The following is a 54,530-nucleotide window of genomic DNA, read 5'->3' on the forward strand; positions in this document are numbered from 1 at the left end:
GTCACAGAGGTTTTGACTCTTTGAGTTCGGTCTAGTTTGGCGGCGGGTTTGGGGTAGGCACGGCCCATTTTGGCGCGAGCTTTTTCGGTTGTGAACATCCATTTGATGCGGGCGCGTTCGGCATTGCGCCGCTTCTGCCAGGCCGCGGTTTCGGCGACGAGCCGGGCGTAGCTATCGATGCGCCGGTCGAGGCATTGGCGAGCCAGGACGCCAATCTCGATCTCGACCATGTTGAGCCAGCTGGCGTGCTTGGGGACGTAGTGGAACTCCAAACGGCGCAGAATGCGTCGTGCTTGGTCGGCCGGGAAGGTCTGGTAGAGCGCGCCGGGTGAATGGGTCGACAGGTTGTCGAGCACCACGCGAATGCGTTGCGCTGCAGGATAATGAACGTCGGTGAGGTCGCGCATGCAGGCAGCGAAGTCCTCCGCGGCCCGGCGCTCGGTGACCTTCACTCTACGCCAGGGGCGGTTCACATCGAGGAAGACAAACAGGTTGACGGTGCCGTTGCGCCGGTACTCGCAGTCGTAGCGCTCGAGCTGCCCCGGCTTCGCCGGAATTGGCTGACGCACCTCGCCGATGAGCTGGATCGGGCTCTCGTCGAAGCAGACCACCGGATGCTTCGGGTCGGGTGCCTCGGCATAGAGATCGAGCACGTCCTCCATGCGGGCGACGTAATCGCCGTCAACCTGGGGAATGCACCACATGTCTTTGCGCCACGGCTTCAGATCGTTCTCGGCCAGGCGGCGGCGCACCGTCTCGCGCGATAGGCTCCCGTGCGCGGTCAATTTGACCATTGCGCCCGCCAACAGCTCCAGCGTCCAACGCGCGCGCCCCGCGGGCGGGCTCGAGCAGGCGGTCGCCACCAGCAGGGCTTCCTCCTTGCCAGTGAGCTTGCGCTCTGCTCCGGGGCGCGGTTCTTCGCTCAGCGCTCGCTCCAGGTTGCCTTCGACAAACCGCCGCTTGGTCCGGTAGACGGTCGAACCGCCAACCCCGACGCTTGCAGCGATGTCCTCGTCGCTGACGCCGGCGTCGACAGCCAGCAAGATCTGGGCTCGCTTGAGCTTGCGCGCCGCCTGCTTGCCGCCGCTCATGAGGTGCATGAGTTCTGTGCGCTCGCTTTAGCTCAATTCGACCCGATAGCGTACATTCATCCGTGCCTCCTCGTGTTGAGGCACGGATCACCAGCTGAATCGGATGGCCGGCGTGAGTCGCTCGGGAAAAACCTTCACCGCCAAGCAGGGCCAATATCTGGCCTATATCCATCTGTACACTCGGTTACACCGCCGTCCCCCGGGCGAGACCGACATGCAGGAATACTTCCGCGTCAGCCCGCCATCGGTTCATCAGATGGTGCTGACGCTCGAACGGGCAGGATTCATCCAAAGGCAGCCGAGGACACCCCGCAGCATCGAACTGCTCGCTGATCCCAACCAACTGCCGGACCTACTCTGATCCAGCGCTCAACCCGTCAAATTCACCGTGCAGAGGTACTAGTTGCTGACTCGAAATTCCAGAGTCGGTGGAATTGTTGCCGCCGTCTTTTGCTACGACGGCCGCAATACCGTCCGCGGTCGACGGCGTTTGCCCGGTTCGTGAGGCGCGGCCTTCGGAACCGAGGTTGTCTGGCGTGAGCTTTCCGCTCCGAAAGCCCGAGCACGATGAGGCCTGGTCCTATCCGGCGTTGGCGAAGTCGCTGGCGCATTTGGCCGGCGAGACGATGTCAAGGATTGCAGCCATAGCGTCATAGGCCGCCGCGGTGGTTCGTCGTGCGGTTTTGCGCAGCCAGTATTTGAGCTTGGCGAAGAATTGCTCGATCGGGTTCAAGCTAGGCCAGGATGTCGGTAGGTCGAAGAGCCTGGTCGCTGACCGCACGGATCGCGCGACGCATGGCATTGGCCTTGTACCAGTCGGGATTGTCCATAATAACGATGTCGCGGTTGGGCACGGGCGTGAGCAAAACCTTCTCGATGAGACAAGGAAGGCTTCGCTGTCGATCGGCGCTTCGATGAACTACGGAGCGGTGATGCGATGGTGGCGCAATACAGTCAGGTTATCGTCTGCCAGCGGCTGTGTGGGACATGCCGTATGCCGCCGCGTGATCGACGTTGAGCGGAAATTCGGCCAGCCGGGCACGCAACAGCATAAATTTTTCTGGCACTTGATCGGGAAGGTTACGCCAGAGGATGCCATCGCGTCGCGCTGACAAGGCCTGTCTGGACCTCAGAGGTGACGTGTTGGAGGTTTACCCGCCATATGGTTCAAGTCGGCGTCGAAGGGCCGCTACACGGTGTTTCGACGAAAATGGAAGACCACTCCCGACCTGCTGAAAACATTGGCCTTGCCGGCCCGCTTAAAGATTCGAAACTCTCTTTGCAAGGTTAACGAAGTCGGCAAAATACTATCCGTCGGCTTCGATGGAGAGAAACCTCCTGCATCGAAAATTCGTGGAATACAGGAACTTCGCAAGCACTGCTTTCGGCGGAATCGCCTTATGCTGGCTGCGATGATGTGAGTGTGCCGCTGATTTGCCCGACGCGTCAAGGACGCGGGCGGTGCGCAACCCGAATCGGCATCAGGACTGTTTTGGCTGGCGGCGGTCGCCAATGGCCCACGCGCCGTACGCGCATCGCAAGGAGGCGTCGATGTATTTCGTGGCTACCGTGCTGCTCGTCCTGTCGGGCCTGTTCTATGCCGCAGGTCATAATCAGATCGGTTCGCTTGGCACCACCATGTGCCAGTATGGCGGCATGTTCTGCGACAGTCCGTTCCTGGTCCTGGTCGGTGCCGCGCTCGCCGCAGCCTGGGGCAAGTTCGTCAGTATCCGCTGACGGCCATCCGCTCGAAATTCGCGATCATCCTTCGATGGGCACCATGGACGCCGAACGATGGCCTGATCTAGTGCGGCGCGTCCGGGTTTACCGGTTGAACGGGCCTTGGGCCTGGCGGGGCCGGCTCGATCCGTGCCCTGGGTTCGGTCGAATTCACCGCTGCGCCCGCCGCGCGTGCAGCCTCTCCGGTCGTTGAGTAGTTGGCATTCGCGGCTGTCTGCACCCTTGGCTTGCTCCACGGTCCATGGTCGACGATCAGCATGCCCACCACGCCGAGGATCGCAACCACCGCTGCCACCACGAGCGGTAGGCCGCCGTGTCGCTTTCTCCCTTCGGTCATACGAACCTGCAATGTTGTTGTCATTGCAGATACAAGCTCCGGCATACCCTGAAGTTTCATCGAAATCGCGGCCTCATGCGTGGAACCAAACCGCGACCGCCGCATTTCCGAACTGTTGCCGATATCTCGCCGCGCATGCCAAAGCACGCGCAGATGGCCTGGTTGAAACCCGGTACGTGGAATGAGTTTCGAAACGCCCGAATCTCCGCTGCAGCCCAGTCTCGGCGAGCGTGCAATCGACACGGCGACCGACGTGTCGCGCACGATCACCGATGTATCGGAGAGCCTTCGGGCTGCCGTCGATCGACTGAGCGGGGCGATCGCGGCCTCACGGCGGCCGGGCGGGACGTTGGCGACCGTCAGCGCCGTCACGCGCGAAGCACCGCTTGCCAGCCTCTTCGTCGCCTTCCTGCTCGGAGTTGCCCTTGCGCGTCGACGCTGACAGTGGACGTTGACGGTGTCGGTTCAGAAGGCCCGCTCTAGAACTTCCCCTTTGTCGCGTCCTTGGTCGCCGACATTACGCTTCCCGTGATCTGCCGCATATGTTCACCGGCATTGGTGAACTGGCTGCGCAGGAATTCCGACTGGATCCGCATCGCTTCCTGAAGGTCGGTCGCATGCACCAGTTTGCGCGCATGCTCGAACGCCGCCTTCATGTTCTGCTCGGTGAAGGACAGCGCCTGTTTCGAGATCTCCGTCCCCGTGCCGGGCATCGCCGTCATCGACTTGCTGGCGGCATCGAAGAACATGCCAAATGCCTTCTCGGCCTGGTCGATGGTTTTTTCCGCGAGGTCGCGGAGTTCGGCGGGAACTTCAAGCTTCGGCTCAATCATGATCGGCCCCCTGAAATATGCGTCCTGCGACGTTAGCATAGATTGCGGTGGCGTCAGCGCCGGATCAACCAACCGCCAAGGTCGCCGCTTGTTCCATCTCGACAGGAAAATATACCTACGAAAGACGTTCCAGACCGTATTACCGCCAGGATTCCAATCATGTCCGCATTGTGGCAAAGTGATTCGGGCTTCAGTTTGGTGGCGTTTGCGTCTCTCTTGGGGACATGGGGATACAATGCTGCAAACATTCCGTCCGACGCCGACCTGCACGCGGTTCGCAACCAGCATAGAAATGCCGTGCATGAAGTGCGGCGCGCAGATGCGTCTTGCGGTGATCGAGCCGCGCGACCAGGTTTATGACGTGCTGACCTATCAATGCACGCCCTGCAATTCCGGCGAGAGCTTCCTGAAGGTGCGCTAGATCGCCGGATCAACCATTCAACACCGCGGCTCCGGCCGGCGTCAGCAGCGGCCCGTCGTCGTTCAGCTCGATCAGCCCGAGTCCCGTGAGCGCGCGGAGGTCCTCGTCGCTGACCGGCGACAATTTGAGCCGGCCGGCCTGGATATCTCGCAACGTCCATCGCAGGCCGATGGCTCGCTCGAGGGAAAATTCAGCGAATGGATTATCTGCCATTCGCCTCGATTAGTGCGGCATTTCGCTCAGACTTTGACGTTGCCGCGGCGTCTTCATGGACATCGCAGAATCGAGCCGCAGGCGCAATCGACGCCTTTGGGGGCCGTGATCGCGCTTGCAAACTGAAGGTCCGGGGCGCTCTGCCTCAGTAGCGATAGGACTCGATATCCAGAAGCGGGAATGCGCTGAACACATCAGGCAGATTGGTCGGCATCGCCTGATGCAGGTAAGACCTGTCCAGGTCGGCAAAGCAGGTCGCGCCGAGCAGCCCGAGACAGCGGATGATCTCATCCTCCAGCAGTTCGAGCATCCGCACGATGCCCGCTTCGCCGGCCGCGGCGAGCGCCCAGCACTGCAGGCGGCCGATGCCGACGAGATCGGCACCCGAGATGATCGCCTTCACGATGTCGGTGCCGCGGCAGAACGAGCCGTCGACCATGATCTTGGCGCGACCCGCGACCGCTTCAACGATCTCCGGCAGCACGTGCATCGAACCGCGGCCGTGGTCGAGCTGACGTCCGCCGTGGTTCGACACGTAGATCCAGTCGACCCCGTGATCGAGAGCGATCTTCGCATCCTCCGCAGTTGCAATCCCCTTCAGGATGAGCGGAATCTTGAACTTGTCCTTGATCAATTTCACCGTCCGCCATTCCAGACCTTTCTGGAAATCGCCGCCGGTGGCACGAATGCGGCTTTCGCGCACATAGCGCTTGGCGATGTCGCGTTCTCGCCGGCTATAGTGGGCGGTATCGACAGTGAGGCAGAATGCGGCGTACCCATTGGCAATGGTACGGCTGACGACGTCCTCGACGAAGGCATCGTCGCCGCGCACATAGAGCTGGTAGAAGCGCAGCGCGTCTGGCGCAGCCTTCGCGGTGTTTTCCAGACCCGGCTCCGACACCGAGCTCAGCATGTGCGCTGCGCCAAACGTTCCCGCACCGCGCGCGACAGCTCCGCCTGCATCGGGATCGAAAATCTCGAGCGCACCGACCGGAGCGATCACCACGGGAATCCGCAGCCTGCGCCCGAACACCTCGACTGACGGGTCGACCTGAGCGACGTTGCGCAGCACGCGCGGCCTGAAAGCGATCTCGTCCAGTGCCATCCTGTTGCGGCGCATCGTGGTCTCCGTTTCCGAAGCGCCGATGATGTAGTCCCAGGCGTTCTGGTTGAGCTTGGAGCGGGCCTTCCGCACGAACTCGTGCAGGTTCTGGTATTCCTCGCCGCTTGCGCCGAGTTCGACGTTGCGCTCTGCCCGGCTGGGGGTCCCGTCATTCATGGTGTTTCTCTCCCGATTTCGCCGGCACATTAGCCGCAGACAAACCGGAAAAGCTACCGCGTTGAGCAGATGAATGCGCCCGCGAAGGTCAGCCATTCGCCCACGAGATGGATGATTTCGATGCGGCCATGCCGGCGTCCGAAACCCGCCGCGCGCCAGCGCGAGCTACCTGCCGGAGAAGCGGTTTCGGTACTCGGTCGGAGACACGCCGAGGTGCCGCAGGAAAGCCCGCCGCATCCGCTCGTCATCGCCAAACCCGGCCCGCTTTGCGACCTCGACCACACCGCCGATCTGGCGGCTTTCCAGCAGCAAGCGCGCGGTCTCGACACGCAACGCCTCGACACCGCTCGCCGGAGTCATGCCGGTGCGGTTGACATAGGTGCGGGCAAACGTGCGCGGCGTCATCCCGGCCTTCTCCGCCAGCGTCTCGACCTTGAGATCGCTGGCGATGTTCTCGATGATCCACGCGTGAAGGGCACTGAAGCGTCCCTCGACATCGGACGCCTGCGCTGCAAGCACCGTCGAGAACTGGCTTTGACCGCCAGGCCGCTTCAGGAACACGACAAGCCTGCGTGCGACGTCGAGCGCCGTGGTGTGACCGAAATCCTCCTCGATCATGGCGAGCGCCAGGTCGATGCCGGCACTGACGCCAGCCGACGACCACACCCGTCCATCCTTGACGAAGATCGCGTTGGGCTCGACGCGGATCTTGGGGAAGCTGTCCTGCAGCCGCGGACAATAGCGCCAGTGGGTCGCTGCACGCTTGCCGTCCAGGATGCCGGTCCAGGCCAGCGCAAACGCGCCGAGGCAGACCGATGCGACACGGCGTGCCTTCGGCAGCGCCTCCGTCATCCAATTCATCAGCCTGTCGTCGTTGCGGATCTTCCAGATGCCGGGCCCTCCCGGGACCACCAGCGTGTCGACCTCGCCAGGGGCAACGCTACCGATCGAGGCGGTGTCGATCATCATGCCGACATCGGTCGGCACCAGCCCACCGTTGGTCGACAGATAGGACAACGAATAACCCGGCCCCGGCAGCTCGATCGCCTGCAGCTCGGCAAAGACCTGGGCCGGCCCCGAGATATCAAGCAAGGTAACCCCCGGAAAGGCAACGATCGCGATCCGTCGCATCGGCGACCTGTCCTGCGGCTCGGGCCGGGCCGGGTTGGCAGTTTTTGAGGGCATATTGTCCTTTAAGCCATTCGAGGCACCCCTGTATAGCTCGCGGTGGAAGGCGGGAGTTCTGCCATGTCGCGACATCTGGGCAGCGGATATCAGGCGATCAGATCGCCGTGGGCCGACTACGCCATCTACAGCTTTCCGGACGCCTCCCGGATCCGGTCCGCCGACCGCCAGCCCCTGATGGACGCCATGAACGGCATCATCGCCGTCAACTGGCAGGCGATCGAGCCGCACTGGACTGCCGCCTCCTCGCCGTTCGACGGCAAATACAGCCTGGTCCTGGCCTATGACAGCTCGGGCCTCGTGGCCTTTTCGGTCTATCGCGTGCTGCAGATGTCGGCCGGACCGGCGATCTATCGCAGCGGCACCGAGGTGCTGCCGGCCCATCAGGGTCGCGGCCTTTACGGCTTCTTTACCAATGAGGTCCTGAAATGCTCCGGCGCCGCGGAAAGACCCGCAGGCGGTGTGCTTTACGGCTGGCGGACCCGCAATCCGATCGTCTGGGCCGCCAACGCCAAGATCTGTGAAAAGGTCACGCCGTCGTTGCTCGACGATGCGCAGGACCCTGGATTGCAGGCTGCGTGTGTCGAGATGTGCGCATCGCTCTATCCTGGAAAGCTGCTCGAGGTGCCCGACATGATCATGCGCGGCGCCTACGGCCACATTAGGCACCATCCGCAGGCCTATCACGGCACCGCGTCGCTCGTCGACGCGGCGATGTCGCGCAAGATTCCGAATTCCGCAGATGCCCTTTTCTCCGTCGGCTACGCGAGGGTGTGATGTCGACCTTTGGTCAGCAGGCCGTCTACACCCCCACCTCGCGCCTGACGGATCGTGCCTATCTGGCGTGGGCAACGGTGGCCATCGCCTATGCGATCGCCTTCCTGCAGCGGGTATCGCCGCAATCGGTCAGCCTCAGCTTCATGCACGACTTCAACACCGATGCGGCCGGTGTGGCGATGCTCGCCTCCAGCTATTTCTGGGGCTACACCTTGATGCAGATCCCGGCGGGTCTTCTGGTCGACCGCTACGGCGTCAAGCGCGTCGTATTGGGCAGCATGATCGCCTCGTCCCTCGGCAGCGCGGCGTTCGCGCTGGCGCCGGATCTGCTCGATGTCTTTGTCGCACGCCTGATCGTCGCCTGCGGCGATGCGCTGGTCTTCACCGCACTCCTGAAGCTCGTTGCGCAGAGCTTTACGGACGAACGGTTCGGCACGATGTCGGGAATTTCGCAACTCTCCGGCTATGTCGGCGGCATGATCGCCACCACGCCGCTCGCGGCCGCAGTATCGGGCTTTGGCTGGCGGGCCTGTTTCCTCTTTATCGCCTGCGTCGGGCTTGCCAACCTCGCTTTCGCCAGGCTTGCGCTGAAGCCTGATCCGGCCTCGCACAGCAACAAGACGCTAAGGGAGGTCGTGACGGCGGCGGGACAATCGCTGACCCACATTGCGAACTGGGGGTGCGCCCTGACGTTCGCATCTCATTTCGCAGTTGTGACCACGTTGTCGGGCGTCTGGGGCATCCCGATGGTGGCGCATTTCTTCAACATCTCGCAGACCGCCGCAGGAACACCCCTGCTCGCCTTCATGATCGGCAACATGCTTGGCTCGATCTTCCTCGGTCATGCGGCCGATCGCGCAGCTGCGGCGCTCGACAGCGCACTGATCCGCATTTGCGCGCTGCGCATGGTCTTGACAGCGATGCTGTTGCCGCCGCTCGCCCACGCGTTTGGCCTCGTCTACGTCACCATCGTATTCACGGCACTCGGTCTTGTCGCCGGCGGCACCGTCCCGCTGGTGCTGAAATGCGTCAAGAAGCTGTACACCGCAAGCCTCATCGGCGTCGGCGCTTCAGTGAACACCACCGCCGCCGGAATTTTCGCCGGCGCTTCGCAAACTGTCATCAGCTTCGCCATGCTCGCAGCCAGCCATGTCCCGGGTACCGACGCCGTGCACAACAAGGCTGCGATTGGCGATGCCGGCTACACTGCCTTGATCGTCGTTCTGCTGCTCATGTCGCTGCCCGGCATCGCCGGGCCGCTGTTGATGAGGAGCAAGTTGATAGCTCGTTAGTCTCATTGTGAGTGAGGGGGTGTTATGGAGCGCTTGTTTCTAAGGAAGGGCGAGGTTGCATCGAACTTTCCGGTGAGCAGCTGGCAAAGCGTGATGTTCTCTGAATTCGAAGCGCAGATGAGCAGCGAAGCGAGGCCGTTTCCTTGCGTATTCGGCGTCGCCGGACATCGTCAGGATCAACTCCGCTACCTCTTCCTCGACCCGTATGATGTCGCCGTTCTTGGCGAACAACTCGCGCAATACGTGGCGCAGGCCCGCGCATTCGGTCCCAATACGTCGCTGATCGTATTCACGCGGCCGCGCCCGGTGCAGACCCTTGATGCCTATTATCGCAAGATGTGGCTGACCCTCGACCAGCTCGCATATCTGGACAAGAGCCCGTGGCCGGCCGCGATCCCCGAGCAGATCGACGATCCGATGTGGGAGTTCTCGTTCGCAGGCGAGCCGATCTTCGTGGTGTGCACGACGCCTGCGCATGTGATGCGGCAGAGCCGCCGATCCAGCGCGTTCATGCTCACCTTCCAGCCGCGGTGGGTATTCGAGAAGATCCTCGGGACCGAGAGGGCGGCAAACGCTGCCTTCGCCGAGGTTCGCAAGCGCCTCGTTCCATACGACAGCGCGAGCCCCTCGCCGCTGCTCGGCCGCTACGGTGCCACCGACGGACGCGAGTATCTGCAATATTTCCTGCACGACGACAACACCGCGGGCGGAGGCTGCCCCTTCGCCAAGCTCGCTCAAAGCAAGACGCCAACGATCGAGAACAAGGAACAGGCGGCATGACCCAGATCATCGCAGGCACAAGGACCGAATTCGCCATCGATCCCGCAATCCTGGACCTGCTTCCCGTCCAGGGTTCCGTGGAACTGCAGCATGACTCGGCGGGCAAGGTGCATCACTTCCACACCCACCCGGTCGACGAGATTCTGATGATCCTCAGCGGTCGGCTCAATTTTGTCTGGGATGGCGGCCAGCGGATCGTCAGTGCCGGCGACACGATCTTCTTGCCGGCCGGCACGCGCCATCAATCGGAGGCACTCGAGGGCGGCGCGGTCTACGTGATCGCGACGCAGCCGCCGGCGAAGTCGATCAGCAATTGATAATGCGCGGAAATCTGCAGCCCTTCACGACAGTGAGGGACCATTCGGCGGCTCGGCCGCCAACCGTTCGACCAGTTCGATGATTTCACCGCGCTGGTCGGGCGCAAGCCGAAGGAAGGCCTTCAACAGTCGCAGGCTTTCTACTGTTTCGCTCGATGGAGCTCCGAGCTTGTTCTGTAGCTCCGCAACATATGTGGGATTCTTCATCTCGCACCTTCAGTGAGGATCACGAATGGCATATCCAGGTAAGCGTGACGGCTTGGCCCAGAAGGTCGAGACCGCAGCCCAGGAGGCCGAACGTCTCGGCCTGACAACCGCAACCTTGATACTCAGGATGGCACGCCTCGAAATCGATCGGGCGGAGCCCGAGCAGGTAGAAAGTATGCCAAGGAGCAACCTGCGCAGCAAGCCGAACTGAAGGCCGAAACGGCCCTATTTCGGTGCCTGGCAACTTCGGAGCGGCACGCATCCGTTTCGGGACAGCGTGAGCTTCGGCTCGCCGCTCTCAGCGTTGGGGCGTCAAGGCACGCGGCATTTGCGCGCGGCTAACCGGCTTGGCTGGCTCCTGCCGCCTTGCCGAATGCGCCAGCCTCGGCCAGCGCCGCGATGCGCTGGTCGTCATAGCCGAGGGTCTTGCTCAGGACGTCCCTGGTGTGCTGGCCAAGCAGCGGCGCCGCAACGGGGTCGATCGTCGGCGTCAAACTCATGTTGACGGGCGACTCGATGTTTGGGACCGCGCCGGCGGTCGGATGAGGGATCTTGCTGAGGCGATCACGGTCGCGCACCTCCGGTGCGTTGAATCCCTCCTCGACCGTACGCAGATAGCCGACCGGAATATTGGCCCTCTTCATCTTCGCCATCCAGTTCTCGAGCGTGTCGGACGCGAACACGCCGGCGATGATGGCGCGCAGCTTCTCCTTGTTGGCGGTCCGTGCCTTGCGGTGCGCGAACTCGGGGTCGGTGACGAGATCGGGCCGCTCCAGCACCTCGGTCACCAGCCGGCGATACAGGCGATCGTTCGCGCAAGCCATGTAGAGCGGTCCATCGGACGCCCGATAAATCCCGACGGTTGGCGAACCATTCGGCGAATTGCCGAACCGGCCCGGATTGTTGCCGTTGATCAGATAGGCCATGCCGTAGAACCCGGTCATCGCAACCGCCGTGTCGATCAGCGCGACCTCGACCTGCTGTCCCCTGCCAATCCGGTCGCGCGCGATCAGCGCCAGCAGAATGGCGTTGCAGGCCGACATGCCCGTTGCCATGTCGACAATGGGCGGACCAGTCCGCACTGGCTCGCTGTCCGGAAAGCCGTTGAGCGACATGAAGCCGCTTTCCGCCTGAGTGATCGGATCGAAGCCGGGGCGCAACGCAAAATCACCTTTGCGGCCGTAGGCCGAGATCGAACAATAGATCAGGCGCGGGTTGGTCGGTGCGACCGACGCATAGTCGAGGCCGAACTTCCTCATCACGCCGCCGGAAAAATTCTCCACGACGACGTCGGCCTTCGCGATCAACTCGCGCGCCACGTCGAGCGCAGCCGGGTTGTTGAAGTCGAGCGCAATGCCGCGCTTGTTCCGATTGAGACTTAGATACGCCGCGCTCTCTCCGCCGATCTCGGCGTGCTCGTAGTGGCGCGTGTCGTCGCCGCCGTCCGGATTCTCGATCTTGATGACCTCGGCACCGAAGTCTGCCAGCGTCTGGGTGCAGGCGGGCCCGGCCACGACACGCGTAAAATCGACGACCAGCAGACCATCGAGCGCCGTCGGGACCCCCTCTCCACGCGGAGTACGCTCAGGCAATTCCGGTCTGGCGGGCATGATTGGATGCTTCCTCTGTTATTTTGTCAGGCGAAATTCAACGAACTGCGCGCAAACGCCTTTTAGCGGAAGCCGATCACCAGGACCAAATCCGGATTTTGCAGGGCGGGACCTCCGCCTGACATGGCTGACGGTAGAGACAGCGGTCCGCACCCGCTGGAAATCCGGCGCCTGCCCGCTCGGTTGCCATGCAAGGCCCATCTCTCGAGGGCCTGGCCGGAGTTTGCACGATGACAGGAATGCAGACCATCGCGTGGCGACGCCCATCGCCACGCGGTTCGCCGATGTCTGGAAGTTGTCGACCTACTCGGCCATCATTTCGCCGGAGCCGCCGAACTCGGCCGGGAAGTCCTTCAGCTTCGGCAGGCCGTCGCGGATCGGCAGCACCGCCTCGGCATAGTTGACGTGAACGGCCGGAGCGAAGGTGAGCGTCGGGATCGTTGCCGTGAAGACGTCGACCAGCCCGAGCGTCGGATGATTGGTCATCAGATGACCGCCGCATTTGCTGCAATATTTGCGCTGGCTCATCGGCGTCTTCTCGAACGTCGCGATGTGCTCTCCGCCTTTGGTCACTTCCACCGCCGCGGGCTTCCAAAGGCTGAATGCATTCACCGGGCCGCCGGACCAGGAGCGACACGAACGGCAGTGGCAGTAGCCCATGGCCTCCGGATTCCCGGTGACCTGCAGTTCGACGGCGCCGCAAAAGCAATTTCCAGTGTGCTTCATCAGTCTATTCTCCCTGGGTGAAACAATCAGATCGGCTTCCAGCACCGAGGCGCTGATGCGTCGACATTACAAGAGAGTCCACTCCGCTGTCGACAATGTTCGGGGCAACACGCGATATCCGAAGCTCATCACGCGCAAACGGTGATCCGGACGTGACCTGAACCACGGCTGCTGTGCGGAGCGTGATGCAGCCGCACAGACCCCGCGCGCACTCGGCTGCATCAACGGCGCAGGCTCTTCGCGGGAAGCGGATGCGCCGTGGCAAATCCATAGATCAGTGCCAGCCGGTCCAGGCATTCCTTCAGGCGTCGTGCAAAATAATCCTGCCAGCGCTGGGTGCGCAATTCGCGCCTCTGCGCGATCTGCTCCATGGTCATGCCAAGGATCAGAACGTCGTGCACCAGCATCGAGCCGTCGGCACCGAGCTCGTGCTCGGCGCGATTCAGCCTGAGCACCGCACGACGCTGCCCCTCCGTGATCGGCTCACGCCGCTCGCCTCCGTCGACAAACTCGCGCGTGGTGTCGACCGCGCGCGGGCCTCGCTGGGCCTTCTCCCAGTCGTCCTGGAACGCCCGGCCTCCCCGATATTGCGCATCATCGATCTGGTGATGCGCATGCAGCCGGCCGAGTGGATCATTGCGAATCGAGCGGAGCGCGACGATCTTTTCGCCGGGCTCGAGTCCGAGAGGATCATCGACTTCGACGGCGGCAACTTCCGCATTGCAGGGCAGATCCTGCGACCGGCGATCGTGTGCCCTGGCGGGATCGTGCGGATTGCGGCGCTTGGCTCGCGGCATTGACAAGACTCCTTGATGTCGGATGGAGGGGCACGCGGATGGCGCATCCGCGCGATCGAGATCGCGGACCGAAGTCCGATCGTCAGGAGGCAGCAGTCTTCAGGCCAACCCGATGGCGGCAAGCCAGGCGTCGCTCAGCACCGGTTTCGCCGACGACCGGAGATCGCGGGTCAAGTGAAAATGCGGGGTGCAGTAACGCGAGCCCGGCCGGCGCGGATGACCGCAAAAAGTGATCGACTCGCCGTCCGCATCGCCGCCATAGGGATAGCGACAATCTCCGCAATCGAGCTCGAGCAGCGAAAGGTGCCGCGGTGCAACTTCGGCGCAACGAAGCACGGGCATCTCCACCCTCCCGGTGAAGATGTCCGGACCGCGCAGCAGATCAGTTCTCGGATCGACGCGGACCTCACGCAGGCGCCCCGCGCCGAGTGGCTCCGGCATCAAGGACGGTCGGGGTGGGTCGAGGTACCCAGGCAGGGACGGTTCCGGCCGCTCGAGGGCCCCGAGCCCCATTCGCTGCGCCCGGCCGAGGGCCGCGTTTCGCGTGTAGGCCGTGTTGAACCTTGCATTGATCGTGTCGGCGATCGCCGTGTAGGACATGCCGCGGGCACGCAGCTCCCGCAGCACCGCCGAATGCTCCGGCGGCCAGTTCATTGCTTCCATTCCGAATTCCCATTCCCGGCGCATCACCCGGCGCCCTGGGAATCTTCGGATATTCCGAACAAAAAGTCAAGCTTGATTTCCGATAATCGGAACTGCTATGAAGTACGAGATTCGGAGAGGGAAAGCCATGCTTGATGTGAAGCTGATCGAAAAGGGACTGGAGCGGCCGGGCAAGACCAAGGGAGGCCTTGCGAACGCCATGGGGGTCCGGCCCGGGGCCGTATCCGAGATACTGTCGGGCATACGCCTGATCAAGGCGTCGGAGATACCGCTCATTATCGAATATCTCGAGTTGAACTCGGTGCCGATCATGGGCCGGGTCGGCGCCGGTGCGTCGATCGAACCCGAACATGAGCAGGTCCCGCCGGAAGGCCTCGGCGAAGTCGAACTGCCCTTCCCCATCACGGAGGAGACAGTCGCCTTCGAGGTTTCCGGCGATTCGATGCTGCCCAAATACGAGAACGGCGACATCATCGTGGTCTACCGCGATCAGCGCTATCCGTTGTCGACCTTTTATGGCGAGGAAGCAGCGGTCCGCCTCAAGAGCGGCGAGCGCTATCTGAAGACGATCGAGCGCGGCAATTCTCCAGGCACCGTCAATCTCAAGAGCTTCAACGCCAAGCCGATCAACGGCGTGAAGCTCGAATGGATTGGCGAAATCTGCCTCACCCTGCCCCGCGGTCAGATCCAGCGACTGCACGGGAAGAACGCGTCCAAGACCCGCAAGGCGGCCCGAAACCAGGGCGGTCGGGCGTCGGAAAAATAGCCCGTGCTCGACCGGCCGGCGCACTTTCCCTGAAACGGTCATATCCACGGAGCCCGGTTTCCGGGCTCCGGAAATTTCGGCTTGACATATTTACGATTATCAGAAATACTGTACGCGGTCACGGACACCGAATATTCGAGCATGCAGTATTTCGTCGTGATGATCGACTACGGCCGTCGTGGCCGCGAGGCGGTCGTCGATCCCGAGATGACACGCCGCCAGGTCGTCGCCCGCGTCGCGTCGGGCGAATATGGGAACATCAGCTTCGTCCACGAAGTCGTGGAATCCGCGGTCGCGGACATCACGGGAGAGATTTTGGCTGAGGCCGCCCTCCCCGGGATGAGCCTGCCGGACGCCGATATGCAGGCCAATGCTCTTGACCACGCCCGCGATCTCCGCAAACACGAGCCCCTCTGACCGGGGATGCGATCACGGACCGATTTCGAAAACGTGATCCTCGTTGCGCGTCTGCCATTACGCCCGAATTGGAAGCAGACTAGATATGACTCACGCAAAGTCCATTGGGACGGAGCGTAGCTTCGCGCTAAACAGGCGATTCGCCGGGATACGAACAGACTTTTGTCTTCAATGAATCCGACAATGAACGCAGAGATCGCGGCTCGCGACAGCGATCTCAGGATCGCGCTGTTGCTGGGCATCGCAAACTGGTTTCTGTTCCTGGACCACATTCCCCATAATGCGGTCAGCTCGTTGACGTTGCGAAACTTCGGCTTCAGCGGCGCAACGGATCTGTTCGTGTTCGTCGGCGGTTACGCGGCGACGCTCATCTATGCCAGGATGGCAGTGGAACGCGGATATCTGGTGGCCGCGACCCGCATCTTCAAGCGGGTTTGGCAGCTCTACGCGGCCTACATCGTGCTTTTCGTGATCTATGTCGACCTGATCAGCTATGTCGCGAGCCGTACTGCCGCACCCGAGCTCTTCAGCGAGTTCAACATCACCGGCTTCATCGACCATTCGCTCCGGACACTGGTCTACGGCCTGCTCCTGCAAGCCAAGCCGCTCAATCTCGACGTCTTGCAGCTCTTCATTGTCCTGATGGCGTTCCTGCCGGTCGTTCTGGCCGGCCTGCTGCGCGTGCCGAACGTGACGCTCGCAGCGTCTGTGGCGCTTTATGCGGCCGCGCGCCTGCTCGACTGGAACCTGGTGTCATACCCGGACGAACGCTGGTATTTCAATCCGTTCTGCTGGCAGCTGCTGTTCGTGACGGGCGGCTGGTTCGCGCTCATCGGCAAGCCGTACGCAGGCGTCCTCCGCGCGATGCAGGCCATGCCGGCGTTGCGCGCTGCAGCCCTGCTGTATCTGCTGTTTGCCCTGGTGATCGTCTCCAGCAGCAATATCCCGGTTCTCGCGGAGATGGTTCCGGACTCTTTCACCGATCTGTTCGTGCCGACCGACAAGGAGAACATCGCGGCATACCGAATCCTGCATTTCCTGGCGCTGACGTTCCTCTTCACTTTGCTGGTGCCGCGGGATTGCGCCTACTTGCGATCCAACGTGCTGCAGCCGATCGTCAAATGCGGCGAGGAGTGGCTCGCCGTGTTCTGTGCGGGGGTATTCCTCTCCTTTGCCGCGCACTTCGTGCTGATCACCGGCCCAAATTCGCTGGCCATGCAGGTTGTCGTCAGCATCATCGGCATCGCAGCGATGACAGGTGTCGCCTACTACGTGTCCTGGTCCAGGCGGCAGGACTACAAGTCGGCGATCGGTGCCCAGTCCTAGCGCGGGGTAGCGGCCGCATTTCGCCCGCCGACGCTTTGCGGTGTACGACCTGAAGCTCCCCACCTAGTCGATCGCAAGCGCGCGCTTCAGCCGTGCTTCGCTTTCGTGCAGCATGCCGCGATCGAGCACATCGCGATCGGCGGCCTCCGACGCGCAGGCGAACAGGCGGTAGAACTGTGCACCGTCATAGGCAACCAGCAGAAGATCGGCACCGGCGTTCAGCGCCTCGACAACGGCCGTGCAGACGTCGTGCTGATAGATTGCCCCCATCACCAGATCGTCGGTTACGACGATGCCCTGGTAGTGCCAGGTCTTCCGTATCAGCCCGTCGATCACGACCTTTGAATGCGACGCCGGTCGCCCGGGTCGAGCGCGCTCACGGCCACGTGCCCGACCATCAACCTCGCGTCGGTCGTCGACAGGACCTCGCGGAACGGGCGCCAGTCGGCGGCCTCGAGCTCGTCAACCGGCGTATCGAGGTCGGCGTTGAAATGATGCGTGTCGGTACGCACCCGCCCCAGTCCCGGAAAGTGCTTCACGGTGGCTGCGACGCCCGATGCCTCGAGGCCGTGAATATAGGCGCTCGCAATCGTGCCGACATTGATGGGATCGTCGGAGATTGCGCGCTGGCTGATCAGCGTATTGAAATCGAACCGGTTGCGCCTCGCGCCCGGCCGCAGGTCGAGCACCGGCGCAAAGTTGAGGTTGACGCCCAGCGACGCCAGCTCCTGTCCATGGATGCGCCCGAATTCCTCGGCCTTCGCCCGTTGCTGATCGGGCGCCAGATCGGTCAGCGAGGCCAGCGCCGGCAGCTTCGCCAGCGGTGGCGCCAGATGAGACACGATGCCCCCTTCCTGATCCGCCGCGACGATCAAAGGCGGCAGGCCGGCGACGCGCCGTTTGTCCTGCAACGCGGCGATCTCGCCTTTCAGCGCCGCGCCCGTACGGCCCGCGGCGTTGTGCCTGGTGACATAGATGCCGCCGATCAATCCCGCCTCGGCAAGCCGCGCCACCTCGTCGAATGAGGAGTAGCCGACGATGAAGTGCTGTCCGAGCAACCGTGCACGCGCCGGCTCGGTCCGGAGAACGCCCTGCTTGCGCAGCTCGAACGTGGCGTGCGAGGCCAGCAATGCGATTGGCGGCAGGCACCACAATGCGACGAGGAGCTTTCCCGCCCGGCGACTTTCGCGCAAACAACAGCCGCGCAGTAGCAGAACCGCGACGACGATGCTTGTGACCGCGAGGACCAGATTGCCCGTCCCACGCAGCATGACCAGATAAGGATCGTTGTTGTGGATGCCCGCGAGGACGAATACGAGGCCGGCGATCCAGGCCAGCGCCGTGCCGATGCTCTTTCCGATTTGCATATGATCGACGAAATGTTGAACGAAGGCGATCGATGTCGCCGTCCCTACCAGACGCGATTCGCCGGTGCGAGCGGATAAGGCGCGTCTGCACACGATCTGCAAAAGATTCCTGAACTCCTGCTGATCGCGCTCGTGCCTTTTGCACTTTGGCGGCCAATGTTCTTTCGCGCCGCAGGGACCACTGCGTTGTCGACTACGCCGATCGCGTTCTTGTTTCCGACCCCGATTGCCCTGTACAACAGCAGCTTCGGCGGATGGCCTGACGGCAACGCTGTGGCTTTTCCTGGACTGGCAGCAGCAGGGAATCGCGGCAGGACAGCGCGGACGTCGGCTCTCAGAGAGGACTCGTGACCCACCGCATCCTTATCGTCGACGACGACCGGCATATTCGGGAGGTCATCCGCGTCGCCCTCAAGAAGGCCGGCATGACCGTGGTCGAGGCGCATGACGGCAGGGAGGCGTTGACCCGGTTTGCCAGCGACCGGCCGGATCTGATCGTCCTCGACATCGGCATGCCGGAATTCGACGGCCTCGATGTCTGCCGCCAGATCCGCAAGTCCTCCGACGTGCCGATTCTGTTTCTGTCCGCCCGCGACGAGGAAATCGACCGCGTGCTCGGCCTCGAGATTGGCGGTGACGACTACGTGACCAAGCCGTTCAGCCCGCGCGAACTCGTCGCGCGGGTCACCGTCATCCTCCGGCGGTTGACGCCGCGGGCGAATGCGATCGAGCCGACGTCGCTCTCCAAGGGACAGCTTTCCGTCGATCCGGAGCAGCACGCTGCTGCATTCGCCGGCGCGCCGCTTCGCCTGACCGGGATCGAGTTTGGCATCCTGCGTGCGTTCCTGACGCGGCCGACGGCCGTCTTCAGCCGCGAACAGATCATGAGCGCCGCCTACCAGCTCAATATCCAGGTCTCCGATCGCACCATCGACAGCCATATCCGCAATATCAGAGCCAAGCTCGCGGCCGTGAATTGCGACAACGTCATCGAGACCGTCCACGGCGTCGGCTTCAGGCTCGGCCGCTGCGAGCCGCAGGCATGACCTCGTTCCACGCCCGGGTGAAGTGGCGACCGTCGCTGAACCTCGTCATCTTCGCCGTGCTCGCTCTGGTCGCGATGCTACCGATGTTGGGGTTGTTCTTCTTCCGCCTCTACGACAACCAGCTGATTCACCAGACCCAGGCCGAACTGATCGCGCAAAGCCGCGTGCTGGCCGCGATCTTTGCGCAGGACGTGCAGGCGCGGATCGGCAGCGGAATTCCGCTCGGCGCGGAGGTTCCGGCGGACGCGCGGCCCGATCCCGGCGATCCGGTGACGCCGATCCGGCCCGCGCTCGATCTCGCCGGCAACGACCTGCTGCGGCGGCGGCCCGATGCCCTGCCCGCCTCGAAGCCGGCAGACCCCGGCTACATCGCGATCGGCGAGCGTCTGACGCCGATCATTCGTGAGACCCAGAAGGTGACCCTTGCAGGCTTTCGGATCCTCGATCCGCAGGGCGTGGTGATCGCGGGCCGCCAGGAAGTCGGACAGTCGCTCGCCCATATCGAAGAGGTCGCGACGGCACTGCGGGGCCAATATAGCGCCGCGCTGCGCATCCGAGTACCCGACAAGCCTCCGCCGCCCATTTATTCGATCAGCCGTGGCGTCGGCGTTCATGTCTTCTCGGCTATGCCCGTCATCGTCAATGACCGCGTCGCCGGCGTGATCTACACCTCGCGAACGCCGAGCAACATCTTCGACCATCTTTATCAGGAACGCGGCAAGTTCCTGCTCGCCGCATTGGCCGTGGTGCTGGCGACGATCGCGATCGGGCTGCTGTTCTCGCGCACAATCACGCGGCCGATGCGCGAGCTGGTCGACCGTGCCGCGCGCATCGGCCGCGGTGATCGCAGTGCATTCCAGCCGCTCCAGCACTACGGCACCCGTGAGCTCGCCCGGCTTTCCGACAGCTTCCTCGACATGGCCCATCAACTGTCGCGGCGCTCCGACTATATAGCCACCTTCTCGGCCCACCTGACGCATGAGCTGAGATCACCCCTGACATCGATCAAGGGTGCCGCCGAGCTGCTGCAGGATTCGCTTCAGAGCACGTCGGACACGCTGACGCGGGCGGAGCAGAAGAAGTTCGTCTCCAATATCCTCGGCGACGTCGAGCGGCTGGACGCGATGAGCCACCGGCTGCGCGAACTGGCCCGCGCAGAAAGCGCGCCGCATAACGAGCAGGTCGAACTCTCCGATGTGATCGAGAGTCTGAGGGCCCGGTTTCCGACCCACACGATCTCGGCCAGCGGCAGTCTCGATCGAATGATCGGGATGTCCGGCGAAAAAGCCATGATCGTGCTGGCGCACCTGACCGACAACGCCTTCCGTCACAACGCGCAGTCCGTGCAGATCAAAGCCGTCGGCGAGCCGTCCGCCGTGAGGTTGACGGTCAGCAACGACGGCGACCCGATCTCCGACGCCAATCGCGACAGGATCTTCGACGCCTTCTTCACCACCCGCCGCGATAGCGGCGGCACCGGAATGGGACTTGCGATCGTGCAGGCCGTGATGGTGAGCCACAGCGGCTCGATAGACCTGCAGCCGTCCGATCGCGGCGTCACCTTCGAGCTGCGGTTTCCGGCCGCCTGATCGCGCTCAGACCCGCTCGATGATGATGGCCGGAGCCATGCCGCCGGCGGCGCACATCGTGACCAGACCGCGCTTGAGATCGCGCCGCTCAAGCTCGTCCAGCACCGTCCCGATCAGGATCGAGCCGGTCGCACCGATCGGATGGCCGAGCGCGATCGAGCCGCCGTTGACGTTGACCTTGTCGCGGTCGAGCTTGAGGTCACGGATGAATTTCTCGGCGACCACCGCGAAGGCCTCGTTGATCTCGAACAGATCGATGTCGTCGAGCGTGAGCCCGGCCTTGGCGAGCACCTTGCGCGCGGCCGGCACCGGCGCATTGAGCATCAGGGTCGGCGAGTCCCCCATATTGGCCATCGCGACCACGCGTGCGCGCGGCTTCAGACCGTGCTTGCGTGCATAGTCCGGCGACGCCAGCAGGATAGCGGCGGATCCATCGACCACACCGGACGAGTTTCCCGCATGGTGGACAAAGTTGATCTCGAGATCCGGATACTTCTCCAGGATCAGCCTGCGGTAGGTGGTACCCTTGTCGTCAAGCGCATAGTCGGCAATGGCAGGGAATGCCGGCTTCAGCGCGGCAAGGCCCTCCAGCGTCGTCTGCGGTCGCGGATATTCCTCGCGGTCAAGCGCAAGCGCGCCGTCCTCGCGATGAACCGGAACCAGACTCTTGTCGAAATGACCGCCCTTGATCGCGGCCGCCGCGCGCTTCTGGCTCTCGAGGCCGAGTTCATCGACGTCCTGCCTGCTGATACCTTCCAGCGTTGCGACCGCGTCGGCGCAGACGCCCTGGTGCGACTGCGGATGGCGGGCACGCAGGCGCAGATTACCGGCATCCATCAGGAACGGTCCCTCGCCGCGGCGCCCCTCCATCGACATCATCTCGGTGCCGCCGGCGATCACGAGATCCTCGGAGCCCGACATGATGGCGTTGGCGGCCATGTTGACGCTGGTGATGCCGGAACCGCAGAAGCGATCGAGCGTGACGCCGCTCGCGCGTACGTCATAGCCGGCGTCGAGCGCCGACATCCGGCCGAGATCGCCGCTCTGCGGACCGCGCTGCGAGCTGGTGCCCCAGATGATGTCGTCGACGTCGGCGGTGTTGATGCCGGTCCTGTCGGCGAGCGCCCGCAGCACGGTGGCGCCGAGCTGCTGCGGGTGAATGCCTGAAAGCGCGCCCTTGCCGGCCTTGCCGATGCCCCGCGGTGTCCTGCATGCATCGATGATCAGCGCGTCAGCCATGGTGATTTCCTCTCGGCGATATTGGTTTTGTTGCATTTGCCGCCGATCCCGGCCGAGAGTCAATTCGCGCTACCAGGCCCACGTCTCGCCGAGCAGGCCCAATGCCTGACTATTTTCCGCGAGACGCGAGGATTTTTTCCGCCGCGCGCAAATGCGGCTTGTCCAGCATCTTGCCGTCCATCCTGGCGACGCCAGACGGATTGCCGGCAAACACCGCCACGACGCGCTCAGCCCACATCACCTCTTCGTCCGTCGGCCTGAACGCGGCGTTGACGATGTCGACGTGCTTGGGATGGATCACGGCCTTGGCCAGGAAACCATCCTGGCGCGCGGCGATCGCCTCGGCCTTCAGCGCCTCGAGATCGTTGATGTCGGTTGCGATCGTGTCGATCGCGACCACGCCGGCAGCGGCCGCGCCGATCAGGCAGAGATCGCGGGCCAGGATGAATGGCGAGTGATAGCGGCCGTCGGTGCGATTGCGCGTGGCGCCGAGCGAAGCTGCGAGGTCTTCCGCACCCCACATCATGCCCCATAGCCGCGGGCTCATATTCTCGAAGTCGAGGACTTTCAGCAGCGCGCGCGCCGTCTCGGTCGCGACTGTCACGATCCGCGTGGTTCCCTGCCCGATGCCCGAAGCCGCCTCGAACGCATCGAGATAGAGCGCGAGCTTGTTGACGTCGGCGGCGCCGGCGCATTTCGGCAGCACGATACCATCAGGCTTCCCCGGCATCACGGCGGCGAGATCGCCAAGCGTCATGTCGGTGTCGAGGGCATTGACGCGGATATAGAGCTTCTGGCCCGGACTTCGCTCGTCGAGCATCTTCCTCGTGATCCCGCGTGCCACGACCTTCTGGTCCGGCGCGATGGAATCCTCGAGATCCAGTATCAGCGCATCGGCCGCGGTCTTCTTCGCGCTCTCATACTTCCTTGTGCTGTCACCGGGAACGAACAGGAATGATCGCATCGTTTACGCCTTCAACTTGCAGGGCATCAGGCCGGTGCGCCGGCAGTTCGTCACCACCCCGCCGCCCTGGTTGGCCATGGTGCGCTCGAACTCCTGCCCGACCTCGGACTCCTCGAAATATGATCCAACCATCATCGCCCCTTGTAGTTTGGCGCCCGCTTCTCGACGAACGCATTGAGCCCTTCCTGACAATCCTCGGTCGAGGCGACCACCACGAAGCTCTCGGCGGTGTTCTCGACCGAGCGTCGAAAATCGGCATCGACCGCACGCATGAAAGCGTCGCGACCGATCTTCATCACGATCGGCGATTTCGCCGCGAACTTGCCGGCGATCTCCCGCGCACGATCGAGCGCCGTGCCCTTCGGCACCACTTCGCTCAGCAGCCCCATGCGATAGGCGGTCGCCGCATCGAAGGGTTCGCCGAGGAACAGCGGACCGAAGGCCTGATGCTTTCCGACCAGCCGCGGCAACTGCACGAAATGAATCGCCGGGATCAGGCCGACATCGATCTCGGGATAGCCGAAGGTCGAAGCGTCGCCCGCGACGATCATGTCGCAGGAGATCGCGATGGTCATGCCGCCGGCTCGCACCGCACCGTCGATGGCCGCGATGGTCGGTTTGCCCATCCGGTACTGGGTGTCGTTCAGCGCAAAGTACAGCCGCTCGAGGAATGTCTTGGTCTCGATCGCGGGCTTTCCCCTCACGATGTCGAGGTCAAGGCCCGCACAAAACACCTTGTGCGCGCTGCCGACAATGACGGCGCGCACGGTCTTGTCGTCGCGCGCCCTGGCCAGCGCCGCCAGCAAGGCGTCAATCAGCGGAATGCTGAGTGCGTTGACCGGCGCGCGATCCAGCATGATTTCGGCGATCTGGTTCGAGACCGAATAGCGAACGAGGTCCGCGCTCATGAGCTTGCCTCCTCTCTCTTGCTTATCTCTTGGCCTGACGCACGGCGCCGCATTGCACGAGTCCGTCGATCGCCGCGCGATCAAAGCCCGCTTCCGTCAGGACGTCATAGCTATCCTGTCCAACGTCCGGCGCGGGACAGAGCCGATCCTCCGACAGGCTTGCGATCCCGGGCGTCCGCGGCGTGTAGACCGGTCCGACGCCGGGTGTCTCCTGGCATACGGAGGCATTGGTTGCCGCGACATGGGCGTTGCGCAGCCATTCGCCTGGATTGAGGATCCGTTCCGCGATGATATCAGCCGCGTGCAGTCGGCTCAGCCAGGCCTCCGTCGACAGAGTCGGGAAGATCTCGCGCAACTGCGGGATCAGCGCGTCGGCGGCATCGGCGCGGCGGGCGAAATCGGCAAAGCGCGGATCGCTGGCGAGATCGTCGCGGCCGATCGCAGCACACAGGCGCTTGTATTGCGGCTCGTTCACCAGGGTCACCATCATCCAGCCGTCCTGGGTCTGGTAGGTGCCGGCCGGCACGTTGAGCGCGCGCGGCGCGCCGCCCTCGAGAATGAACTCGGCGACCTTGTGTCCGAGCAATGCCGCCGTCGACTGGCAGAGATTGACGTCGATCCAGCGGCCGGTGCCCACGGTCGCGCGCGCGAACAGGGTCGTCGCGATCGCCTGGAACGCGTAGACGCCAGTGACGACATCGGAGATGGTGGTGCCGACGCGATGCGGCACGCCGTCGGTGCCGAGATTGACCGAAACCAGTCCCGAGAAGGCCTGCGCGACCGAGTCCGAGCCCGGTCGCTTGGCATAGGGCCCGCTCTGGCCGAAGCCGCTGACGGAGAGGTAGACGAGACCAGGATTGTCCCGCGACAGGCTCTCATAGCCGAGCCCGAGCCGCTCGGCGACGCCGGGCCGAAAACCTTCGATCAGAACATCCGCGTTCTTCGCCAACCCCTGGGCGATCGCGATCCCGTCCTTGTGCTTGATGTCGAGACACAGGCTGCGCTTGCCGCGGTTATAGACCGCCGACAGTGTGGTGTGGTTGCCGTACGTCGTCCCGAGATAGCGCGACCAATCACCTTCCGGCGGCTCGACCTTGATGACGTCGGCGCCGTAGACCCCGAGCAGCATCGCACAATAGGGCGAGGCGATCCCCTGCCCGAAGTCGAGCACCTTCAGGCCCCGATAGGGCGCTTCATGCGTCGGCGTCAGCTTGCGTTCGCCCGCCATGTTTCCTCCCCACTCTCGAAGAGCGTCGCGGCGCCGGAAAGCGCTGCGGGATGTTCTCTTTGGTTTTCAACTCTTCGATGGAGGATGTGTAGACGATCCGCCCCTCGTCGATAGCCGTCGGCGGGTTCACGGACATGCTACGGCGCCGACCGCAGCGCCTCCGTTTTCCCCGGCCGCAAGGTTTTCAGAGCGAGGGGGTGACGTCAAGCGAAATATGAACTATGAGTCATAGTTCATGAATGACGCCGGAAGCCGGTCCTGCGAGCGGCAGTCCGATCGATCCTTCCGAAACCGAGGCCACCAAATGACGCAGGCAACATCTGCCAAGGTGACGAAGCTCAACCGCGTCGAGCGCAACGCCTGGACCAAGCAGAAGATCTTCGACGCCGCGACCAAGGTCGTCGGCAAATACGGTTATGCCGAAGCCTCGGTCGCGCGCATCACCGAGGTCGCCGGCGTCGCCCAAGGCACGTTCTACAATCATTTCGAGAACCGCCAGGAACTGCTCGACCAGTTGCTGCCGAAGATCGGCCTCGACATGGTCCACTTCATCCGCGCACGAACCGGCACCGCAGACGAGGCGCGCCAGGAAATCGAGCGCTTCAGCGCCTTCTTCGACTTCATCCGCGAGGTGCCCGAGTTCTTGCGTATCCTCAACGAGGCCGAATTCTTTGCGCCGGCTGGGTACCAGAAGCACTTCGACAACATCTCGAGCGCCTATCTCCGGATCCTCCAGCGTGCGCGAGCCGCGGGAGCCACCAGCACCTTCAGCGACGAGGAGTTCGAGGCCATCGTCCAGGTGTTGATGGGTGCACGCGGCTATCTGAGCCGTCGCTACTCCTATTCCGAGCACGGCGTGACGGCAGTACCCGACCACGTCATCTCGGCCTACCGGAAGCTGGTCACGCACGGCCTGTTCAACGTCCCCGACGAGGAAACAAAATCATGAGCGACGGAACCATCCTTGTCACCGGTGGCAGCCGCGGCATTGGGGCGGCGACCGCGACGCTGCTCTCCGATCACGGCCATCGCGTGGTCATCGTCGATATCGCCCCCGAACCGCTGGTCGGAACCAACACCATCCTTTGGCCCGCGCCGTTCGACGTCGCGAGCGAAAGCGCCGTGGCGACCGGCGTGGCCGATATCGAGAAGGCCCATGGCCCGATTACCGGCCTTGTCAACGCCGCCGGCGTGTTCGGCAAGATGCATACGATCGAGCGGGTGCGGATGGAGCAATGGGACCGCGAGATCAACATCGATCTGCGCGGCACGTTCCTGGTCGCGCGCAGCGCCGGCATCGCCATGGCGAAGCGGCGGCATGGTGCGATCGTCAACGTCGCCTCGGTGGCCGGCATGACGTCCGGCCCGATCCACGCCTACACCGCGGCGAAGGCCGGCGTCATCCAGATCACGCAGACGCTTGCCGCCGAATGGGGCCGCGTCGGCGTTCGCGTCAATGCGGTGTCGCCCGGCTTCACCCGCACCGCGGCGCTCGAAGCCGGCATCGCGTCGGGTGCCCTCAACAAGGACCTGCTGGCGCGCCCGACCGCCATGAACCGGCTGGTCGAGCCGATGGAGGTGGCGCAGGCGATCGCCTGGCTGTTGTCGCCGGCAAGCAGCGGCGTGACTGGCATCAATCTGCCCGTCGATGCCGGCTACATCGCGGGCACCACATGGGCCGCCTATGGCGGCCTGCCTGACGCGCCGGCCAGCTGAGGACCACCGATGAATATCGAGCTCCCGCGCAAGACCCTCGATCTGCCCTCCGCCATCGCAGAAGGCGACATCCGCGTGCTGCTGATGGTTCTGGTTCACATGACCGGCGACGAGAAGTGGCTGGAACCACCCTACAAGCCGAGGCGCGACGTCCGCCTGATCCCCGACCCGAACGCCGGCGTGCCGCAGGAGATCCAGGACGAGATTCGCACCGCTGTGCTGAACCTGTTCGCGAATGGAGCGCCGAAGCCGGCCATCTCCGATCCCGGCGACGAGCTGATGCTGCGGATGATGCGCGCGACCCTTGGCGAAAACGTCGCGCCGGAATATGCGCCCTTGATGCGGGAAGAAATGAGCTTCATCCCGCGCGACGCGCGTTGGCGCAAGCGCCCCTCCGACGAGAGGCTGGCGCAGCAGCATGTCCTGATCGTCGGCGCCGGCGTCTGCGCGATCGCGCTCGGTGTCGCGCTCGGACGGCTCGGCATTCCCTACACGATCGTCGAGAAGCAAGCCGAGATCGGCGGCACCTGGTACGTCAATCGCTATCCGGGCTGCGGCGTCGATACGCCGAACCACTCCTATTCCTTTTCCTTTGGCGCGCGCAATCCATGGACGCGCTATTTCGCACAACGCCAGGAGCTGCTGGAGTACCTGCTCAGGGTGGTGCACGAATACGACATCCGAAAACATGTCCGCCTCGACACGGAGCTCGTCGCCTCGCGCTGGGACGAAGCCAAGCGGCGCTGGATATCGACGCTCAGGACGAAGGACGGCGAAGAGAGCTTCGAGTCGACCACGCTGGTCAGTGCGATCGGCCAGCTCAATGACCCCTCGCCTGCCCGCTTCAAGCGCGACGAGGATTTCAGGGGCCTGAGGATCCACTCTGCGCGATGGTCCGACGACATCGAACTCGATGGCAAGCATGTCGCCGTGATCGGCACCGGTGCCACCGCAATGCAGCTGGTGCCGTCGATCGCCGATCGCGTTGCATCCATCACCGTCTACCAGCGCACCGCGCAATGGGCGCGGCCGGTGCAGGGCTATTCCGATCCGATCACCGAGGGCGCGCAGTGGCTCCTGGCGCACCTGCCGTTCTATGTGCAGTGGTACCGCTTCAACATGTTCTGGCGCTACGGCGATGGATTGCTGCCGTTCCTGCGCAAGGACCCGGCCTGGCCGCATCCGGAGCGCGCCGTCAACAAGGGTAACGACCGGCATCGCCAGGAGCTGACCGACTTCATCCTGTCGGAGCTGAAGGGCCGTCCTGATTTGATCGAGAAGTGCGTGCCGACCTATCCGCCCTACGGCAAGCGCATCCTGCTCGACAACAACTGGTTCAGGACGCTGACCAGGCCGAATGTCGAGCTGGTGACCGACGCAATCGAGCGCTTTGCTCCCGAAGGCATCGTCAGCGTTGATGGCAAGCTGCGCCGGCACGACATCGTCGTGATCTCGACCGGCTTCAAGGTCTCCGAGATGGCGGCGCGGCTCAACATCACCGGACGCGATGGCAAGAATCTGAAGCAGGTCTGGAGCAAGGACAATCCGACTGCCTATCTCGGTCTCACCGTGCCGGATTTCCCCAACCTCTTCCTGATGCTCGGGCCCAACTCGGGTCCCGCTCATGGCGGCAGCGTGATCTTTCAGTCGGAATGCCAGAGCCGCTACATCTCGGCATGCCTGGTCGAGATGATCGAGCACGACATCGCCGCGATCGACGTTCATCCCGACGCACACGATCAATACATCCGCGACGTCGATGCCGAGCACGAGCAACTGATCTGGACGCATCCGGGCATGACGACCTACTATCGCAACGGAAGCGGCCGGGTGTTCTCGGCGATGCCTTGGCGCTTCGTCGACTACTGGAAAATGACCCACGACCCCGATCTCAGCCGGTATCGCCGGACCAAGGTATGATGGGAACCGGCGAGATACGGCAGCTTCGCTAACTTGACAGGACACCATATCTGCCGCAGCATTTCGCCGACTGCACCTGTTGGGGTGCTGGAGCGCTTGCTCCAGGCGTCGCGGGAATTGACGGCGGATCATATGGTCGGCCGGCACGCAGCAGGGCGGACAGATGTCCGTCGGGCCCACTCTTGGAGAGGAGCATGACGCCACCGGCACAAGCCAGTGACCTTGCTCAGCGGCAAGGTCTCGACGCAAATTGAGGCGAACCGCAGCTGCTAGCCACATTGCGCCGTCTAAAAATCCATACCTATCCGCAGGACAAGAGCGCAAAGGCCAAGCGCTTTTCGGTCCCGAAACCCTACTGGTGTGTACCAGATATCCTTCGCTAAAACGAAGCAACAGGGCCCCGCGATGCCACAGATGCACCGGGGCCCATTCGTTTGACTTCTCCACGCAGTTCGTCACCCCGCATTGCGCCGCGCCGACGGATCGGAGACAATCGTCCGGGCCGGGTGAGGATCGAGCATGGAAAAGCCGAGGGTGCGCATCTACACGGACTACAAGAGTCCGTATGCCTACGTCGCCAACAGGCGCCTGTTCGAGCTCGAGGAGACACACGGCGTCGAGCTCGAGTGGCTGCCTTACACCCTGCGCATTCCCGAATTCATGGGCACGGTCGAAGAGCGCACGCCGCATTTCTGGCGCAAGGTGCGCTATCTCTATATGGACGCGCGGCGCTTCGCCAATGCACAAGACCTCGTCCTGAAGGGACCGCGCCGAATCTACGATGCGTTCTATTCCAGCGCCGGGATGCTGTTCTGCCAGCGTCACGGCCTGTTCCGTCCCTATCACGACACGGTGTTCCGTCGGTTCTGGAACCACGAGATCGAGATCGACGACCTTTCCGAGATTGCCGGTGTGATCGCCGCAATCGGCGGCTCGGCCAATGACTTCGAAGCCTATGTTCGCGGCCCTGCGCGCGCCGACCACGACCGCATCATCGACGAGGCCGAGGCACTCGGCGTGTTCGGTGTCCCCAGCATGGTGTTCAACGGCGAGCTGTTCTGGGGCGGTGACCGCATCGACATGCTGATCGCGCGGATCGAGCATCCGGAAACGATCGCGAGCGCGCTCGGAAGCAGGCACCGGAAGTAGATTCATCTGCACCGAACGCAACCGCCGCCTGTCGCCTCACAGCTTGTGCGGCGATCCGCGATAACCTTCTATGTCGACATATTCGAAGAACTTGCGCGCTTCGGCGAGGCACTCCTCGTTGGTCAGCGCGCGCTCGGCCGGATCGTCGGGCAACGGATCCTGCACCGGAAACCGGTAATTGCCGAACTGGAGCTGAAGGCTGTCGAGATTGGCCGCGCCTGTCCGGAAGATGTCGTAGGCCGCGTCGGTGCACAGGAACGAGGTGATCGACGGATCACGGTCGGTGACGTTGGCCGAGCGGAAGAAAGGCTCGCTGCCATCGTTCATCGTCTTGATGAAGTCGAGATTGCCCTGGTTCAGCCGGTCGAACTCGGCGATCCCGACCTTCGATGCCGGAATCGGCACCGGAGCCCCCGCGACGCTTCCGGCCGGGTTGCCGGCCTTGTCCTTGATCGGCGTGCGGTTGGCGAGATTGTACATGATGTTGCCGATCTTGTAGGCGGTGAAGTCATTCTGCATGTAGACGATCTGCTTCACGCCGGCGAGCGACATCACGCCCGAGCACTGCGCGCAGGATTCCAGCGAGGTGTAGAGCGTGACTTCGCTGAGCAGCGCGGCGTGCGGCCTGGCCTCGACATGCGGCCCGGTCTTCCAGCTGTCGAAGATGTCGGTCAGGCTGAACAGCCGTCGTACCAGCCGCGATTCCGCGTGCTCGGCCGAGCTGCGGAAGAACGCATTGTGGTTGAAGTCGAAATCGATGATATGGCCGAGGCCGTCGACCGCGACGCAGGCGATGTTGTGGCCGAGATAGCGATCCCATGCCATATGGCTGCGGTCATCGCGCTCGTTGAGATCGCCGCGGTAGCGATTGGGCGCGGCCGGGTCGAGCTGCCTCGCGCGCTGCGGATAGCTGCCGATCGGGCCGTTCTTGTTGCCGTTCCAGAAGCGCAGGATCAGCTTCATCAGGAGATAGCTGTAGATGCGGTGACGCTCCTGGCTTTCCGGCCGCTCCAGCTCCTTCGCATCCAGGCTGTAGTCGACGTGAACGAGCTCGCCGAGCGGCCTGGTCCAGTAGTGGTTGAGCGGGTCCTGCTGATCGAAACCGGGACCAAGCGTATCGGCCTGCTGTGCCGCGGCGATCGATGTGCCGGCGGCCAGCACGGTGGTCGCCCCCGCCGTGGTCGCGATGAAGTCACGCCGGTTCAGTTTGTCGCTGTCGCTCATCGGTATCTCCCGCTGCAATGTGGACGGGGCCTGCAAGCAGGCGATCGGTTCGGGCAAATCCAGTGTCGCAAATCCAGTGTCGCGGCATTCTCAACTGGGCCCGGACCGGTCAGTCGTTGAAAAATCCAGTGCTGCCGAAATGCTCAATCCAGATCCGGTTTCGCATGTATCACACCTTGATAACATCCTGTAGTTGCAATTGAAAGCGCTCGTTTCCGCCGTTTGGAATCTGTTTACCCTCTTTGGCTAGCCTCGCCGGCGATGAGACCTCCGGGATCCGGCCCATGTTCAAGGAAAGCCTCCCGATTGCGTATGATGCGCCGGCCGACCTGAAGAAGTGGCCTTCTCTCAGGAATGAGCGGGTGACGAGCAAGACGCCCTATCTCGTCTACAACGGCACCCTGGCGGACTGCATCCGCCTGTTGCTGGCCAAGCCGATCAGGCAGATCTCGCTCTACGACATCGTCACGGAGCGGCAGGTTGCGTTCGACAGCAACGTCCTGTCCCCCGGCGATGCGGCCGAGATCGCCATGCGCAAGGATTTCCCGAGGAGCTGATCGCTTGAGTGCGGCCTTGATTGCGATCCTGGCGATCTGCCGGCGGGATCGGGCCGTCACGCCGAGAACTCCGGTTTGCCGTAAGGATAAAACCGCGCGAGGTCGACATTCTCATAAGGCAGCTTGTCGAGGCGCGTCGTACCGAGAAACGGTTGCTCCGGTTCGACCAGCAGGATCGTCCTGTCAAAGCCGTTGTCGTCGAAGCCGCGGCGGAAATGCACCCGTGACTTGATCGCCATCACCTGCATATCGGCGATATCGGGCACCAGCGTCTTCAGCGAGAACGGTTCCATGATCTGCACCAGGTAGGTGGAGAGGATCAGCGCGTTGTTGCGGCCGAAGCGCACGCAGACCCAGAACTGCCCATAGCCCTCGCCCGCGGCGGCAATCGTGCCCTGGATCCGCACCGGTTCGCCGGCCGACTCGTCGGCGAGACCGCCGATCTCCATGTCGAAGGCATCGCCGGCCTTGGCGCCCGATGCCTTCAGACGCGCGGTCGCATCCTTGTCCGCAATGGTCGCGATCACCGTGTTGGCGAGATCCTGAGCGATGATCTCGCGCAACAGCCAGGTCGCCGATCCCGAACGGTCGCTGTGATCGGCCAGCACCACCGGTGCGTTGCCGCTGGCGACCGCCTGCTTCGCCAGCGCGACGCCCTCGGTGATGCTGTGCAGCTTCGTCGATTGCAGCAGCGCGTCGCGCAGCCGCCAGATGGTGGCAGCGAGGTCGCGCGCCACCTGCTCGGCGAGTTTTGGATTGTCGTTGGTCAGCACCTGCACGGTCATGCCGACGTCGGGCACATCGGCGAACGGGAAGCCGAAGTAGATGTTGCAGTAGACATCGACCTCACGGGCTTCCCACACCAGTGCCCGCTGCACGAGATCCATCCATGGCCGCGCCCCGGTCCATTGCAGCACGGTCGGCGAGATCACGGGAACCTTGATGGTCTGGTGGGTGGGCCTGTAGTCGCCGCGGATCGCCCGCACCAGCGTGCGCGCGGCGCGCTCGCCCTGCAGATGGGCGTCATAGTGCGGGAAGTATTTCACCGCGAATGCCATGTCTGCCTGCTCGAGGAACGCCTCGTCCTCGTTGCCGTGGAGATCGAAGGTCGCGGCGATGAAGGCATCGCGGCCGACCACCTCGCGAACCTGCCGCGCCAGATCGGCCTCGGGACGCGGCACGCCGCGCACCGCCATCGCACCATGCAGGCACAGATAGACACCGTCGAACGGCCCCGCTTCCTTCAGGCCCGTGATCATCCTGCCGACGAACGTCCGATAGGCCTCCTCGGTGATCCAGCCTGATCCGGTGCCGGTCTTCGGCCATAGCGGGGATTCGATGCCGGTCAATTCGACCTCGGAAAACTCACGCGCCACCTTCACGAAGCCGCCCATGTAGTTTCCGGGATCGTGGCGCAGCAGCGCCTCGCCCTTGGCCGGCGAGCCCGGATAGATGAAGTCGTCGAGCGTGGTCTCGTTCGGCAGGAAGGAGACGGTTTCGTGGGAGAATTGCAGGACGGCGATACGTATCTTGCGATCGCTCATTTACAGGCCCTCGGCGCTTTTCCGGCATACTGGCATCGAAGCCATCGCAGGCCAATGCCGCATTCGGATTTTGCCCGCCAGACCTGCAAATAAGCCGATGCCGCGCGCCTCGTCGCCTCGCGGATTCTGCTATCCTGCACGGCAACGATACATCCATTTCTCCAGGAGCGAACGCCATGAACCCGCCAGTCACCTCGCCCGCGATCAAGGTCGTCAAATCGGTTCGCGACCAGGTGAGTGCGGAGGAATGGCAGGCCCGCGTCGATCTCGCCGCCTGCTATCGGCTGACGGCGATGTACGGCATGACCGAGATGATCGCCAACCACATCTCCTGCCGCGTCCCCGGCACCACGGACCAGTTCCTGATCAATCCCTACGGCATGCTCTACGAGGAGATCGACGCCTCCTCGCTGATCAAGGTCGACGTCAACGGCAATACGGTGTTCAACGCGTCCGACTATGACGTCAATGTCGCCGGCTTCGTCATTCACAGCGCCATCCACATGGCCAAGCACGACATCGACTGCGTCGCGCACACCCACACGCCGGCCGGCATGGCGGTGTCGGCGATGGAGTGCGGCTTGCTGCCGATCGCGCAGACCTCGATGCGCTTCCTGCACATCGCCTATCACGACTTCGAGGGCATCGCCGACAATATCGACGAGCGAGAGCGGCTGGTACGCGACCTCGGCGATCACGAGGCGATGATCCTGCGCAATCATGGCCTGCTGGTCGTCGGCCGCACCGTGCCCGCCGCCTTCAACGTGCTGTTCCGCCTCGAACGCGCCTGCCAGACCCAGGTGATGGCCCTGTCCTGCAACACCAAGCTGATCTATCCCCCGCAAAAAATCCTCGAAGACACCTATGACCGGATGCTGCCGAAATCCGGCCGCGCCGCGCGCAATGGCGAGCTTGCCTGGCCGGCACTGCTGCGCAAGCTCGATCGCGCCGACCCGTCGTATCGGGACTGAGACCGAAATCGCGCATCCGCATCAACTTTGGGCGCCGCTTGCCCGCTATTTGAGCGCACGTTTTGTCGTGAGATCGCCGATGCTGCAGCATGATGCGGAAACGCGTGAAGCGGTTTTCCGAAATGACCATGCTCAAACAGGAAGCTAAAGCGCGATCTGCGCCTTAGCCATCGGCGAGACGGCAGATGCCTGCGATGAAGAGCTTCATTCGCGTTGTTGAACTGTGGGTGCCCGACCGCACGCGGACGCAACTGGAATTCGGTGGCAGCCTGTGCGGCGCCGAATTCACGGAGTTCAGGACGGTCAGCGAGAATGCGCTGTGCGCCTATGACGAGGGCCTTCCCGGCAAGGCCTGGGCGAGCGGTCATCCGGTCATCCTGACCAGGCTCGCCAACTCCACTTTCAAGCGCGCCGACGAAGCGATCGAAGCCGGCCTGACCTGCGCTGTCGCGCTGCCTGTGCTGGCCGGCGAATTCCTGACGGCCGTGTTGGTGCTGCTCTGCGGCGACGATGCGAAACATATCGGCGCAATCGAGCTCTGGCACAACGATCCCGACAAATCCCACGAGATGGCGCTGGTCGACGGCTATTACGGCACCGCGGACAAGTTCGAGTTCAACTCGCGCCACACCAGGTTTGCGCGCGGTTTCGGCCTGCCCGGCCGGACCTGGAAGGCCGGCGCGCCGCTGATCATCAAGGACCTGGACAATTCCAGGGGATTCCTGCGTCGGGAAGAAGCGTCCGAGATCGGCATCGATTGCGGCGTCGGCATCCCCTATCCGGTCGGCGACCAGACCTGGGTCGTGACATTGCTGTCGGCCGCGGCAACGCCGATCGCGCGCCGGTTCGAGATCTGGGTGCCGGACGAGGCGCGGTCGGCGCTCGTGTTCCATTCCGGCGAATGCAGCGATCACGCCGATCTCGACGCGCTCTATGCAGGCAAGACGATCCGCCGCGGCGAAGGCAGCATCGGCGGCGCCTGGGCGACCGGCATGCCCGCGCTGAACGAACATCTGAAGCAGGGTGGCTCGATTGCGGCTGCAATGGCGCGTGCCTCCGGCATGACTCAGGCCGTCGCGCTGCCGGTGATCGACAACGTCCGCCTCAAGGCGGTGCTGGCCTGGTATCTCTGATCGGGCCGAGTGGACGCCAAACGCGCGTCCTCGTTCTCGCGGCATGATTTGCCCGAGCCTTGCTCTTCGTTTCGCCCTCTCTTGATCAGAGGGCGCAGGGAAAGCCGGGTGCCGATCGCACCCATGGGCCCCGAGCAACAAAGATAGCTCGGGGGTAGGACCACAGGTGTAACCGGGAACATCCCGGCCTTCCCTGCGCGATGGGCTACGGCTTATTTCGTGTTCTCCCCGGCGAGACCGGGCTTTTTTGTCACCGTCTTCGCAAGGCGCACATTGGCGCCAAGCGAAAAGACACCTGCCACTGGGGCGTCAGGACCACACGACTTCGCCGTCCGCCTCGCATGCCCTCGTCAGTCGCACGCTCGGCGTCCACCGCATCCCACACCACGTTCGTGACGATCGCGAGCCGCCCCTCAATCGGGTGAGACGCGCGGAATTGAACATCTGATTTGCCCGACGGTGAAAGCGCTGTTTGCCCGTCGGGTTGATTTGTCGCAGGTGCGGTCACGGGAAGGCAGGGTTGCCCGACGTCACTGCGGGTCAGTTCGCCTCGACAGGGCAGCCGCAGATGGCACTCACCGCCTTTCGCGCAACTTCCCTCAGTTCGGCGCGGCGAGCCCCGGCGCGAGCGCGGATCGCGATGCTGTGCATTGTGGCTGAGGCCAGGACCGCAAGCGCCTCGGGATCGGCACCGGGCTTCAGTTCTCCCCGCTCACGCGCCGTGCGGAAGCGGGCTTCGAAATCGGCGTCGATTGCGCGCAGCCCGCGCGCGACGCTGGTCCGGATCGCGACGTCCTCCACGGATTCGACGACGGCGGTCCCGAGCACGAAACAGCCCCGTGCGCTGCCCTTGCCCGAAAAATAGATCGACAGCGCGGCGTCGAAAGCAAGCATCAGCGCTTCGGCCAGCGGACGGTCCTGGGCGAGTGCCTCGCGGGTGGCCGTCAGGCTGATCTCCCAGTAGCGCGCCAGCGCATCGAGATAGAGCGCGTGCTTGTTGCCGAATGCCGCATAGAGGCTCGGAGGGTTCATGCCGGTCGCTGCGGCGATGCTGTCCAGCGAGGTGCCGGAGTAACCGGTCTTCCAGAACGTCTCGGTCGCCTGCTTCAGCGCCGCCTCGGCGTCGTAGGCCCGCGGCCGCCCCCGGCGCACCGGTGCCGTTTCGTGCTTTTTTCCTGCCATAACGCAAACCCTCGCTGCTTCGTCCTCACCAATATTTGTATATATCGTTACAAAAATCAATAGGCCGGTATCTTGATCACCCTCCTGCACTCGGATATTTGTATGATACGTTACAAAAATAGGACGGAGGACCCCATGCATCTCGATCTCTCGCTGCTCGCCGGCTGGACAGGCGATCGCAAGGCGTTTCGCGGCAGCGCGGCGATGACCGCGGCCGCAGCAGGCCCGGCCGTTAGCTTTGACGGAGCAATTGACCGCGCCCCTGCCAAAAGCAACGCCACGGTGCCCGCACGGAGCTTCATCGAACGGCTTCGGCGCCCGCTGATCTGGGGGGTGCCGGCCCTGGTGGCGGCATTCGGCGCGGCCATGTACTTCAGCGACGAACCCTATGTCTCGACCGACGACGCGTTCGTTCGCGCGGCGAAGATCACCGTCAACGCCCGCGTTGCGGGCCAGGCGGTCGAAATCGCGGTTCACGACAATGAGCGCGTCCACCAGGGCCAGGTGCTGTTCCGCATCGATCCGGAGCCCTATCAGATCGCGGTCGACCAGGCGGAGGCGCAGCTCGGCACCGCACGTCTTCAGATCGACGCGCTGAAGGCGACCTATCGCCAGCAGCAGGCTGAGTTGCAGTCGGCCAGGGATACGGCCGCCTATGACGAGCGCGAGTATGAACGCAAGAAAGCGCTGGTCGTCTCCGATTTCACGCCGCGCGCGACTTTCGATCGCGCCGACACGGATCTCAAGGTGGCCCGTCAACACGTCGCATCGATCGAGCAGCAGGTCGCCAACACCGTCGCTGCGCTGGACGGCAATCCCGACATCGAGATCGATCGCCATCCGACGGTTCGCGCAGCCAGGGCCCAGCTCGACCGCGCGAGGCTCAATCTCTCCTATGCAACGGTGCGGGCCCCGGACGATGGCGTCGTCACGAGGGTCGACGACCTGCAAATCGGAGGTTTCGTCAATCCCGGCGCGCCCGTGTTCTCGCTGCTGTCGAGCCACCGCATCTGGATCGAGGCCAACTTCCGCGAAACCGGGCTGACCCACATGCATCCCGGACAGCAGGCGACGATCGACGTCGACGCCTATCCGGGGCACGCGTTGAAGGCCCACATCGTCAGCATGAGCCCGGGCACCGGGTCGGATTTCTCAGTGCTGCCGCCCGAGAACGCAACGGGGAACTGGGTCAAGGTCGTGCAGCGTCTGCCGGTGCGTCTCGAGCTCGATGAGGTCGACCCGAACCGGCCGCTGTTCTCCGGCATCAGTGTGACTGCGCGGGTCGACACCGGCTATCGCCGCAACTGGCACCATCCGCTGCAACTCGCGAACGCGGAGGAGATCAAATGACCACGGCCCTCCCATCGGCCGCCATGGGCGGCCATCGCACGCTCACGGTGGCGGCGCTCACTGCGACCTATATGCAGGCCGTCAACATCTCACTGCCCAATGCGGCCCTGCCGCATATCCAGGGCGCCTTGTCGATGGCAAATGACGAGGTCGGCTGGGTGTTCTCCTCCTATATCGCGGCGAGCGCCGTGGTGATGTCGGTGACGAGCTGGCTGGCGGGGCGCTATGGCCGGAAGGCGGTTTATCAGGTCTCCCTCGCCTTGTTCGCGCTTGGGCTCATGCTCGACACGATGGCGACGACGTCGCTGCAATTCGTGCTCGCGCGCATCCTGCAGGGCGCAGCGAGCGGTCCGCTCGGCCCGCTCTCGCTCGCGATCCTGCTCGAAGTGCAGCCGCCGGCGCGGCATGGGCGGCTCAGCTTGATGTGGTCCCTGTGTTTCCTGCTCGGCATCAGCAGCGGACCCGGCATCGGCGGCTGGCTCAGCGAATATCACGGCTGGCGCTCGATCTTCCATGTCAGCCTTCCGATCACGGCCTTCATCTTCCTGGCGATGGCACTGCTGCTGCGCGAGAAGCGCGCCGCGCGGCCCCAGCCCTTCGACTTCTTCGGTCTCGTGACCTTCTCCATCGGCATGATTGGGCTGCAAATGCTGCTCGACCGCAGCGAACGCCTGGAATGGTTCGCCTCGACCGAAATCTGGATCGAGGCCAGCGCATCGGTTCTCGGCTTCTATCTCTTCATCGTGCACGTCCTGACGACGAAAACCCATTTTCTCCGCACCGGCCTGTTCAAGGACCGCAATCTCGTCCTTTCGACAGTGATCTCCTTTGCGCTCGGCTTCGTCCTGCTGCCGACCCTGGCCTTGACCTCGCCGATGCTGGAGGAGCTGCTCAACTATCCCGTCGACACCACGGGCCTGATGACCGTTCCACGCGGCGTCGCACTCGTGGCGACGATGCTCATCACGAGCCTGGTTCCGGGGCAAATCGACTATCGGCACTTCATGCTGGGCGGAATGGCACTGGTCGTCTACGCCAACTGGATGATGCTCGGCTACTCGCCTGCGATGGATTGGCGACCGGTGGTCGAAGCCGGTCTGCTCCAGGGCGGCGGCCTCGGCATGCTGATTCCCGCGCTTGGCAAGGCCGCGTTCGGCACGCTCGATCCGAAGCTTCGCCCGGAGGGGAGCGCGCTGCTGAATCTCTCGCGCCTCTATGGCAGCACCATCGGCATCGCCGTGGTGCAGATCTTCTTCTACGACAACACCCAGGCCATGCATGTCGCGCTCGCACGGGACCTCACGCCCTATCGCGCGGTCGCGCACATCGCAGGTTCAATCGCTGCGCCCGGCCTTGCTGCGCTCAATGACATGGTCACCCAGCAGTCGGCCGTCGTCGCAGTCATCGACCAGTTCGAGATCCTGATGTTTGCGATGCTGATCGTGAGCCCGCTGGTGCTCTTTCTCCGCAAACCACGGCCCGCGACCTGATACCCACCGAGATGACCGACAAGGGAGAATGACCATGACGACACCAGATACACTTCGCGATACGCGGATTCCTCTTGCCCACGGAAGCGGTGCGCTTCCCGCCGTGGGTTTTGGCACGCTGATTCCCGATCCGCTGGCAACGCGACAGGCGGTCAAGGCGGCGCTGGAGACGGGATTCCGGCATCTCGACGGTGCCGAGCGCTACCGCAATGAAACGGCGGTTGGCGACGGCATGCAGGACGCGTTCAGGGCGGGGACGGTGCGGCGCGAGGACGTGTTCGTCACCACCAAGCTGTGGAACACCAACCACCGTCCGGAGCGGGTCAAGCCGGCGCTCGAAGCCAGCCTCCGGCGGCTGCAGCTCGACGAGATCGATTGCTATCTCATCCACACGCCTTTTGCCTTCCAACCCGGCGACGAGCAGGACCCGAGGGATGCGCGCGGTCAGGTGATCTACGATCCTGCCGTCACTCTGGTGGAGACGTGGCACGCGATGGAGCGCCTTGTGGACGACGGTCTTTCCAGGGCGATCGGCCTGTCGGACATCACGCTGGAGAAGCTGCGGGAGATCGTTGCCGCCGCCCGGATCAAGCCTGCCGTGGTGCAGGTCGAATCCCACCCGTATCTTCCCGAATGGGAGCTGCTCGAATTCTGCCGCACGCACGGGATCGTGCTGCAGGCGTTCGCGCCGTTGGGGCATGGCCTGGAGCCGAAGCTGCTCGATGACGCCGTCATCACTGCGATCGCACAGCGCGTGCACAAGACGCCGGCGCAGGTCGCGCTGGCCTGGGCCGTGCAGCGCGGCACCGCCTTCCTGACCACGTCGACGAAGCCGCCGCGGATCCGGGAGAACTTTGACATCTCGGCCCTGCCCGAGGATGCCATGCAGGAGATGCGGGACCGCATCACCACGAACGTCCGGTTCAACTCGGTGGTGACGACCGGCGTCCCCGGATTTATTCCCGGGACGCGATGAGTTCGATCGGCGGCGCAGAGCCGCGGGGATCATTGCGTACTCCGCGCTCGGCGTGCACCGGTCAGCTTGCGAGCTGGATGGTGCGCTCGAGCGCCGCGGCGAAGCCGTTGAGCGGGACGTTGAAGACGACCGCCTGCAAACTGCCTTCCCGCTGCGTTGGCTTTGACCATCACCCACTCCGCCTCATTCGTGTCCGGAACCCGATTTTTGGCTTTACGTGGGCAAAATTCCCACTTAGACGAAACACGTCTACCTGGAGAGCTTCGAGCATGCAAGAGATTATCGCCGCCGGCGTGATCGTCGCGATTGTCGCACTCTGCGGTGGGTACCTCTGGGCAGTCGTTCGGAAGACCAGGACCGCAAACAGGCAACAGCGGAGATCGCGATAACGAAGATCGTCGGCGACCTCTCCGCAAGCACCCGTCATTGCGAGCGAAGCGAAGCACACGGTACCGCTTCGTCGCTTCGCTCCGCGCAATCAATGACGCGGATGGAATTGTCGCTGGACCTAGCGCAATGAGCCGAAGAACTTGCGTACCTCGGCGATGTACAGTTCGGGCTGCTCGAACGCGGCGAAGTGTCCGCCCTTCGGCATCTCGCTCCAGTGCTGGATGTTGGTAAAGCTCGCCGTCATCCATTTGCGCACCGGCGTGACGATCTCCTTGGGGAAGACGGCGACGCCGGTCGGCACCGTGATCGTGTGCGGCGTCCGCCGCTTCGGTCCGAAACTTTCCCAATAGAGACGCGCCGATGATGTCGCCGTCGCGGTGACCCAATAGAGCATCACGTTGTCGAGCAGCTCGTCCCTGCCGAGGATGTTTTCGGGATGCCCGTCGCAGTCGGTCCAGGCCCAGAATTTTTCCAGGATCCAGGCCGCCTGCCCGCTCGGAGAATCCGTCAGCGCATAGCCGAGCGTCTGCGGACGGGTCGACTGCTGCTTGGAATATCCGGAATCCCAGTCGGCATAGTATTTGATGCCTTCGAGCGCGCGGGTCTCCTCCGGCGTCGGCTGTCCCTCGACATTGGGCCGCGTCCCCATCGCCAGCGTGATGTGGATGCCGCCGCAATGCGCGGCATCCAGCGCGCCGATCGCCGTCGTGACCGCCGAGCCCCAATCACCACCTTGCGCGAAATAGCTGCCGTAGCCCAGCCGCTCCATCAGGACGGCCCAGGCCCTGGCGATGCGGTCGACGCCCCAGCCGGTCACGGCGGGCTTGGCGGAGAAGCCGAAGCCCGGCAGCGACGGGCACACCACATGGAACGCATCTTCGGCGTTGCCGCCATGCGCAGTCGGGTCGGTCAGTGGCTCGATCACCTTGTGGAATTCGACCACCGACCCCGGCCAGCCATGGGTGATGATCAGTGGCCTCGCCTCCGGATGCTTCGAGCGGACATGGATGAAGTGGATGTCGAGCCCGTCGATTTCGGTCGTGAACTGGCTGAAGCGATTGAGCTGCGCCTCGCGCGCGCGCCAGTCATAGTCCTCGGCCCAATAGCGGCAGACCTCCCTGATCCATTTGAGCGGCGCACCCTGACTCCAGTCGGAAACCAGTTCCGCCTCGGGCCAGCGCGTCCGGCGCAGCCGGGTACGGAGATCCTCGAGGACATCGTCGCTGACGGAAATGCGGAACGGGCTGACGGCGGTGGTCATGACTCCCCCTGGGTACGGAATTTGTTTCGGGGAAGATAGGGTTTGCGGGCGGGCCGATCAAACCGGCCCGGACATTACTTGCCGATCGCCAATTCCAGCAGCGACTGGGCCTGTCGGGTCGCTTCCGTGAACGCCGGCTGCTGGGCCGCCTGCTGGATGAAGCAGCGCTTGAACGCGTCGTCGCCCTGCTGGCGCAGGTCGCCGAGCCTGTCGTAGGCCTTCCGGTCGATCTGCTTGCGGCGGAGCTTTTCATCGGCCTCATCGGCTCGCTTGTTCAAGCCGGCGCGAAGGGTGTTGCAGGCGGCGACCTGCACCGCAGGCTCGATCGTGCCATAGGCAAGATAGAACTTGCCGCCCGCGACCGCGGCCACGAACACCTCGTCGGCCGCGTCAGGGGTCGCATCCTGGGTGCGGCCGGCCAGGAAGCCGTAGGCCAGGGTCGCCGAAGCCGGCCTGGCGATCGGAAGGTCGTGGAAATTGATCACGGCAGCATCGGTCGAAATCGCCTGGGTGTAGAGGTCTTCGAACCTCAGCGCCGCCTCGACCTGCTGCGGCACGTTCTTCTCGCCTTTGTCCCTCCACGCCTTGTGCTCGCGCAGCCAACGGATGAACAGGGGTTCGGTGGTGACGATGATATGCGCCTTCGGCTCGACATAGCTCCCGTCGGAGGCTTGGCCGACCTTTGCGCCGCCCTTGCCGGTCTCGGCCTCGAAGCGCAGGCCGTCGAGCAGGCCGAAGCCCATATCGCCTTTATATAGAGTGTCGAGGTTGATCTGGGCGGGCGCGTAGCCGGTGCGGGAGGGTTCGGACAGGATACCGGCCAGTTGCGCCTTGAGCTCGTCGCGCGCGGCGGTCTCGGCCTTGTCCAGGGCATCGTCGACTTTGCCGTCCTTCTCCTGCCTGGCGAATTTTGCGATCGCGGCGTCACGGGTCGCGATGTAACGGTCTTCCGGCGACGCTGCGTTGGCGTGCGGCAGGATCAGGATCGGGGCAAGGGCGAGGGCAAGTCGAATGAACAAATGCATGCCCTATGGTCGCCCATGGGGCATGCAAGGTTCAAGGTCACGGGGTACGTCAAACACTGCGCGCCGGCAGAGATCACTGCCGGCCGCGGTGTGCTCAAGGCGGCTGGTCAGGCCGCCTTGATCCGGTTTCCTGTCAGGCCGCCTCGATTCAGGCCGCCTTTGTTCAGGCCGCTTTGGCCTTTGCCACGTGGGTGGCAATCGCGTCCATCAGCGCCGGCGACAGGCAATCGTAGGGTTCGAGCCCGAGGTCCTTCAGACGCGACCTGATCCCGGCCATGTCGGCCGGCTTGACGCCGGACTCGATCACGGACGACACGAAGGCCGCAAATCCGGGAGCCGCCGAGCCGGATTCCTGGAACAGTTCGGGATGGATGAAGTCGAGGCCATAGAACGGATGGCCCTTGTTCTCGATCCGGCCGTACATGTGGGTGCCGCAGCCCTTGCAGGCGTGGCGCTGGATCACCGCGGCGGAGTCGACGATCTGCAGCTTGTCGCCGTTCTCGAGCACGGTGACGTTCTCGCGCGGCACGACCGCGACCACCGAGAAGATCGCGCCCGACGGCTTCCAGCACTTGGTGCAGCCGCAGGCGTGATTGTGGGCGACGTCGCCCTTGACGCCGACCTTGACCGGCTTGTCCGCGCATTTGCAGACCAGGGTGCCGCCGGCAAAGTGGCCCGAGCCCTGTTTGACGCCGTTGTCGACCGATGGGTGGATATGAACAGTCATTGGCCTATCCTCCTTAGTGCTTGGTGTTTTGATTTCAGAACACGACGACCGAGCGGATCGACTTGCCCTCGTGCATCAGGTCGAAGCCCTTGTTGATCTCCTCGAGCTTGAGCACGTGGGTGATCATCGGATCGATCTGGATCTTTCCGTTCATGTACCAGTCGACGATCTTCGGCACGTCCGTGCGGCCACGCGCGCCGCCGAAGGCGGTGCCCTTCCAGACCCGGCCGGTCACGAGCTGGAACGGCCGTGTCGCGATCTCCTTGCCGGATTCCGCAACGCCGATCACCACCGAGACGCCCCAGCCGCGATGACAGGCTTCCAGCGCCTGGCGCATCACGTTGGTGTTGCCGGTGCAGTCGAAGGTGAAGTCGGCACCGCCATCGGTCAGGCCGACCAGATGCTGGACGATGTCGCCGCCCACCTTGGTCGGATTGACGAAATGCGTCATGCCGAACTGGCGACCCCAATTGTCCTTTGAGTCGTTGATGTCGACCCCGATGATCTTGTCGGCGCCGACCATCTTGGCGCCCTGGATCACGTTGAGACCGATGCCGCCGAGGCCGAACACCACGACGTTGGCGCCCGGCGTCACCTTGGCGGTGTTGACGACAGCGCCGACGCCCGTCGTGACGCCGCAGCCGATGTAGCAGCTCTTGTCGAAGGGCGCGTCCTCGCGGATCTTCGCCACCGCGATTTCCGGCAGCACGGTGAAGTTCGAGAAGGTCGAGCAGCCCATGTAGTGAAATACCGTCTCGCCCTTGTACTTGAAGCGCGAGGTGCCGTCGGGCATCACGCCCTTGCCCTGGGTGGCGCGGATCGCCGTGCACAGATTGGTCTTCTGGCTCAGGCAGCTTTTGCACTGGCGGCATTCGGGGGTGTAGAGCGGGATCACGTGATCGCCCGGCTTGACCGACGTCACGCCCGCACCGACCTCACGCACGATGCCGGCGCCCTCGTGCCCGAGGATCGAGGGGAAGATGCCTTCGCTGTCGAAGCCGTCGAGCGTGTAGGCGTCGGTGTGGCAGATGCCGGTCGCCTTGATCTCGACCAGGACTTCGCCTGCCTTGGGCCCTTCCAGATCGAGCTCGACAATCTCGAGCGGCTTCTTGGCCTGGAATGCGACTGCGGCGCGCGTTTTCATTTTGGTCTCCACGAAACGTTGAACGGGTTGTCATCCGCGCCGGACGAACTCAATTCTTGTTGCCCATGCAGGCGTCTTCCGCCTTGGCATAGGCGTCGGATTTATCTTCATGCTTCGCCGGACGCACGCGCCCGACCGCATCAGTGGAACGGGCTCGCAGATAGACGTAGAGATCGTCCATGTAGCAGGCAACGTTCGGATTGTCGCCGAACGCCGGCATCACGTTCTCCTGCGACGTCGTGACGTTCTTGCGTCCGCTCGCGACCACGCCGAGAAAGTCGGCATAGTTCATGGTCTTCAACGAGTCCTTCAGCGCCGGCGCGTAGGTCGAGCCCATGCCATCAGGACCGTGACAGACATGGCACTCCGAGTGGTAACGGCGGTAGCCGGAATAGGTGTACCAATCCACGGTCCCGTCAGGTGCAATCTTGTAGGTCGGGTTACCGTCCTTATCGAGATATTTGCCATCCTCGGATTTGACCGCCGTCGGATCGCCCGGTGGTTCGGCGGAAGCAACTCTACCCATTGCCGCGAAGAGGATCGCAGCCGTCACAAGCCAGATAATACGCAAGAGCATGTCCTCGGAATTCGGTAGCAGGCGAACCGGCGCATGGATGGTCCATGCGCCGGAACGAGTGGGATCAGCTCACTGCGGCAGCGAGAACACGGTGAGTGTTCCGCCGAGCGCGGTGTAGTTGCTGAGAGCCGCATAACCACCGACGGCGCCGAGACCGGCGGTCGGATCGGTCAGGCCGGCCGCGAGGCCGATGCCTGCCCAACCACCGACACCCGACAACACGGCGACATACTGCTTGCCGCCCTGCTCATAGGTGTTGACGTTGCCGATGATGCCGGACGGGGTCTTGAACTTGTAGAGCTCCTTGCCCGTCTTGGCGTCGACCGCCTTCAGGTAACCTTCCAGCGTGCCGTAGAACACCACGCCGCCGGCGGTTGCGAGCGCACCCGACCAGACCGAGAACTGCTCCTTGTTCGACCAGGCGATCTTGCCGGTCTTGCCGTCCCAGGCGATGAAGTTGCCCATGTTGGTCTCGCCGGGAGGCGGATACATCGACAGCGTCGCGCCGACATAGGGCTGACCTGCGGTGTAGCTCACCTTGAACGGCTCGTAGTCCATGCAGACGTGGTTGGTCGGCACGTAGAACAGCTGGGTCTCCGGCGAATAGGCTGCCGGCTGCTCGTCCTTCGAACCAAGCGCCGCGGGGCAGATGCCCTTGACGTTGTGGTCCTCGCCCGCCTTGTCGGTCGACGCTGCATCAAGAACCTTCGGACGACCATAGGTCGGCGAGCTCTTGTTCATGTCGACGCCGGAGGTCCAGTTCACCTTCGGATCGTACTTCTCGGCAACCAGCAGCTCACCGGTGTCGCGATCGAGCGTATAGCCGAGGCCGTTACGATCGAAATGCGTCAGCAGCTTGCGCGCCTTGCCGTCCACGGTCTGATCCGAGAGGATCATCTCGTTGACGCCGTCATAGTCCCACTCGTCGTGGGGCGTCATCTGGTAGACCCACTTGGCGATGCCGGTGTCCGGGTTGCGTGCCCAGATGGTCATCGACCATTTGTTGTCACCCGGACGCTGCTTCGGATTCCAGGTCGAGGGATTGCCCGAGCCGTAATAGACCAGGTTCAGTTCGGGGTCGTAGGAGATCCAGCCCCAGGTGGCGCCGCCGCCGATCTTCCATTGATCGCCTTGCCAGGTCTTCAGGCTCGAATCCTTGCCGATCGGCTTGCCGAGATCGGTCGTCTTGTCGTCGACCAGGATCTGATCATCCGGACCTTCGGAATAGCCGCGCCAGACCTGCTTGCCGGTCTTGATGTCATAGGCGGTCATATGCGCTTGCACGCCGAACTCGCCGCCGGAGATGCCGATCAGCACCTTGTCCTTGACCACGAGCGGCGCCGAGGTGCCGGTCGCGCCCTTGGCGGGATCGCCGTCCTTCACCGACCACACGACCTGACCGGTCTTGGCATCGAGCGCAACCAGCGTGGTGTCGGCCTGATGCAGGAAGATCTTGCCGTCGCCGTAAGCGACGCCGCGATTGACGGTGTCGCAGCACATCACCGGAATGACGTTCGGATCCTGCTTGGGCTCGTACTTCCAGACGATCTGGTTGTCCTTGGAAAGGTCAAGAGCGTAGACCTTGTTCGGGAACGGCGTCGAGAAGTACATCATGTTCCCGATCACGAGCGGTCCACCCTCGTGACCACGCAACACGCCGGTCGAAAACGTCCAGGCGACCTGCAACTTTCCGACGTTCGACGCGTTGATCTGATTCAGCTTCGAATAGCGCTGATTGGCGTAGTCGCCGGACGGCATCACCCAGTCCTTCGGGTTCTGCGCCATCTTGTTGAGTTCGTCGTTGGCATTGGCGGCCCCGGCAGCGAACGCTGCCATGACGCCAAGACCGGTCGCGTAAAGCACCTTGCGCATCGTGGATTCCTCCCAGTGTTAAGAACTCAGGGTTTCCGTCGAAACGGCCCACTTCTTCCATTTTGGTACCTACCCGTACCTCGCCGGGCTCGCGACGACTTGCCCAATAGGGAAGAGCCGTTTGCTCGAAAGGGAAGCTTCGTCAGTTTTTTGAAAGGCTGCTCCATGCTGCAGGGCATCAATCGCCGACCTCGGCCGCTCGGTCGCCGATCCGGACGCGTCCCAACGTTGCGCTTGACGACGCCAGAACTAAGTCGGAGGATCGCCCGACTTTGACCGGGAAGAATTCCGCCGGCCCCCTCGGCATCGCCAAAATGAGGGAAAAGGCGCATAATTCCGGGCGCAACATTCGCAGTAGGCAGTCACGTTTGGGGATCGAATCGGTGGCTGGAAAGATGTCCGATACTGTCCATTCGCTCAGCACGACCGGATTGACGCCGAAGCGGCAGATCCAGCGCTGGTCAGATGCGCTGACTGACCTGTGCGGTCAGTTCGACGTCGACGCGCTGGAAGGATCCTCGCTCGAGGGACGGATCAACTACACGACCGTGTCGCGGCTCAAGCTGTGCCAGATCGAGGCAAGCCAGCACCGGATCGCGCACACGATCTCGCGCATCAGGCTGAGCGAGCATCCTTACATCAAGATCGTTTTCCAGACCCACGGCGTGTCGCATTTCGAGCAGGAAGGCCGCCACTTCGACATCATGCCCGGCGACTGCTTCGCCTATGACGTGTCCTGCCCGCACACGATCATCAGCCCGGCGCTGACCCGTCACGAGGTCGTCATCGTGCCGAAGGACCTGCTCAAGGAGCGCGGTTTCCAGCTCTCCAAGATGGCGCCGTGCAAGCTGTCGGCGCGCAACGGCACCGGCCGTATCGCCTACGACTTCGTGCATGCGGCGTTCGGCGAGGCGACCAGGCTTTCGCCGCTCAACGCCGTCGGCGTTGCCGATTCGCTGATCGACCTGCTGCTGCTGCCGCTGCGCGAGACCGGCGCGATGTTCGATCGCGGCAGCGCGGAGGCCACCTATGTGCGGGCCCAGGGCTTCATTCGCGAGCATCTGCGCGACCCCGACCTCTGCATCGACCGCATCTCGGCGGCGCTCGGCTGCTCGAAGCGCTATCTGCACATGCTGTTCAGCGATCGCGGCATGACGGTCAGCGACTACATCTGGCGGGCCCGGCTGCAGCACTGCCGGCAGGAGCTGGAAAACCAGACCGGCAAGACGATCACCGACGTCGCGTTCTCCTGGGGCTTCTCCAGCTCGTCGCATTTCAGCCGCGTGTTCCGGAAGTATTTCGGCATCGCGCCCTCCTCCGTCCACAAGGGTCAGCACGGCGGCATGCCGGCCGACGTGGTGCTGGAATAGCCGCTTCGCCCGGCGCACCGCGCCCGAACAGTCGCAATCATCCTCGTCTGGATCGCAGGTGCGCTGGATTTGGGCTGTCCACGCCTGATGAGTGCGATTGAATTAGAACGTCGCCTTCATGCCGACATAGAACGCGCGCGGCCGTGCCGGGCTGAGCGAACGCGGGTCCGAAAAGGCCTGCCCGTTGGTGAAGTTCGGCAACGCGTCGGTCTGGAAGAAGGTGCCCCAGGTCGAATAGCGGTTGTCGAAGATGTTATCGATCCGGCCGAAGATCTGGTACGTCTTGTCGATCTGATACGAGGCGTGCGCGTTGAACACGGCATAGGACGGCAGCTTCGAGAACTGGTTGGACTCGTCGCCGACGAAATACTGGCTGCTGACCCACAGCGCATCGCCGCCGATCTTGAACGCATCGGTCACGTTATAGTCGAAACCAGCCTTGATGCGGTGACGCGGAATGCCCGGGATCTGGTTGCCCGGCGAGATCTGGATGTTGCCATTGGCATCGGCGAACGGGCTGTTCGAGCCGACCGTGAGCGAATCCAGGAACCGCGCATCGATGAAGGCGTAGCTGGCATAGACCTGCAACGCCTTCGATTTCACGTCGATCTCGGCCTCGAACCCCTGCCGGCGCGTCGAACCGACGTTCTGGTAATAGCCGAAACCCTGCAACACCGGGCTTGCGATGGCCAGGATGTCATCGGTGTTGGTGGCGCGGAAGCCGCCGAGCTTCCAGCTCAGGGTCCCGATATTGAGCTCCTTTGATCCGCGCAGACCCGCCTCGAAGGTGTGCGACACCACCTGCTTGAGGTCCGGGTCGGAGACCAGGAAGGTGGCGATCGTGCAGGGATTGGCGGGGTCCGCGCAGCTCAATTCAAGCGGCGTGGGCGCACGGTTGGCTTCCGAATAGCCGCCGTACAAGGTCACATCGCGGGTGATCTTGTAGGTGCCGCCGATCATCGGGTTGAAGCGATCGTACTCATGATTGCCGTTGAGCGCCGTCCCGAGCTGGTCCTGAAGCGAGATGTTGGCCGTATTGAAGCGGCCGCCGCCGCTGATCGAGAGGCGGTCGGTGACGTCGAAGGTGTCGAGTGCATAGAGGCCGAAATACTGGTTGGTGGCGCGCAGCGACACCGGCCCGTCCGTCACCGGCGAGCCTGACGGCCCGAGGAAAATGCCGCTGCCGGTCATCACGTAATCCGGACCAAAGGTGCCGAGTTCGGCACTGGCGTTGAACCAGGTGACGCTGGTGTCGAGGCTGGTGCCGACCGTGAAGCGATTGTCGTGACCGAACAGCTTGTCGTCGTTGGTTGCCTGCAGCGAGAGCCCGGCCGTCGTGGATCGCGTCGACGTCCGGTCGTTTTCGCCGAGGAACGAACCGTCGGGGAACGGATTGCTGAGCTGCACGCCGTTCAGGCCGAAGGCCGGTGTCGAGCTGTCGCCGAAGCAGAGCAGCGTCGGGTCGTCGCAGGGCTGGGTGCCGGTCGGGTTGGCGTCCTCCGTACTCTGCTTGAAGAACCGCAGATGCGCGGCGCCCTCGATGGTCCAGGTGGGCGTCGCCTCGACCTTGCCGGTCAGGTTGAAATAGCCGACCTGGTTGTGCGAGGTCTGCGGCGTGGTGTAGGTCGCGCCCCAATAGTTCTGCAGCAGTTCCGCAGGCACGGTCGCCGTGGCGCCGAATTTGTTATCGGCGGCGCCCATGTTGAGGTGGAACTCGCTGACATCGTTCCGATAGGCGACGTCACCGTAGAAGCGGCGGATGTCGGACTGCGAGAAATTGCGGAAGCCGTCGTCGTGGATCCCCTCGAGGGCGCCGTAGACGGCATAATTGTTGTCGATCTGCTTGCCCCACTGCCCCGAGCCCTGGATGCGGCCGAACGAGCCGCCCATCACGCTCAGCTCGGTGCCATGGTAGCTGAAGCCGTCCTTCATCTGGACGTCGACGGCGCCGCCGAGGGCATTCAATCCGAACGCGGGATTGTTGGTCACGACGGCGACCGACTTGATCGCCAGGGTCGGGATCAGGTCCCAGTTGATGGTGTCGCCGAACGCCTCGTTGATGCGGACGCCGTTTTGGTAGACCGCAAGGCCCTGCGGCGTCCCCGACACCGGAGAGGCCACGAAGCCGCGGAACTCCAGGTTTGGCGTGAATGGATTGCCGGAGACCTCGCTGATGTTGACCGAAGGCACGCTCTGCAGCAACGCGTCCGTGATATTGGGCGAGCCGGTTCGCTCGATCTGCTTGCTGTCGACGACATTGACGCTGGCCGGGACCTTGTCGGCGTCGATATCCGACGCCGAGCCGGCGGTGGCTGCAGGCGCGGTCGGTATGATGACCCTGGGCCGGGGACGGACGATACGGGTTGCCTCCCTGGAGCGTCCCCGCTTGGCCCCCTCGGCGGGCGCCGTGACCTCGACCGGCGGCAGAGTCTCAACATGCTCCGAGCCGCCTTGAGCAAGGGCCGTCTCATGTCCGACGACCGCGCCCGCCGCGATCGACGCGAGCACAACAAACCGCACGCCACCCATCTGTCCACCCATCGCGTCCGGCCTTGTCGATCCCCGCCGGCTCGTGAAGCGATACTAGTGAGCAGGTTGTGCGCGGCGCCAGCTTTAAGTGTTCCCGAAAGACTCGGGAAGAATTCCCGGTCGATGCCGGCGGCATGGCGGCCTAGGGTTGCATCGCCTTGGGAACGAACGCCTCGACCGTCACGCCGTCATCGCCGGAATTGACGCTGATCGTGCCGCCAAGCGCGAGGATTCGCTCACGCATCCCGGTCAAGCCGCGGCCGAGCTGGTGATCGGACCGCAGGCCGCGCCCGTTGTCGCTGACGCGCACCAGGGCGCAGCCGCGGCTGTCATGCACGCCGGTCTGCCGCTCCGCAGGCTCCACGGTGATGTGGACCGCAGTCGCGTCGGCATGCCGGAAGACATTGGTGAGCGCCTCCTGCACGATGCGGTAGATCGTGAGATCGGCAGTCTCGCCGGTGTCGCCGAGCGCGCCCGAAATGCTGCTCTCGATCTCGACCTCGGGATGAGTCTCGCTCCATAATCGAACCAGTGCACCGAGTGCCTCGCGCAGCCCGAGCTCGGCAAGGCCAACGGGCCGCAATCGTTCGAGAATGCGGCGGGTGAATTGCTGGAGCGCGTTGACCTGCTCGAGGATGGCGTTGCCGTGCCTGCGCAGCGCCGCGGGATCGGGACTGTGGACTTCGGACAATCGCGTCAAAGCACCGGCATGCGCACGCAACGCGAACAGATAGGGCCCGAACTCGTCGTGCAGCTCGCGCGCGACCTCCTTGCGCTCGGAATCCTGCAGCGACACGGCGCGCTCGGCGAGGCGCCGCTTGCTCTCCACCGCCTCGCCCAGGGTGGCGGCCAAATGGTTCAACTTGGCACAGATCGCGGCAAGTTCGGGCGAGCCGCCGGGCTCGACGCGGGCATCGTAGAAGCCCGCCTCGATGTTGGTCATGGCCTGCGACAGTGCCTCCAGCGGCGCAAGCGCGCGGCCGACCACCAGCATGGTCACGAGAAACAGCGCGACCGCGATCGCGGAGCCGACCTCGAGCTGGGTCACGATGCCGTCCCATATCTCGGCCATCTCGTCGTCGGGATGCGAGGTGATGAGCAGCGACTGCGCCTCGCCGCGAATCGAGATCGGGACCCGCACCGAGGTCTGCTCGGGATGCACCAGCGCGACGAACCATGCCGGCGGGGCGCGCTGATCGCCGGCCTCCTCGCGAGCTTCGCGCGCCCTCGCGGTCACGTCATCCTGCCTGGTGATGCTGACGTGGCGCAGCCGGGTCAGGTCCTGGACGATCTGGTCGAGCCGCGCATCCGGATCCGGCGCCTCCTTGAGACCGGCAACGATCGTCTCGACGAACTCGCGGGCAAGGCGGATCACGCTCTGGTCTTCGGCCTGGACGCGCGGCCCGGCTTCCAGCACCAGCCGCGCAATATTGATGCCGAGCCCCAGCGCCAGGATCAGCGCCAGCAGCAGGTTGATGCGCGCGCGCAGGGATAGTTTTCGCCACATTGCGTTGCCCCGGACCGTGAGGTCCTCCTCCCAGAGGATCGTTGACAGCCAAATTCGGCCGGCTATCTAATCGCAGCCTACTGCAATCTTGCGCGTGGTGCACAACCGGTTCCACCTCACATCGCGCGCGACGGTGCGATGATGAATGGATCGAAGCAGGTCGACGGGACAACGCCATGCGCATTCTGATCGTGGATGATCATCCCATCGTCGCCTCGGGCTGCCGCACCGTGTTCGCCGACGAACCCGAGATCGTCCTGCTCGAGGCGGCCGATGCCGAGAGCGGCGAGCGGGCCTTCGTTGCCGAGAAGCCCGACGTCTGCGTGATCGACATCAACCTGCCGACAGTGTCGGGATTCGAGTTGGCCCGCCGCATCCTGGCGCGGGACGCCGCCGCACGCATCATCATGTTCAGCATGAACGACGACCCGGTGTTCGCTGCCCGCGCCATCGATATTGGCGCCAAGGGCTACGTTTCGAAGACGGGCGACCCGAACGACCTCGTGGAGGCGATCCGCGAGGTCGGCAATGGCGGCGTCTATCTGCCGCCTGCGATCGCGCGCAGCGTCGCCTTCGCGCGGCCGTCCTTCGCGCAGAACCCGCTGTCGAAGCTGACCTCGCGCGAGATGGAGATCCTGCGCCTGCTCAGTTCCGGCAAGAGCCTGTCGGAGATCGCCTGGCTCGTTCATTCCTCCTACAAGACTGTCGCAAACACGTCATCGATCATGCGCCAAAAGCTCGGCGTGCGGACATCGGCGGAGCTCGTGCGATTGGCGATCGAGAGCGGCGTCGCCTGACGCCTAACCCATTATCCAGGATCACGACGATGCAGACTGTTTCCCAGAACAAATCCCATGGCGGCGTCCAGGGTGTGTATCGGCACCAGAGCCGCGAGACCAGGACCGACATGACTTTCTCGGTCTTCGTGCCGGAGCATTCGGCCGGCGCGAAGCTGCCGGTCGTCACCTATCTCTCCGGCCTGACCTGCACCCACGCCAATGTCACCGAGAAAGGTGAGTTCCGCGCGGCGTGCGCCGAGCTCGGGCTGATCTTCGTTGCTCCCGACACCAGCCCGCGCGGCGAAGGCGTGCCCGGCGATCCCGCCAATTCGTATGATTTCGGGCTTGGCGCCGGCTTCTATGTCGACGCCACCGAAGAGCCATTTGCTCGCAACTATCGCATGTGGAGCTACGTCACCGGGGAATTGCCTGACCTGATCACCGAGCATTTCCCCGTCGACGGCAAGCGGCAATCGATCCTCGGCCACTCCATGGGCGGCCATGGTGCGCTGACGGTGGCGCTGCGCCATCCCGATCGCTATCGCGCGGCGAGCGCCTTTGCGCCGATCGTGGCCCCCTCGCAGGTGCCATGGGGCAACAAGGCGCTCGGCGGCTACCTCGGCGGCAACAAGGCCGCCTGGCGAAAACATGACGCGGTCGCGCTGATCGAGGATGGCGCGCGTTTCTCCGGGTTGCTCGTCGACTACGGCGACGCCGACCAGTTCCTCGCCGAGCAGCTGCGGCCCGAACTGCTGAAGAGCGCGTGCGAGAAGGCCAACATCCCCCTCACCTTGCGGCGCCAGCCGGGTTACGACCACAGCTACTACTTCATCTCGACCTTCATGGCCGATCATCTGCGCTGGCACGCGGCGCGACTGAAGGGCTGATCTATTGCGGCTGATTTACTGCGGCTGCGGCGCGCCGTAATTCGGCGCGAGCAGCCGATTGCGCACGAGATAGCCGGTGGCGCGCGCCCAGGATTCGTCGGTGTTGCCGCGCATGTCGGCGCTCGCCGCCGC

At 63.6% G+C, this 54,530-nt stretch carries 58 protein-coding genes (1 of these 58 running past the window's edge); 26 read left to right on the top strand and 32 right to left on the bottom strand.

Annotated elements, in window-relative coordinates; translation table 11 throughout:
- On the bottom strand, window positions 1-1,100 hold a 1,100-nt coding region (locus tag JQ586_RS19440; RefSeq protein WP_249147784.1), incomplete at its 3' end, for an IS630 family transposase.
- Window positions 1,101-1,194: 94 nt separating this feature from the next.
- On the opposite strand from JQ586_RS19440, the gene JQ586_RS19445 reads away from it, so the two are divergent.
- A complete protein-coding gene (locus JQ586_RS19445) occupies window positions 1,195-1,452 on the top strand; it encodes a LexA family transcriptional regulator (protein WP_212396220.1) in 258 nt (85 codons plus the stop codon).
- A 219-nt stretch (window positions 1,453-1,671) separates the two neighbouring features.
- Here JQ586_RS19445 and JQ586_RS19450 read toward each other — a convergent pair whose 3' ends face one another.
- Together JQ586_RS19450 and JQ586_RS41140 are read right to left on the bottom strand one after the other, a co-directional pair.
- Entirely contained in the window at window positions 1,672-1,824 is a 153-nt protein-coding gene (locus JQ586_RS19450; RefSeq protein WP_212396221.1) for a hypothetical protein, read from the bottom strand.
- Between the two features lies 1 nt (window position 1,825).
- Entirely contained in the window at window positions 1,826-1,957 is a 132-nt protein-coding gene (locus JQ586_RS41140; protein WP_283815461.1) for a hypothetical protein, read from the bottom strand.
- A gap of 685 nt (window positions 1,958-2,642) precedes the next feature.
- Here JQ586_RS41140 and JQ586_RS19455 point away from each other — a divergent pair.
- Window positions 2,643-2,828 carry a hypothetical protein gene (locus JQ586_RS19455; RefSeq protein WP_212396329.1) on the top strand — a complete coding sequence of 62 codons (186 nt, stop codon included), beginning with the start codon at window positions 2,643-2,645 and terminating at the stop codon, window positions 2,826-2,828.
- Between the two features lie 67 nt (window positions 2,829-2,895).
- Here the strand turns inward: JQ586_RS19455 and JQ586_RS19460 are convergent, their stop codons facing one another.
- Window positions 2,896-3,228 carry a hypothetical protein gene (locus JQ586_RS19460; protein ID WP_249147785.1) on the bottom strand — a complete coding sequence of 111 codons (333 nt, stop codon included), beginning with the start codon at window positions 3,226-3,228 and terminating at the stop codon, window positions 2,896-2,898.
- Window positions 3,229-3,349: 121 nt separating this feature from the next.
- Between JQ586_RS19460 and JQ586_RS40535 the strand changes: the two genes are divergently transcribed.
- Window positions 3,350-3,610, top strand: coding sequence for a hypothetical protein (locus tag JQ586_RS40535; RefSeq protein ID WP_249147786.1), 261 nt, complete (start codon window positions 3,350-3,352; stop codon window positions 3,608-3,610).
- A gap of 37 nt (window positions 3,611-3,647) precedes the next feature.
- On the opposite strand, the gene JQ586_RS19465 is transcribed toward JQ586_RS40535, so the two are convergent.
- The gene (locus JQ586_RS19465) at window positions 3,648-4,001 is read right to left on the bottom strand and encodes a phasin (RefSeq protein ID WP_212396222.1); all 354 of its coding nucleotides are present in this window, start codon (window positions 3,999-4,001) and stop codon (window positions 3,648-3,650) included.
- A 235-nt stretch (window positions 4,002-4,236) separates the two neighbouring features.
- On the opposite strand from JQ586_RS19465, the gene JQ586_RS19470 reads away from it, so the two are divergent.
- The gene (locus JQ586_RS19470) at window positions 4,237-4,422 is read left to right on the top strand and encodes a hypothetical protein (RefSeq protein ID WP_212396223.1); all 186 of its coding nucleotides are present in this window, start codon (window positions 4,237-4,239) and stop codon (window positions 4,420-4,422) included.
- Window positions 4,423-4,431: 9 nt separating this feature from the next.
- Here the strand turns inward: JQ586_RS19470 and JQ586_RS19475 are convergent, their stop codons facing one another.
- From JQ586_RS19475 to JQ586_RS19485, 3 genes are all read right to left on the bottom strand, one after another.
- Window positions 4,432-4,635, bottom strand: coding sequence for a hypothetical protein (locus JQ586_RS19475; protein WP_212396224.1), 204 nt, complete (start codon window positions 4,633-4,635; stop codon window positions 4,432-4,434).
- Window positions 4,636-4,780: 145 nt separating this feature from the next.
- Complete coding sequence (locus tag JQ586_RS19480; protein ID WP_212396225.1) at window positions 4,781-5,914, bottom strand: alpha-hydroxy acid oxidase; 1,134 nt, start codon at window positions 5,912-5,914, stop codon at window positions 4,781-4,783.
- Between the two features lie 165 nt (window positions 5,915-6,079).
- Entirely contained in the window at window positions 6,080-7,045 is a 966-nt protein-coding gene (locus JQ586_RS19485; RefSeq protein WP_249147788.1) for a GlxA family transcriptional regulator, read from the bottom strand.
- Between the two features lie 117 nt (window positions 7,046-7,162).
- On the opposite strand from JQ586_RS19485, the gene JQ586_RS19490 reads away from it, so the two are divergent.
- From JQ586_RS19490 to JQ586_RS19505, 4 genes are all read left to right on the top strand, one after another.
- Window positions 7,163-7,876, top strand: coding sequence for a hypothetical protein (locus tag JQ586_RS19490; protein ID WP_212396227.1), 714 nt, complete (start codon window positions 7,163-7,165; stop codon window positions 7,874-7,876).
- Window positions 7,876-9,168 carry an MFS transporter gene (locus JQ586_RS19495; protein WP_212396228.1) on the top strand — a complete coding sequence of 431 codons (1,293 nt, stop codon included), beginning with the start codon at window positions 7,876-7,878 and terminating at the stop codon, window positions 9,166-9,168. Before JQ586_RS19490 ends, JQ586_RS19495 begins: the two co-directional genes overlap by 1 nt.
- A 117-nt stretch (window positions 9,169-9,285) precedes the next feature.
- Window positions 9,286-9,948 (top strand): YqcI/YcgG family protein, encoded by a 663-nt coding sequence (locus tag JQ586_RS19500; RefSeq protein ID WP_249147790.1) that lies wholly within the window; start codon window positions 9,286-9,288, stop codon window positions 9,946-9,948.
- Entirely contained in the window at window positions 9,945-10,265 is a 321-nt protein-coding gene (locus JQ586_RS19505) for a cupin domain-containing protein (protein ID WP_212396230.1), read from the top strand. The genes JQ586_RS19500 and JQ586_RS19505 overlap by 4 nt, the downstream gene beginning before the upstream one ends.
- Window positions 10,266-10,289: 24 nt before the next feature.
- On the opposite strand, the gene JQ586_RS19510 is transcribed toward JQ586_RS19505, so the two are convergent.
- From JQ586_RS19510 to JQ586_RS19530, 5 genes are all read right to left on the bottom strand, one after another.
- On the bottom strand, window positions 10,290-10,472 hold the full coding sequence (locus JQ586_RS19510) for a hypothetical protein (protein ID WP_212396231.1): 183 nt from the start codon (window positions 10,470-10,472) through the stop codon (window positions 10,290-10,292).
- Between the two features lie 338 nt (window positions 10,473-10,810).
- Window positions 10,811-12,082 carry a CaiB/BaiF CoA-transferase family protein gene (locus tag JQ586_RS19515; RefSeq protein ID WP_212396232.1) on the bottom strand — a complete coding sequence of 424 codons (1,272 nt, stop codon included), beginning with the start codon at window positions 12,080-12,082 and terminating at the stop codon, window positions 10,811-10,813.
- Between the two features lie 303 nt (window positions 12,083-12,385).
- A complete protein-coding gene (locus JQ586_RS19520; protein ID WP_212396233.1) occupies window positions 12,386-12,808 on the bottom strand; it encodes a GFA family protein in 423 nt (140 codons plus the stop codon).
- 221 nt (window positions 12,809-13,029) lie between these two features.
- Window positions 13,030-13,605, bottom strand: a complete 576-nt coding sequence (locus JQ586_RS19525; protein WP_212396234.1) for a DUF6456 domain-containing protein — start codon at window positions 13,603-13,605, stop codon at window positions 13,030-13,032.
- Between the two features lie 99 nt (window positions 13,606-13,704).
- Entirely contained in the window at window positions 13,705-14,259 is a 555-nt protein-coding gene (locus tag JQ586_RS19530) for a GcrA family cell cycle regulator (protein ID WP_249147791.1), read from the bottom strand.
- Window positions 14,260-14,395: 136 nt separating this feature from the next.
- Between JQ586_RS19530 and JQ586_RS19535 the strand changes: the two genes are divergently transcribed.
- The 3 genes from JQ586_RS19535 to JQ586_RS19545 all read left to right on the top strand — a co-directional run bounded on the left by JQ586_RS19535 (window position 14,396) and on the right by JQ586_RS19545 (window position 16,777).
- The gene (locus JQ586_RS19535) at window positions 14,396-15,034 is read left to right on the top strand and encodes a S24 family peptidase (RefSeq protein ID WP_212396236.1); all 639 of its coding nucleotides are present in this window, start codon (window positions 14,396-14,398) and stop codon (window positions 15,032-15,034) included.
- 141 nt (window positions 15,035-15,175) lie between these two features.
- On the top strand, window positions 15,176-15,451 hold the full coding sequence (locus JQ586_RS19540) for a hypothetical protein (protein ID WP_212396237.1): 276 nt from the start codon (window positions 15,176-15,178) through the stop codon (window positions 15,449-15,451).
- A gap of 171 nt (window positions 15,452-15,622) precedes the next feature.
- Entirely contained in the window at window positions 15,623-16,777 is a 1,155-nt protein-coding gene (locus JQ586_RS19545; protein WP_212396238.1) for an OpgC domain-containing protein, read from the top strand.
- A gap of 63 nt (window positions 16,778-16,840) precedes the next feature.
- Here the strand turns inward: JQ586_RS19545 and JQ586_RS41325 are convergent, their stop codons facing one another.
- Both JQ586_RS41325 and JQ586_RS19550 read right to left on the bottom strand, forming a co-directional pair.
- The gene (locus JQ586_RS41325; RefSeq protein WP_312016982.1) at window positions 16,841-17,113 is read right to left on the bottom strand and encodes a glycoside hydrolase family 3 N-terminal domain-containing protein; all 273 of its coding nucleotides are present in this window, start codon (window positions 17,111-17,113) and stop codon (window positions 16,841-16,843) included.
- Window positions 17,110-18,144 (bottom strand): glycoside hydrolase family 3 N-terminal domain-containing protein, encoded by a 1,035-nt coding sequence (locus JQ586_RS19550; protein WP_312016983.1) that lies wholly within the window; start codon window positions 18,142-18,144, stop codon window positions 17,110-17,112. The genes JQ586_RS41325 and JQ586_RS19550 overlap by 4 nt, the downstream gene beginning before the upstream one ends.
- A 347-nt stretch (window positions 18,145-18,491) precedes the next feature.
- Here JQ586_RS19550 and JQ586_RS19555 point away from each other — a divergent pair, with 347 nt between their 5' ends.
- Window positions 18,492-19,190 (top strand): response regulator transcription factor, encoded by a 699-nt coding sequence (locus JQ586_RS19555; RefSeq protein WP_212396239.1) that lies wholly within the window; start codon window positions 18,492-18,494, stop codon window positions 19,188-19,190.
- On the top strand, window positions 19,187-20,779 hold the full coding sequence (locus JQ586_RS19560; protein WP_212396240.1) for an ATP-binding protein: 1,593 nt from the start codon (window positions 19,187-19,189) through the stop codon (window positions 20,777-20,779). Before JQ586_RS19555 ends, JQ586_RS19560 begins: the two co-directional genes overlap by 4 nt.
- A 6-nt stretch (window positions 20,780-20,785) precedes the next feature.
- Here JQ586_RS19560 and JQ586_RS19565 read toward each other — a convergent pair whose 3' ends face one another.
- From JQ586_RS19565 to JQ586_RS19580, 5 genes are all read right to left on the bottom strand, one after another.
- Window positions 20,786-22,018: an acetyl-CoA C-acetyltransferase gene (locus JQ586_RS19565; RefSeq protein ID WP_212396241.1), complete on the bottom strand. Its 1,233-nt coding sequence runs from the start codon at window positions 22,016-22,018 to the stop codon at window positions 20,786-20,788.
- A gap of 109 nt (window positions 22,019-22,127) precedes the next feature.
- Window positions 22,128-22,982, bottom strand: coding sequence for a CoA ester lyase (locus tag JQ586_RS19570; RefSeq protein ID WP_212396242.1), 855 nt, complete (start codon window positions 22,980-22,982; stop codon window positions 22,128-22,130).
- Between the two features lie 3 nt (window positions 22,983-22,985).
- Window positions 22,986-23,117 (bottom strand): hypothetical protein, encoded by a 132-nt coding sequence (locus JQ586_RS41145; protein WP_283815462.1) that lies wholly within the window; start codon window positions 23,115-23,117, stop codon window positions 22,986-22,988.
- Window positions 23,114-23,890 carry an enoyl-CoA hydratase/isomerase family protein gene (locus JQ586_RS19575; RefSeq protein ID WP_212396243.1) on the bottom strand — a complete coding sequence of 259 codons (777 nt, stop codon included), beginning with the start codon at window positions 23,888-23,890 and terminating at the stop codon, window positions 23,114-23,116. The genes JQ586_RS41145 and JQ586_RS19575 overlap by 4 nt, the downstream gene beginning before the upstream one ends.
- 22 nt (window positions 23,891-23,912) lie before the next feature.
- Window positions 23,913-25,118 carry a CaiB/BaiF CoA-transferase family protein gene (locus tag JQ586_RS19580; RefSeq protein ID WP_212396244.1) on the bottom strand — a complete coding sequence of 402 codons (1,206 nt, stop codon included), beginning with the start codon at window positions 25,116-25,118 and terminating at the stop codon, window positions 23,913-23,915.
- Between the two features lie 304 nt (window positions 25,119-25,422).
- Between JQ586_RS19580 and JQ586_RS19585 the strand changes: the two genes are divergently transcribed.
- The 4 genes from JQ586_RS19585 to JQ586_RS19600 all read left to right on the top strand — a co-directional run bounded on the left by JQ586_RS19585 (window position 25,423) and on the right by JQ586_RS19600 (window position 29,903).
- Window positions 25,423-26,067, top strand: coding sequence for a TetR/AcrR family transcriptional regulator (locus JQ586_RS19585; RefSeq protein WP_212396245.1), 645 nt, complete (start codon window positions 25,423-25,425; stop codon window positions 26,065-26,067).
- Window positions 26,064-26,834 carry an SDR family NAD(P)-dependent oxidoreductase gene (locus JQ586_RS19590; RefSeq protein WP_212396246.1) on the top strand — a complete coding sequence of 257 codons (771 nt, stop codon included), beginning with the start codon at window positions 26,064-26,066 and terminating at the stop codon, window positions 26,832-26,834. The genes JQ586_RS19585 and JQ586_RS19590 overlap by 4 nt, the downstream gene beginning before the upstream one ends.
- A gap of 9 nt (window positions 26,835-26,843) precedes the next feature.
- Window positions 26,844-28,754: an NAD(P)/FAD-dependent oxidoreductase gene (locus JQ586_RS19595; RefSeq protein ID WP_212396247.1), complete on the top strand. Its 1,911-nt coding sequence runs from the start codon at window positions 26,844-26,846 to the stop codon at window positions 28,752-28,754.
- Between the two features lie 519 nt (window positions 28,755-29,273).
- Window positions 29,274-29,903, top strand: a complete 630-nt coding sequence (locus tag JQ586_RS19600) for a 2-hydroxychromene-2-carboxylate isomerase (protein WP_212396248.1) — start codon at window positions 29,274-29,276, stop codon at window positions 29,901-29,903.
- A gap of 36 nt (window positions 29,904-29,939) precedes the next feature.
- On the opposite strand, the gene JQ586_RS19605 is transcribed toward JQ586_RS19600, so the two are convergent.
- Window positions 29,940-31,127, bottom strand: coding sequence for a hypothetical protein (locus JQ586_RS19605; RefSeq protein ID WP_212396249.1), 1,188 nt, complete (start codon window positions 31,125-31,127; stop codon window positions 29,940-29,942).
- Window positions 31,128-31,411: 284 nt separating this feature from the next.
- Here JQ586_RS19605 and JQ586_RS19610 point away from each other — a divergent pair, with 284 nt between their 5' ends.
- A complete protein-coding gene (locus JQ586_RS19610) occupies window positions 31,412-31,684 on the top strand; it encodes a hypothetical protein (RefSeq protein WP_212396250.1) in 273 nt (90 codons plus the stop codon).
- A 56-nt stretch (window positions 31,685-31,740) separates the two neighbouring features.
- Here the strand turns inward: JQ586_RS19610 and JQ586_RS19615 are convergent, their stop codons facing one another.
- Window positions 31,741-33,228 carry a M81 family metallopeptidase gene (locus JQ586_RS19615; protein ID WP_212396251.1) on the bottom strand — a complete coding sequence of 496 codons (1,488 nt, stop codon included), beginning with the start codon at window positions 33,226-33,228 and terminating at the stop codon, window positions 31,741-31,743.
- A 176-nt stretch (window positions 33,229-33,404) separates the two neighbouring features.
- Between JQ586_RS19615 and JQ586_RS19620 the strand changes: the two genes are divergently transcribed.
- Together JQ586_RS19620 and JQ586_RS19625 are read left to right on the top strand one after the other, a co-directional pair.
- Window positions 33,405-34,199: a class II aldolase/adducin family protein gene (locus JQ586_RS19620; protein ID WP_212396252.1), complete on the top strand. Its 795-nt coding sequence runs from the start codon at window positions 33,405-33,407 to the stop codon at window positions 34,197-34,199.
- Between the two features lie 185 nt (window positions 34,200-34,384).
- Entirely contained in the window at window positions 34,385-35,332 is a 948-nt protein-coding gene (locus tag JQ586_RS19625; RefSeq protein WP_249147792.1) for a GAF domain-containing protein, read from the top strand.
- 540 nt (window positions 35,333-35,872) lie between these two features.
- On the opposite strand, the gene JQ586_RS19630 is transcribed toward JQ586_RS19625, so the two are convergent.
- Entirely contained in the window at window positions 35,873-36,604 is a 732-nt protein-coding gene (locus tag JQ586_RS19630) for a TetR/AcrR family transcriptional regulator (protein ID WP_312016984.1), read from the bottom strand.
- A 45-nt stretch (window positions 36,605-36,649) separates the two neighbouring features.
- Between JQ586_RS19630 and JQ586_RS19635 the strand changes: the two genes are divergently transcribed.
- From JQ586_RS19635 to JQ586_RS19645, 3 genes are read left to right on the top strand one after another with little or no spacing between them, the layout of a single operon-like run.
- Window positions 36,650-37,864, top strand: a complete 1,215-nt coding sequence (locus tag JQ586_RS19635; RefSeq protein WP_212396253.1) for an HlyD family secretion protein — start codon at window positions 36,650-36,652, stop codon at window positions 37,862-37,864.
- Window positions 37,861-39,354 carry a DHA2 family efflux MFS transporter permease subunit gene (locus JQ586_RS19640; protein WP_212396254.1) on the top strand — a complete coding sequence of 498 codons (1,494 nt, stop codon included), beginning with the start codon at window positions 37,861-37,863 and terminating at the stop codon, window positions 39,352-39,354. The genes JQ586_RS19635 and JQ586_RS19640 overlap by 4 nt, the downstream gene beginning before the upstream one ends.
- Before the next feature lie 34 nt (window positions 39,355-39,388).
- Complete coding sequence (locus tag JQ586_RS19645; protein WP_212396255.1) at window positions 39,389-40,330, top strand: aldo/keto reductase; 942 nt, start codon at window positions 39,389-39,391, stop codon at window positions 40,328-40,330.
- Between the two features lie 508 nt (window positions 40,331-40,838).
- On the opposite strand, the gene JQ586_RS19650 is transcribed toward JQ586_RS19645, so the two are convergent.
- From JQ586_RS19650 to xoxF5, 6 genes are all read right to left on the bottom strand, one after another.
- Complete coding sequence (locus JQ586_RS19650) at window positions 40,839-41,981, bottom strand: epoxide hydrolase family protein (protein WP_212396256.1); 1,143 nt, start codon at window positions 41,979-41,981, stop codon at window positions 40,839-40,841.
- Between the two features lie 74 nt (window positions 41,982-42,055).
- Entirely contained in the window at window positions 42,056-43,006 is a 951-nt protein-coding gene (locus tag JQ586_RS19655) for a hypothetical protein (RefSeq protein ID WP_212396257.1), read from the bottom strand.
- A gap of 163 nt (window positions 43,007-43,169) precedes the next feature.
- Entirely contained in the window at window positions 43,170-43,733 is a 564-nt protein-coding gene (gene gfa / locus JQ586_RS19660; protein ID WP_212396258.1) for an S-(hydroxymethyl)glutathione synthase, read from the bottom strand.
- Between the two features lie 34 nt (window positions 43,734-43,767).
- Window positions 43,768-44,877, bottom strand: a complete 1,110-nt coding sequence (locus tag JQ586_RS19665; protein WP_212396259.1) for an S-(hydroxymethyl)glutathione dehydrogenase/class III alcohol dehydrogenase — start codon at window positions 44,875-44,877, stop codon at window positions 43,768-43,770.
- Window positions 44,878-44,926: 49 nt separating this feature from the next.
- A complete protein-coding gene (locus JQ586_RS19670) occupies window positions 44,927-45,403 on the bottom strand; it encodes a c-type cytochrome, methanol metabolism-related (RefSeq protein ID WP_249147813.1) in 477 nt (158 codons plus the stop codon).
- Between the two features lie 120 nt (window positions 45,404-45,523).
- Window positions 45,524-47,326, bottom strand: coding sequence for a lanthanide-dependent methanol dehydrogenase XoxF5 (gene xoxF5, locus JQ586_RS19675; RefSeq protein ID WP_212396261.1), 1,803 nt, complete (start codon window positions 47,324-47,326; stop codon window positions 45,524-45,526).
- Window positions 47,327-47,721: 395 nt separating this feature from the next.
- Between xoxF5 and JQ586_RS19680 the strand changes: the two genes are divergently transcribed.
- Window positions 47,722-48,696, top strand: a complete 975-nt coding sequence (locus JQ586_RS19680; protein WP_212396262.1) for a helix-turn-helix domain-containing protein — start codon at window positions 47,722-47,724, stop codon at window positions 48,694-48,696.
- A gap of 102 nt (window positions 48,697-48,798) precedes the next feature.
- On the opposite strand, the gene JQ586_RS19685 is transcribed toward JQ586_RS19680, so the two are convergent.
- Both JQ586_RS19685 and JQ586_RS19690 read right to left on the bottom strand, forming a co-directional pair.
- Window positions 48,799-51,237 (bottom strand): TonB-dependent receptor, encoded by a 2,439-nt coding sequence (locus JQ586_RS19685; RefSeq protein WP_212396263.1) that lies wholly within the window; start codon window positions 51,235-51,237, stop codon window positions 48,799-48,801.
- 130 nt (window positions 51,238-51,367) lie between these two features.
- A complete protein-coding gene (locus JQ586_RS19690; protein WP_212396264.1) occupies window positions 51,368-52,732 on the bottom strand; it encodes a histidine kinase in 1,365 nt (454 codons plus the stop codon).
- A gap of 176 nt (window positions 52,733-52,908) precedes the next feature.
- Between JQ586_RS19690 and JQ586_RS19695 the strand changes: the two genes are divergently transcribed.
- Together JQ586_RS19695 and fghA are read left to right on the top strand one after the other, a co-directional pair.
- Window positions 52,909-53,529, top strand: a complete 621-nt coding sequence (locus tag JQ586_RS19695) for a response regulator transcription factor (protein WP_212396265.1) — start codon at window positions 52,909-52,911, stop codon at window positions 53,527-53,529.
- 29 nt (window positions 53,530-53,558) lie between these two features.
- The gene (gene fghA / locus JQ586_RS19700) at window positions 53,559-54,398 is read left to right on the top strand and encodes an S-formylglutathione hydrolase (RefSeq protein WP_212396266.1); all 840 of its coding nucleotides are present in this window, start codon (window positions 53,559-53,561) and stop codon (window positions 54,396-54,398) included.
- A gap of 15 nt (window positions 54,399-54,413) precedes the next feature.
- Here the strand turns inward: fghA and JQ586_RS19705 are convergent, their stop codons facing one another.
- Window positions 54,414-54,530, bottom strand: partial view of a DUF3280 domain-containing protein gene (locus tag JQ586_RS19705; protein WP_249147793.1) — the end only. It continues 399 nt past the right edge of the window; 117 of the gene's 516 nt are visible here — the last part of the coding sequence; the start codon falls outside the window, past its right edge; its stop codon occupies window positions 54,414-54,416.

The organism is Bradyrhizobium jicamae (assembly GCF_018130215.1).
GTDB lineage: Bacteria > Pseudomonadota > Alphaproteobacteria > Rhizobiales > Xanthobacteraceae > Bradyrhizobium > Bradyrhizobium jicamae_A.

What these genes read in the sequence shown, in the direction of transcription:
- JQ586_RS19445 (WP_212396220.1), top strand. Translation starts at nt 1,195, where the DNA reads ATGGCCGGCGTGAGTCGCTCGGGAAAAACCTTCACCGCCAAGCAGGGC.
- JQ586_RS19455 (WP_212396329.1), top strand. Translation starts at nt 2,643, where the DNA reads ATGTATTTCGTGGCTACCGTGCTGCTCGTCCTGTCGGGCCTGTTCTAT.
- JQ586_RS19460 (WP_249147785.1), bottom strand. Translation starts at nt 3,228, where the DNA reads ATGAAACTTCAGGGTATGCCGGAGCTTGTATCTGCAATGACAACAACA.
- JQ586_RS40535 (WP_249147786.1), top strand. Translation starts at nt 3,350, where the DNA reads ATGAGTTTCGAAACGCCCGAATCTCCGCTGCAGCCCAGTCTCGGCGAG.
- JQ586_RS19465 (WP_212396222.1), bottom strand. Translation starts at nt 4,001, where the DNA reads ATGATTGAGCCGAAGCTTGAAGTTCCCGCCGAACTCCGCGACCTCGCG.
- JQ586_RS19470 (WP_212396223.1), top strand. Translation starts at nt 4,237, where the DNA reads ATGCTGCAAACATTCCGTCCGACGCCGACCTGCACGCGGTTCGCAACC.
- JQ586_RS19475 (WP_212396224.1), bottom strand. Translation starts at nt 4,635, where the DNA reads ATGGCAGATAATCCATTCGCTGAATTTTCCCTCGAGCGAGCCATCGGC.
- JQ586_RS19480 (WP_212396225.1), bottom strand. Translation starts at nt 5,914, where the DNA reads ATGAATGACGGGACCCCCAGCCGGGCAGAGCGCAACGTCGAACTCGGC.
- JQ586_RS19485 (WP_249147788.1), bottom strand. Translation starts at nt 7,045, where the DNA reads ATGCGACGGATCGCGATCGTTGCCTTTCCGGGGGTTACCTTGCTTGAT.
- JQ586_RS19490 (WP_212396227.1), top strand. Translation starts at nt 7,163, where the DNA reads ATGTCGCGACATCTGGGCAGCGGATATCAGGCGATCAGATCGCCGTGG.
- JQ586_RS19495 (WP_212396228.1), top strand. Translation starts at nt 7,876, where the DNA reads ATGTCGACCTTTGGTCAGCAGGCCGTCTACACCCCCACCTCGCGCCTG.
- JQ586_RS19500 (WP_249147790.1), top strand. Translation starts at nt 9,286, where the DNA reads ATGAGCAGCGAAGCGAGGCCGTTTCCTTGCGTATTCGGCGTCGCCGGA.
- JQ586_RS19505 (WP_212396230.1), top strand. Translation starts at nt 9,945, where the DNA reads ATGACCCAGATCATCGCAGGCACAAGGACCGAATTCGCCATCGATCCC.
- JQ586_RS19510 (WP_212396231.1), bottom strand. Translation starts at nt 10,472, where the DNA reads ATGAAGAATCCCACATATGTTGCGGAGCTACAGAACAAGCTCGGAGCT.
- JQ586_RS19515 (WP_212396232.1), bottom strand. Translation starts at nt 12,082, where the DNA reads ATGCCCGCCAGACCGGAATTGCCTGAGCGTACTCCGCGTGGAGAGGGG.
- JQ586_RS19520 (WP_212396233.1), bottom strand. Translation starts at nt 12,808, where the DNA reads ATGAAGCACACTGGAAATTGCTTTTGCGGCGCCGTCGAACTGCAGGTC.
- JQ586_RS19525 (WP_212396234.1), bottom strand. Translation starts at nt 13,605, where the DNA reads ATGCCGCGAGCCAAGCGCCGCAATCCGCACGATCCCGCCAGGGCACAC.
- JQ586_RS19530 (WP_249147791.1), bottom strand. Translation starts at nt 14,259, where the DNA reads ATGAACTGGCCGCCGGAGCATTCGGCGGTGCTGCGGGAGCTGCGTGCC.
- JQ586_RS19535 (WP_212396236.1), top strand. Translation starts at nt 14,396, where the DNA reads ATGCTTGATGTGAAGCTGATCGAAAAGGGACTGGAGCGGCCGGGCAAG.
- JQ586_RS19540 (WP_212396237.1), top strand. Translation starts at nt 15,176, where the DNA reads ATGCAGTATTTCGTCGTGATGATCGACTACGGCCGTCGTGGCCGCGAG.
- JQ586_RS19545 (WP_212396238.1), top strand. Translation starts at nt 15,623, where the DNA reads ATGAATCCGACAATGAACGCAGAGATCGCGGCTCGCGACAGCGATCTC.
- JQ586_RS19550 (WP_312016983.1), bottom strand. Translation starts at nt 18,144, where the DNA reads ATGCAAATCGGAAAGAGCATCGGCACGGCGCTGGCCTGGATCGCCGGC.
- JQ586_RS19560 (WP_212396240.1), top strand. Translation starts at nt 19,187, where the DNA reads ATGACCTCGTTCCACGCCCGGGTGAAGTGGCGACCGTCGCTGAACCTC.
- JQ586_RS19565 (WP_212396241.1), bottom strand. Translation starts at nt 22,018, where the DNA reads ATGGCTGACGCGCTGATCATCGATGCATGCAGGACACCGCGGGGCATC.
- JQ586_RS19570 (WP_212396242.1), bottom strand. Translation starts at nt 22,982, where the DNA reads ATGCGATCATTCCTGTTCGTTCCCGGTGACAGCACAAGGAAGTATGAG.
- JQ586_RS41145 (WP_283815462.1), bottom strand. Translation starts at nt 23,117, where the DNA reads ATGATGGTTGGATCATATTTCGAGGAGTCCGAGGTCGGGCAGGAGTTC.
- JQ586_RS19575 (WP_212396243.1), bottom strand. Translation starts at nt 23,890, where the DNA reads ATGAGCGCGGACCTCGTTCGCTATTCGGTCTCGAACCAGATCGCCGAA.
- JQ586_RS19580 (WP_212396244.1), bottom strand. Translation starts at nt 25,118, where the DNA reads ATGGCGGGCGAACGCAAGCTGACGCCGACGCATGAAGCGCCCTATCGG.
- JQ586_RS19585 (WP_212396245.1), top strand. Translation starts at nt 25,423, where the DNA reads ATGACGCAGGCAACATCTGCCAAGGTGACGAAGCTCAACCGCGTCGAG.
- JQ586_RS19590 (WP_212396246.1), top strand. Translation starts at nt 26,064, where the DNA reads ATGAGCGACGGAACCATCCTTGTCACCGGTGGCAGCCGCGGCATTGGG.
- JQ586_RS19595 (WP_212396247.1), top strand. Translation starts at nt 26,844, where the DNA reads ATGAATATCGAGCTCCCGCGCAAGACCCTCGATCTGCCCTCCGCCATC.
- JQ586_RS19600 (WP_212396248.1), top strand. Translation starts at nt 29,274, where the DNA reads ATGGAAAAGCCGAGGGTGCGCATCTACACGGACTACAAGAGTCCGTAT.
- JQ586_RS19605 (WP_212396249.1), bottom strand. Translation starts at nt 31,127, where the DNA reads ATGAGCGACAGCGACAAACTGAACCGGCGTGACTTCATCGCGACCACG.
- JQ586_RS19610 (WP_212396250.1), top strand. Translation starts at nt 31,412, where the DNA reads ATGTTCAAGGAAAGCCTCCCGATTGCGTATGATGCGCCGGCCGACCTG.
- JQ586_RS19615 (WP_212396251.1), bottom strand. Translation starts at nt 33,228, where the DNA reads ATGAGCGATCGCAAGATACGTATCGCCGTCCTGCAATTCTCCCACGAA.
- JQ586_RS19620 (WP_212396252.1), top strand. Translation starts at nt 33,405, where the DNA reads ATGAACCCGCCAGTCACCTCGCCCGCGATCAAGGTCGTCAAATCGGTT.
- JQ586_RS19625 (WP_249147792.1), top strand. Translation starts at nt 34,385, where the DNA reads ATGCCTGCGATGAAGAGCTTCATTCGCGTTGTTGAACTGTGGGTGCCC.
- JQ586_RS19635 (WP_212396253.1), top strand. Translation starts at nt 36,650, where the DNA reads ATGCATCTCGATCTCTCGCTGCTCGCCGGCTGGACAGGCGATCGCAAG.
- JQ586_RS19640 (WP_212396254.1), top strand. Translation starts at nt 37,861, where the DNA reads ATGACCACGGCCCTCCCATCGGCCGCCATGGGCGGCCATCGCACGCTC.
- JQ586_RS19645 (WP_212396255.1), top strand. Translation starts at nt 39,389, where the DNA reads ATGACGACACCAGATACACTTCGCGATACGCGGATTCCTCTTGCCCAC.
- JQ586_RS19650 (WP_212396256.1), bottom strand. Translation starts at nt 41,981, where the DNA reads ATGACCACCGCCGTCAGCCCGTTCCGCATTTCCGTCAGCGACGATGTC.
- JQ586_RS19655 (WP_212396257.1), bottom strand. Translation starts at nt 43,006, where the DNA reads ATGCATTTGTTCATTCGACTTGCCCTCGCCCTTGCCCCGATCCTGATC.
- gfa (WP_212396258.1), bottom strand. Translation starts at nt 43,733, where the DNA reads ATGACTGTTCATATCCACCCATCGGTCGACAACGGCGTCAAACAGGGC.
- JQ586_RS19665 (WP_212396259.1), bottom strand. Translation starts at nt 44,877, where the DNA reads ATGAAAACGCGCGCCGCAGTCGCATTCCAGGCCAAGAAGCCGCTCGAG.
- JQ586_RS19670 (WP_249147813.1), bottom strand. Translation starts at nt 45,403, where the DNA reads ATGGGTAGAGTTGCTTCCGCCGAACCACCGGGCGATCCGACGGCGGTC.
- xoxF5 (WP_212396261.1), bottom strand. Translation starts at nt 47,326, where the DNA reads ATGCGCAAGGTGCTTTACGCGACCGGTCTTGGCGTCATGGCAGCGTTC.
- JQ586_RS19680 (WP_212396262.1), top strand. Translation starts at nt 47,722, where the DNA reads ATGTCCGATACTGTCCATTCGCTCAGCACGACCGGATTGACGCCGAAG.
- JQ586_RS19685 (WP_212396263.1), bottom strand. Translation starts at nt 51,237, where the DNA reads ATGGGTGGACAGATGGGTGGCGTGCGGTTTGTTGTGCTCGCGTCGATC.
- JQ586_RS19690 (WP_212396264.1), bottom strand. Translation starts at nt 52,732, where the DNA reads ATGTGGCGAAAACTATCCCTGCGCGCGCGCATCAACCTGCTGCTGGCG.
- JQ586_RS19695 (WP_212396265.1), top strand. Translation starts at nt 52,909, where the DNA reads ATGCGCATTCTGATCGTGGATGATCATCCCATCGTCGCCTCGGGCTGC.
- fghA (WP_212396266.1), top strand. Translation starts at nt 53,559, where the DNA reads ATGCAGACTGTTTCCCAGAACAAATCCCATGGCGGCGTCCAGGGTGTG.